The organism is Cohnella silvisoli, assembly GCF_021190915.1.
Classification (GTDB): Bacteria; Bacillota; Bacilli; order Paenibacillales; family Paenibacillaceae; genus Cohnella; species Cohnella silvisoli.
Genome location: NZ_JAIOAP010000015.1, coordinates 1 through 57,671, shown reverse-complemented (window position 1 = coordinate 57,671; position 57,671 = coordinate 1). Strand labels below are relative to the sequence as shown.

Annotated in this window: 47 protein-coding genes and 1 pseudogene (1 of these 48 running past the window's edge); 34 read left to right on the top strand and 14 right to left on the bottom strand. The window is 49.0% G+C overall.

Features of this window, described 5'->3' with window-relative positions:
- The 10 genes from K7P76_RS24225 to K7P76_RS24185 form a co-directional block, all read left to right on the top strand.
- Positions 1 to 1,032: the 3' portion of an ABC transporter substrate-binding protein gene (locus tag K7P76_RS24225; protein WP_232187958.1), read on the top strand. The gene continues 348 nt to the left of window position 1, outside the view; 1,032 of the gene's 1,380 nt are visible here — the last part of the coding sequence; the start codon falls outside the window, past its left edge; it ends in the stop codon at positions 1,030 to 1,032.
- Between the two features lie 79 nt (positions 1,033 to 1,111).
- Positions 1,112 to 1,993 (top strand): carbohydrate ABC transporter permease, encoded by an 882-nt coding sequence (locus tag K7P76_RS24220; RefSeq protein ID WP_232187949.1) that lies wholly within the window; start codon positions 1,112 to 1,114, stop codon positions 1,991 to 1,993.
- A gap of 15 nt (positions 1,994 to 2,008) precedes the next feature.
- Positions 2,009 to 2,824, top strand: a complete 816-nt coding sequence (locus K7P76_RS24215) for a carbohydrate ABC transporter permease (RefSeq protein WP_232187948.1) — start codon at positions 2,009 to 2,011, stop codon at positions 2,822 to 2,824.
- Positions 2,825 to 3,122: 298 nt separating this feature from the next.
- Positions 3,123 to 3,296 (top strand): polysaccharide lyase family 8 super-sandwich domain-containing protein, encoded by a 174-nt coding sequence (locus K7P76_RS33760; protein WP_373692475.1) that lies wholly within the window; start codon positions 3,123 to 3,125, stop codon positions 3,294 to 3,296.
- Positions 3,297 to 3,299: 3 nt separating this feature from the next.
- Positions 3,300 to 5,111, top strand: coding sequence for a cache domain-containing sensor histidine kinase (locus tag K7P76_RS24210; protein ID WP_232187946.1), 1,812 nt, complete (start codon positions 3,300 to 3,302; stop codon positions 5,109 to 5,111).
- Entirely contained in the window at positions 5,104 to 6,639 is a 1,536-nt protein-coding gene (locus tag K7P76_RS24205; protein ID WP_232187945.1) for a response regulator transcription factor, read from the top strand. The genes K7P76_RS24210 and K7P76_RS24205 overlap by 8 nt, the downstream gene beginning before the upstream one ends.
- On the top strand, positions 6,636 to 7,937 hold the full coding sequence (locus tag K7P76_RS24200; protein WP_232187944.1) for an ABC transporter substrate-binding protein: 1,302 nt from the start codon (positions 6,636 to 6,638) through the stop codon (positions 7,935 to 7,937). Before K7P76_RS24205 ends, K7P76_RS24200 begins: the two co-directional genes overlap by 4 nt.
- A gap of 37 nt (positions 7,938 to 7,974) precedes the next feature.
- Positions 7,975 to 10,383 carry a glycoside hydrolase family 95 protein gene (locus tag K7P76_RS24195; protein WP_232187943.1) on the top strand — a complete coding sequence of 803 codons (2,409 nt, stop codon included), beginning with the start codon at positions 7,975 to 7,977 and terminating at the stop codon, positions 10,381 to 10,383.
- 352 nt (positions 10,384 to 10,735) lie between these two features.
- The gene (locus tag K7P76_RS24190) at positions 10,736 to 11,788 is read left to right on the top strand and encodes a hypothetical protein (RefSeq protein WP_232187942.1); all 1,053 of its coding nucleotides are present in this window, start codon (positions 10,736 to 10,738) and stop codon (positions 11,786 to 11,788) included.
- A gap of 248 nt (positions 11,789 to 12,036) precedes the next feature.
- Entirely contained in the window at positions 12,037 to 14,967 is a 2,931-nt protein-coding gene (locus tag K7P76_RS24185; RefSeq protein WP_232187940.1) for an RICIN domain-containing protein, read from the top strand.
- A 98-nt stretch (positions 14,968 to 15,065) separates the two neighbouring features.
- On the opposite strand, the pseudogene K7P76_RS24180 reads toward K7P76_RS24185, so the two are convergent.
- Positions 15,066 to 15,468 (bottom strand): annotated as a pseudogene (locus tag K7P76_RS24180) (transposase); the annotation flags it as partial.
- 186 nt (positions 15,469 to 15,654) lie between these two features.
- Positions 15,655 to 15,822 (bottom strand): hypothetical protein, encoded by a 168-nt coding sequence (locus tag K7P76_RS24175; protein WP_232187939.1) that lies wholly within the window; start codon positions 15,820 to 15,822, stop codon positions 15,655 to 15,657.
- A gap of 648 nt (positions 15,823 to 16,470) precedes the next feature.
- Here K7P76_RS24175 and K7P76_RS24170 point away from each other — a divergent pair.
- On the top strand, positions 16,471 to 16,968 hold the full coding sequence (locus K7P76_RS24170) for a DinB family protein (RefSeq protein ID WP_232187938.1): 498 nt from the start codon (positions 16,471 to 16,473) through the stop codon (positions 16,966 to 16,968).
- Positions 16,969 to 17,093: 125 nt separating this feature from the next.
- On the opposite strand, the gene K7P76_RS33755 is transcribed toward K7P76_RS24170, so the two are convergent.
- The gene (locus K7P76_RS33755; RefSeq protein WP_373692485.1) at positions 17,094 to 17,237 is read right to left on the bottom strand and encodes an S-layer homology domain-containing protein; all 144 of its coding nucleotides are present in this window, start codon (positions 17,235 to 17,237) and stop codon (positions 17,094 to 17,096) included.
- 300 nt (positions 17,238 to 17,537) lie between these two features.
- On the opposite strand from K7P76_RS33755, the gene phnC reads away from it, so the two are divergent.
- From phnC to phnE (K7P76_RS24155), 3 genes are read left to right on the top strand one after another with little or no spacing between them, the layout of a single operon-like run.
- Positions 17,538 to 18,320: a phosphonate ABC transporter ATP-binding protein gene (gene phnC / locus K7P76_RS24165; RefSeq protein WP_232187937.1), complete on the top strand. Its 783-nt coding sequence runs from the start codon at positions 17,538 to 17,540 to the stop codon at positions 18,318 to 18,320.
- Complete coding sequence (gene phnE / locus K7P76_RS24160) at positions 18,307 to 19,095, top strand: phosphonate ABC transporter, permease protein PhnE (RefSeq protein ID WP_232187936.1); 789 nt, start codon at positions 18,307 to 18,309, stop codon at positions 19,093 to 19,095. Before phnC ends, phnE (K7P76_RS24160) begins: the two co-directional genes overlap by 14 nt.
- Entirely contained in the window at positions 19,092 to 19,886 is a 795-nt protein-coding gene (phnE, locus tag K7P76_RS24155) for a phosphonate ABC transporter, permease protein PhnE (RefSeq protein ID WP_232187935.1), read from the top strand. Before phnE (K7P76_RS24160) ends, phnE (K7P76_RS24155) begins: the two co-directional genes overlap by 4 nt.
- 73 nt (positions 19,887 to 19,959) lie before the next feature.
- Here phnE (K7P76_RS24155) and K7P76_RS24150 read toward each other — a convergent pair whose 3' ends face one another.
- Positions 19,960 to 20,967 (bottom strand): phosphate/phosphite/phosphonate ABC transporter substrate-binding protein, encoded by a 1,008-nt coding sequence (locus tag K7P76_RS24150; protein WP_232187934.1) that lies wholly within the window; start codon positions 20,965 to 20,967, stop codon positions 19,960 to 19,962.
- Positions 20,968 to 21,128: 161 nt separating this feature from the next.
- Between K7P76_RS24150 and K7P76_RS24145 the strand changes: the two genes are divergently transcribed.
- From K7P76_RS24145 to K7P76_RS24120, 6 genes are all read left to right on the top strand, one after another.
- Positions 21,129 to 22,718: a bifunctional metallophosphatase/5'-nucleotidase gene (locus K7P76_RS24145; RefSeq protein WP_232187933.1), complete on the top strand. Its 1,590-nt coding sequence runs from the start codon at positions 21,129 to 21,131 to the stop codon at positions 22,716 to 22,718.
- An 18-nt stretch (positions 22,719 to 22,736) separates the two neighbouring features.
- Positions 22,737 to 23,375, top strand: coding sequence for a PAQR family membrane homeostasis protein TrhA (gene trhA, locus K7P76_RS24140; RefSeq protein ID WP_232187932.1), 639 nt, complete (start codon positions 22,737 to 22,739; stop codon positions 23,373 to 23,375).
- A gap of 580 nt (positions 23,376 to 23,955) precedes the next feature.
- Entirely contained in the window at positions 23,956 to 24,612 is a 657-nt protein-coding gene (locus K7P76_RS24135) for a pentapeptide repeat-containing protein (RefSeq protein WP_232187931.1), read from the top strand.
- 129 nt (positions 24,613 to 24,741) lie between these two features.
- A complete protein-coding gene (locus K7P76_RS24130; protein ID WP_232187930.1) occupies positions 24,742 to 25,755 on the top strand; it encodes an ABC transporter substrate-binding protein in 1,014 nt (337 codons plus the stop codon).
- Positions 25,756 to 25,762: 7 nt separating this feature from the next.
- Positions 25,763 to 26,542: an ABC transporter ATP-binding protein gene (locus K7P76_RS24125; protein WP_232187929.1), complete on the top strand. Its 780-nt coding sequence runs from the start codon at positions 25,763 to 25,765 to the stop codon at positions 26,540 to 26,542.
- A complete protein-coding gene (locus K7P76_RS24120) occupies positions 26,523 to 27,323 on the top strand; it encodes an ABC transporter permease (protein ID WP_232187928.1) in 801 nt (266 codons plus the stop codon). The genes K7P76_RS24125 and K7P76_RS24120 overlap by 20 nt, the downstream gene beginning before the upstream one ends.
- A gap of 18 nt (positions 27,324 to 27,341) precedes the next feature.
- Here the strand turns inward: K7P76_RS24120 and brfA are convergent, their stop codons facing one another.
- Positions 27,342 to 27,536: a ribosome rescue factor BrfA gene (gene brfA, locus K7P76_RS24115; protein ID WP_232187927.1), complete on the bottom strand. Its 195-nt coding sequence runs from the start codon at positions 27,534 to 27,536 to the stop codon at positions 27,342 to 27,344.
- A 158-nt stretch (positions 27,537 to 27,694) separates the two neighbouring features.
- On the opposite strand from brfA, the gene K7P76_RS24110 reads away from it, so the two are divergent.
- From K7P76_RS24110 to K7P76_RS24090, 5 genes are all read left to right on the top strand, one after another.
- Positions 27,695 to 28,177 carry a DUF1904 family protein gene (locus K7P76_RS24110; RefSeq protein ID WP_232187926.1) on the top strand — a complete coding sequence of 161 codons (483 nt, stop codon included), beginning with the start codon at positions 27,695 to 27,697 and terminating at the stop codon, positions 28,175 to 28,177.
- A 25-nt stretch (positions 28,178 to 28,202) separates the two neighbouring features.
- A complete protein-coding gene (locus K7P76_RS24105) occupies positions 28,203 to 29,141 on the top strand; it encodes a metallophosphoesterase family protein (protein ID WP_232187925.1) in 939 nt (312 codons plus the stop codon).
- Between the two features lie 257 nt (positions 29,142 to 29,398).
- The gene (locus tag K7P76_RS24100) at positions 29,399 to 29,965 is read left to right on the top strand and encodes a hypothetical protein (protein WP_232187924.1); all 567 of its coding nucleotides are present in this window, start codon (positions 29,399 to 29,401) and stop codon (positions 29,963 to 29,965) included.
- A 721-nt stretch (positions 29,966 to 30,686) separates the two neighbouring features.
- Positions 30,687 to 32,753, top strand: coding sequence for an Ig-like domain-containing protein (locus K7P76_RS24095; protein ID WP_232187923.1), 2,067 nt, complete (start codon positions 30,687 to 30,689; stop codon positions 32,751 to 32,753).
- A gap of 188 nt (positions 32,754 to 32,941) precedes the next feature.
- The gene (locus K7P76_RS24090; RefSeq protein ID WP_232187922.1) at positions 32,942 to 33,211 is read left to right on the top strand and encodes a DUF1294 domain-containing protein; all 270 of its coding nucleotides are present in this window, start codon (positions 32,942 to 32,944) and stop codon (positions 33,209 to 33,211) included.
- A gap of 95 nt (positions 33,212 to 33,306) precedes the next feature.
- On the opposite strand, the gene K7P76_RS24085 is transcribed toward K7P76_RS24090, so the two are convergent.
- From K7P76_RS24085 to K7P76_RS24075, 3 genes are all read right to left on the bottom strand, one after another.
- Positions 33,307 to 34,164, bottom strand: a complete 858-nt coding sequence (locus K7P76_RS24085) for a hypothetical protein (protein ID WP_232187921.1) — start codon at positions 34,162 to 34,164, stop codon at positions 33,307 to 33,309.
- A gap of 68 nt (positions 34,165 to 34,232) precedes the next feature.
- Positions 34,233 to 34,688 (bottom strand): bactofilin family protein, encoded by a 456-nt coding sequence (locus K7P76_RS24080; RefSeq protein ID WP_232187920.1) that lies wholly within the window; start codon positions 34,686 to 34,688, stop codon positions 34,233 to 34,235.
- A 2-nt stretch (positions 34,689 to 34,690) separates the two neighbouring features.
- On the bottom strand, positions 34,691 to 35,710 hold the full coding sequence (locus tag K7P76_RS24075; RefSeq protein WP_232187919.1) for a M23 family metallopeptidase: 1,020 nt from the start codon (positions 35,708 to 35,710) through the stop codon (positions 34,691 to 34,693).
- Positions 35,711 to 35,903: 193 nt separating this feature from the next.
- Between K7P76_RS24075 and K7P76_RS24070 the strand changes: the two genes are divergently transcribed.
- Positions 35,904 to 36,998 carry a ParM/StbA family protein gene (locus K7P76_RS24070; protein ID WP_232187918.1) on the top strand — a complete coding sequence of 365 codons (1,095 nt, stop codon included), beginning with the start codon at positions 35,904 to 35,906 and terminating at the stop codon, positions 36,996 to 36,998.
- A 66-nt stretch (positions 36,999 to 37,064) separates the two neighbouring features.
- Here K7P76_RS24070 and K7P76_RS24065 read toward each other — a convergent pair whose 3' ends face one another.
- Positions 37,065 to 37,910, bottom strand: a complete 846-nt coding sequence (locus K7P76_RS24065; protein ID WP_232187917.1) for a helix-turn-helix domain-containing protein — start codon at positions 37,908 to 37,910, stop codon at positions 37,065 to 37,067.
- A 141-nt stretch (positions 37,911 to 38,051) separates the two neighbouring features.
- On the opposite strand from K7P76_RS24065, the gene K7P76_RS24060 reads away from it, so the two are divergent.
- From K7P76_RS24060 to K7P76_RS24025, 8 genes are all read left to right on the top strand, one after another.
- The gene (locus K7P76_RS24060) at positions 38,052 to 38,870 is read left to right on the top strand and encodes a phytanoyl-CoA dioxygenase family protein (protein WP_232187916.1); all 819 of its coding nucleotides are present in this window, start codon (positions 38,052 to 38,054) and stop codon (positions 38,868 to 38,870) included.
- Positions 38,871 to 39,040: 170 nt separating this feature from the next.
- Positions 39,041 to 41,776, top strand: coding sequence for a discoidin domain-containing protein (locus K7P76_RS24055; RefSeq protein WP_232187915.1), 2,736 nt, complete (start codon positions 39,041 to 39,043; stop codon positions 41,774 to 41,776).
- Between the two features lie 257 nt (positions 41,777 to 42,033).
- A complete protein-coding gene (locus K7P76_RS24050) occupies positions 42,034 to 42,900 on the top strand; it encodes an ABC transporter permease (RefSeq protein ID WP_232188344.1) in 867 nt (288 codons plus the stop codon).
- Positions 42,901 to 42,960: 60 nt separating this feature from the next.
- Positions 42,961 to 43,797, top strand: a complete 837-nt coding sequence (locus tag K7P76_RS24045; RefSeq protein ID WP_232188334.1) for a carbohydrate ABC transporter permease — start codon at positions 42,961 to 42,963, stop codon at positions 43,795 to 43,797.
- A gap of 124 nt (positions 43,798 to 43,921) precedes the next feature.
- A complete protein-coding gene (locus K7P76_RS24040) occupies positions 43,922 to 46,318 on the top strand; it encodes an AraC family transcriptional regulator (protein WP_232187914.1) in 2,397 nt (798 codons plus the stop codon).
- Positions 46,319 to 46,490: 172 nt separating this feature from the next.
- On the top strand, positions 46,491 to 48,059 hold the full coding sequence (locus K7P76_RS24035; protein WP_232187913.1) for an ABC transporter substrate-binding protein: 1,569 nt from the start codon (positions 46,491 to 46,493) through the stop codon (positions 48,057 to 48,059).
- Between the two features lie 94 nt (positions 48,060 to 48,153).
- Positions 48,154 to 49,206, top strand: coding sequence for a zinc-dependent alcohol dehydrogenase (locus K7P76_RS24030; protein WP_232187911.1), 1,053 nt, complete (start codon positions 48,154 to 48,156; stop codon positions 49,204 to 49,206).
- On the top strand, positions 49,196 to 50,242 hold the full coding sequence (locus K7P76_RS24025) for a Gfo/Idh/MocA family protein (RefSeq protein ID WP_232187910.1): 1,047 nt from the start codon (positions 49,196 to 49,198) through the stop codon (positions 50,240 to 50,242). The genes K7P76_RS24030 and K7P76_RS24025 overlap by 11 nt, the downstream gene beginning before the upstream one ends.
- Before the next feature lie 12 nt (positions 50,243 to 50,254).
- On the opposite strand, the gene K7P76_RS24020 is transcribed toward K7P76_RS24025, so the two are convergent.
- The 5 genes from K7P76_RS24020 to K7P76_RS24000 form a co-directional block, all read right to left on the bottom strand.
- On the bottom strand, positions 50,255 to 53,467 hold the full coding sequence (locus K7P76_RS24020; protein WP_232187909.1) for an ATP-binding protein: 3,213 nt from the start codon (positions 53,465 to 53,467) through the stop codon (positions 50,255 to 50,257).
- Between the two features lie 20 nt (positions 53,468 to 53,487).
- Positions 53,488 to 54,168: a response regulator transcription factor gene (locus K7P76_RS24015; RefSeq protein ID WP_232187908.1), complete on the bottom strand. Its 681-nt coding sequence runs from the start codon at positions 54,166 to 54,168 to the stop codon at positions 53,488 to 53,490.
- A gap of 163 nt (positions 54,169 to 54,331) precedes the next feature.
- Positions 54,332 to 55,510, bottom strand: coding sequence for an N-acetylglucosamine-6-phosphate deacetylase (nagA, locus tag K7P76_RS24010; protein WP_232187907.1), 1,179 nt, complete (start codon positions 55,508 to 55,510; stop codon positions 54,332 to 54,334).
- Positions 55,507 to 56,235, bottom strand: coding sequence for a glucosamine-6-phosphate deaminase (gene nagB, locus K7P76_RS24005; RefSeq protein WP_232187906.1), 729 nt, complete (start codon positions 56,233 to 56,235; stop codon positions 55,507 to 55,509). The genes nagA and nagB overlap by 4 nt, the downstream gene beginning before the upstream one ends.
- Entirely contained in the window at positions 56,232 to 57,098 is an 867-nt protein-coding gene (locus tag K7P76_RS24000; protein ID WP_232187905.1) for a MurR/RpiR family transcriptional regulator, read from the bottom strand. Before K7P76_RS24000 ends, nagB begins: the two co-directional genes overlap by 4 nt.
- Positions 57,099 to 57,671 lie beyond the last annotated feature (573 nt).

The following is a 57,671-nucleotide window of genomic DNA, read 5'->3' as shown; positions in this document are numbered from 1 at the left end:
GTCGGCGTGCAGCCGAACATGGTAAAGCAGCTTCAGCCTTACCTGGAAGAAACAGACGGCTTGATGAAGCAATACGTCAGCGACGATTGGCAGTCGCAATTCGATCCAACTTCCATCACTCAGGCCAAAAAACTAAGCGATCCGATGGTGATGGTACCAGTCGGAAGCACCGGTGCGAGTTTCCTGTACTACAACAACAAGATGCTCCAGGATCTTGGCCTGCAAGCACCGAAATCGTACGACGATCTGAAGAACATCGTCAAGACCGTCAAAGAAAAGAGACCGGGCGTCCTTCCGCTCTCCTTGGGAGGCAAAGAAGGCTGGATTTTGGACGAAATCGTCCTGACCTTGCTCACGCAAAAATCCGATCTATTCAATAAAATCCGCTACAAAGAAGGCGGCAAATGGGATTCACCTGAATATCTGGAAGCCGTCAAAGAATTCAAGCAATGGATCGATGATGGCGTGATCTCCCAAGACGTGATAGACCTCGATTATACCCGCGCTCTCGAAACGTTCACGACCGGGAAAGCGGCCATGTTCATCCAGGGCAGCTGGGCGGCATCGATGCTTTCCTCGAAATACAAAAGCACGAACAACATCGCGCTTGAGGATATCGGCCTCACCGCGATCCCGGTCATGTCCGCGGGCGGCAAACCAACGGTTCGTTCCTTTCTCGACATCGGAATGGGCGTAAGCAAAAACTCGAAGCACAAAGCCGAAGCCGCTGAATTCGTGAAGTTCATGACCCTCGGCGAAGGCGCTGACGTGCTGGGCAAGCTCTTCGTCGTTGTTCCTTCTAAAGTCGGCTTTACGCCGGACTTGAGCGACTTGAACGCAACCGGCCAAGAATCGTTCAAAAAGATGCAGGAGCTGATCGCTTCGGCCGGGGCGGATCGCAATAACCTGGGCTCGTTCTCCTCGGATGTCGTTGGTCCGGAGTTGCAAAGGATGCTGCTGACGAAAACGCCGCCGGAAGACATCGCTAAAAACATCCAGAAGGAATTCGACACAGGCAAATATTTGAAATAAGACGGTCGTATGACACAGACCAGCCCGAACTGCCGCGCTCCTCGAAGCCGCGGCAGTTCTCTCTTCGAAGGAGGCTAAGATGAAAGCCAAACATTACAGTTGGAACGCCACCGCTGCCGGATACTTGTTCATCGCGCCGTTGCTTGCCGTCATGGTCGTTTTTTTCGCTTATGGGTTTTATTTTCTCGTCCGTACCGGGTTTCAAAGCACGGATATTTCGTTCCACACGCCGAAGTACATCGGGTGGGACAATTACCGCTTATTACTGGTAGACTCGCGGTTTTTCCATTCGATCCTCAATACGATCGTGTTCGCCGTTGTGTCCGTCATCATCGGCTTAACGTTCGGATTCGTTGCTTCAATCTTCCTGCAATTCAAGCTACCTGGCAAAAAGCTGTTCCATTCGATTCTGTTCTTGCCCACTATTATGCCTATGGCGCTCATCGCCACCGTGATCGCGATGATGCTCGAATCCCGGTTCGGAACGTTGAATACGTTCCTTCGCTTCATCGGTCTCGACTTTCTGGCTCTGCAATGGCTGTCGGACCCGAACCTGGCCTACGGCTCAATCATGGTCATGTCCATCTTCCTGATCGGACTTCCGATCATGTATTACGTCAGTGAGTTCCCGACCTTAAATACGAGCGTGCTGGAAGCGGCGGTGCTGGACGGAGCGGGACTCGGGCGAATGCTCACGCTCATCTTGTTCCCGATGCTTCGGAACACACACAAGACGGTTATCCTCTCGATTTTACTTGGCAGCTTTCGAGAATTCGAACGCATCTTCCTGCTGACGGGCGGTGGTCCTATGAATTCGACAGAAATCGTGTCGACCTACGTGTTCAGACAACAGAACGGCGGGATGGAGATGGGAATCATGTCCGCGGCTTCTGTCATCGTACTGCTGGTCGCGTTCATTCTGGCACTGCTGCAAATCCGGTTCACTACCATGAAAAAGTAAGGGGGTCATCCAAACATGGATATGTTCCTGGTGTCGAAAGGCGAAAAGCGAACGATCCGCTGGGTTATCTACGGCTTGGGATTACTGTTCCTCTTTCCGATCGTCTCGGCGATATACAATTCGCTTAAATACGAAGGCTTTGAAAACTACATTTTCGTATTCACCCACAAAATCAACGGAATCAGTGTATTATCGACGTTCTGGAACTCGCTGCAAATCGCGGTCGGACATGCGTTCTTCGTGCTGTTGGTCGGTTCGCTCGCCGGTTATGCGTTTTCCAAAATCGAATTCGCCGGCAAGGAGATCGTCTACATCGGGGTGTTGATGTGCCTCGCCATCCCGCTCGTCGTCATGATCGTGCCGTTTTTCTACATTTTTCAAAACCTCGGGCTGTACAATCATTTGCTGGCGGTCGTATGCTCGGAAGTCGCGATGACGCTTCCGTTTGCGGTGCTGTTCTTTCGGAACTTCTATGATTCGTTGCCCAAAGAACTGATGGAGTCGGCTACGATCGATGGCGCGAACGTTTTTCAAGCTTTTTCGAAGGTTTATTTGCCCTTGGCCCGTTCCGCACTTATCAATTTGGGCGTCTTGTGCGTCATGTGGTCTTTCCAGGACTTTCTGGCGCCGCTCATGTTCTTGACCGATAAAGACCTGGCGACCACAAATGTGGCGATCAACAATCTGAAAGGCGCTTTCGGGCTATCGCCGGGCAATGTCGGGAAATTCAATGCTTTTCTCGTCGTGCTTGGAATCCCCGCCCTCGTTCTGTTCCTAGTGGCGCAAAAATTCATCACCCAAGGTATTACTTCCGGCGCTTTGAAGGATTGATAGGCCGCTTGTACAATGAGGTTGAACGATCCCATTGAGCGGAGATAGGCTACCCTAATGTGATGACGTAAGCTGCGCCCCGGTTCTCTGGATAATCCATATCCGATATCGAGATTCTCCATTGCGAACGCAATACGTTTTCATTAGAATGAAAGCGTACATAATAGCGCGATTTCGAGAATCGCTTCGGACCACGTTTACCAAATTAGCCGAGAACTGGTAGGGCGAAAAGTGCCGTGAGACAAACGCGCTTCACGCCGCTCTGTACCGAGATGGATCGTGTTGGATTCGAACCAGTATGTTTTCATCAAGAATATATGATTACGAAGCTATTAATGTTGAAAACAAAAAGGGCTGGTACACAAGATCAGACGCGACATATTTATTCAATTATGATATTGCCTATTATGAAGGTAATTACTGGGCTACGATAAACAAGTACCGACTATTCGACAACAACCGGGAGCGGTAGCGGATGTTTACAACACTGAAGTATCAATACTATGTATTCATCTCCCTCTCGTTGGCGGTATTAGTTATACTTTTGGCAACTAATTTATCCTTTTACTTTTATACGGGATCCATTATTGAGCGGAATATGGTACAGAATAAGCTGCAGACCACACAGAAGGTGCAGGAGCAGCTTGATGCCATGTTGAATGAAATCAATAATATTTCGATTTCTATTAATGCTTCGAACTATATCCAACAGGTGATGAGTCATATTCCGATGAATTCCACGGAAAATTACTTCGACAACAATCCGCAGACGAGTCTCGAAGTGCGTGATGTCCTGTACTCGATAACCGGCTTGCAGCCGCTTAAGGGTAGCATCGTTCTCATCTCTAAAAATTATGACTTCATCGACGTCAGCAACAAAATGGACAGTCAAATGGTGAACAAATCTTATATTGAGGGATTGCCTGGCATCAAAGAGCTGCTTCTAACCAATCGGATCGGATTAGACCATTTGTTGGTGAGGCCCCACCCAGATCGATGGTCCGCGAGCGAGGGAGAGGTGTTCTCCTTGATCCGTACAATTCGCGACAACTTCAATGTATACGGTCTCATTGAAATCAGCTACGAAGTTGAAGAAATTCAAAAGTTGTTTTCTTTTCTAAACCAGCAAAATGAATCGAATTTCGTGATCTTCGACAAAGCAGGTAATGTATTCCTTAGTCAACTGAATGCGAACCTAGGTATTGACGTTCCAAGCCTGACACAAAAAGTGGGACTTATAGCAGACACGGGTAATTTCGAGGTAAAGGGTTCTGATAAGACGTTTATGGCGACATATTCACATCTTAAAAACGAAGATTTGACAGTCGCCATCGTAGAGGACATGAGCTCTTTCAAAAAGCCAATCAACATCTTACGCAACACGACGATCTCGGTCTACTTGGTTACGATGATAACTACGTTACTCTTTCTATATGTCTACACGCTGGGGATAACGAGGCCAATCACCCAGCTAAAGAAATCGCTTATGGATGTGGACGTTGGCGATCTACACCTTGCGGTATACAACGCACATTCTAATAATGAAATCGTCATGCTTGGTAAAGTCGTGAGCAATTTGCTGGGTGAAATCAAACGGCATATGATGCTGACGGAACAAGCCCATCAGAACGAAGTGGCTGCGAACATGACGGCATTACAAGCCCAGATCAACCCGCATTTTCTTTACAATACTTTGTCCGTCATCAGCGCGCAGGGCTTAAAGCAAGGCAACCGTGAAGTCGTGGAGATGTGTAGCGCGCTATCCAATATGTTTCGTTATGTCACAAAGCAAGAATCCAGCCGTACGACGTTGGAGAACGAATTCGAACATATCCGCAACTATTTACTGTTAATGGGAAAACGTTATGAGGGCTTCTTTACGTACGACTTTGAAATGGACAACCGTATCCGTAGCGTTTCCGTGCCGAAGCTCATTCTTCAGCCATTCATAGAGAATATGTTCCAGCACGCATTCTCCACCGCTAAGCCGCCATGGTACATTTCTGTCAAAGGTATATGGCAGCCGGACGGCAGATGGCGTATAGAAATTAGGGATAATGGTACAGGTTTCGACGAGCACATGATTAGGCGGCTAAACCAAAGAGTAGAACAATTCAAAACGACCGGTTCCGCCATCGATGAAAGATTGCCGGAAGAAGGTATTGGTATGGTGAATGCATTCTTCCGTTTATATCTAGCTGATCGTGATCATGCTTTCCTGGAGATCAGAAATCATGCCGACGGTGGCGCCGAAATCTGTTTCGGAGGGGGCGGAGAGCATGCATAGCATTGTGCTAATTGAAGACGAGCCTCCTACACTTTTTATGGTGAAGCACTTGATTGAGTCTCTTGGCCTCGGTTTCGAGGTAGTCGGGTATGCTTTTAACGGTGATGACGGAGAACAAATCGTACGGGAGCAAATGCCTGATGTTGTAATCACGGATATCAAAATGCCAGGCAAGGACGGATTGACTGTGATCCGTAACTTACAAGCGGAAGGCATAAAGACAGAATGGCTTATTCTTTCCGGTTACGCCGAGTTCGAATATGCCGTTCAAGCACTTCGAAGTGGCGTGACGGACTACATTTTGAAGCCGGTCGACCCGTTAACGTTACAAACGTTGTTTGAGAAATTAGGCAAACACCTATCGGACATGAAGTCTAAAGCCGAGCAGGCGTATTTAAACCGTCTTCTTCACGAAGGCGAAGTGAAGCCTCCTCCTGTAACGATGGCAGGAACGCGCTTGATCTATCCGTTGTTTGTTGCGGCTGGTCATCTGACCGACTCGATCCACGATGGGGAACATATCGCTAGACGCTTTTTTTATCCAAATCCATTCGAGTACTCACAGGCACTTCGACAATCGGGAATCGAAAAGTGGTGGAATGTTAGCGGTTTCGCATGCAACCAACAGATTTTGTTCTTGCTCATAAATGCGTCAGAGCCCGATTTCGCCGAGAAAATCGCCGAAGGATTAATGCAGGAATTACATGTGTCAGATATTCCTGTGAATATTATGATTGGGGAATCGAATTCGAATTGGATTGATAGCGAGAAGCATGTTCATAGGCTGCTTTGCGCCATGAAGGAAAGGCTCGTTTCTGGTCTGTCGCAGGTGATGAGAGAAGGCATCTCCGAAAACCAACACGAACCCGGTTTCGAATTGGAGGCCACTCTTGCTCGGTTGGCCGCAATGACGTTTCCTCAGATTCGGCAACAGTTGAATCTGTTGGCACGGCAAGGTGAAGAACGAGGCATGACGCAGTCCGCTGTAGAACTGCTTATGGTCAAGTTAACAGAAGTTTGGAATAATCGTTACACAAAAGCAGCACTTAAACCTTGGGATATTCAAGAAATTATGGCATCGAGTATTGGACTTAGTGATGCGTTTGATCGATTCGCGCGAATTGCGGAATTTACGTTCGGGGAAGAAGTTGAAGGGGAGAAGCCGTTGTCTTCTTCCGTCGAATTGGTGAGACAAATCGAGGACTATTTGAGCCGCCATTACTTCACGCCGATCACATATGATTCGCTGCAAGAACGCTTTGGTTATCACAAGGATTATCTGTCCCAATTGTTTAGACAAGCCAAAGGTATTTCCCCGAATAAATATATTATGACACTTCGTATCGAGAAGGCAAAAAATATCATGACCAATCAGCCTGACTTGCCTCTTAAAGATTTGTCTGAGCAGGTCGGTTACGAAGATGCTTTATATTTCAGCAGGCTGTTTAAAAATATGACCGGTCTCAGCCCGTCCGCCTTCCGAGAGCAGTCGATCACTCGGGAAAAGCAAGCGGGAGGGCTAGCATGAGAAAATCGTTCGTAGTGTTAATGCTAACTGGGCTTATTGCATTAATATCGTTTAACGCATGGTTTTTCTATAGCTCTTCCCGAGACAAGGAAGGTACGACACTGTCGGCACCTGTGCATCTGACCCTGCTCGCGAATCAAAGCTGGATTGGACGATCATTTTTACAAAAGGCAATTTTCGAATATGAGCAGTCGACCGGCGTGCAAGTTGACATACAAGCCGTTCCTAGTAATTCAGCGGCTTCCCTCATGAAGAAGAAGTTTGCTGCAGGCGTGTTGCCGGATATTGTCCTCTCTTCCGGTGGGGCAGCTCTGGATGCTTTTCACCCTACGAACAATTTTGTGAATATGGACGATGAGATATGGGTAAAGAACCTACAGCCTTATGTGCTTCCGCTCGTTACGAATAACTTTAGTGTATATGGCTTCCCGTTGTGGGAAGGTGCGCTGTCCGGGATCATATACAACAAACAAATATTCGCCAAATATCATTTGCAGGTTCCGCAAAACGAGGAACAGTTTTTTCAAGTGTGCGAAACATTGCGAGCGAATGGGATTATACCTGTTTACATGGCTTTCCGGGATATTTGGCCAATCGGATTGGAGTATGGACTGGATACTGTAGTTGCGCAAGATGACAGTCGCATCGTTCGTTTGAATCGTAATCAGCTAACATTGCCGCAGATTCCGGAGATGCTGCAATTGCTAAACTGGTACAATCGACTCGCCCAAAGCGGAGATCTTGGCCCCAGTTTTGAAACGAACAACTGGGATGGACAAGCCGATGCACTTGCTTCCGGGAAGTACGCGATGGCTATAGGAACGGATACGTTCCTTTATAACGAACTGCAGGTGAATCATCCGGGCGCTTCGGATGATTTCGGTTTAATGCCGTTTTATTTCGGATTCAACGAACGGGGGAGCTACGCTCGGAACGATTTGGTAGCGATGTATGTGAACCAGAAAAGTAAGTACTTCAAAGAAGCAATGGATTTCGTTGATATGTCTGCGAATCCAGAGAAGATAAATGAGATATACGATGGTGTATATACGGAGCCCTTGTTCAAAACACTTCGAACGAACAAGTTAACGCCGGAATACGCCGATGTGCTGGCTACTGGACAATCGGACCGGATCGTGCCGGCTTCTGCGAATTTGATAATCGGATTCAGTCCGATCGATTTGGCAGTGCCGCTTCAAGAGATGATGCTGGGTGAAACGACGCCGGAACAAACGCTTCAGGCAATTGAGAACATTCGGTATTCTACCGCGCAAAATCAAGGAACGCCAGGATTCTAAGGATAAGATCGTAGGGACGGGAGGAAACACCGCACAAATGAAATTATTCTATCGTAAACCAGCGTCTGAGTGGACAGAAGCACTTCCGATTGGAAACGGAAGACTAGGTATGATGATATTCGGCGGCATTGAAAGAGAACATCTGCAGTTAAATGAGGATACGCTTTGGTCTGGCGGTCCCGTCGCAGAACGACAGCCTGCCGCTGTCTCTCCGAACGAGATTCAGGACATTCGCAGACTTCTGTTCGAAGGTCGATACGTTGAAGCGGATGCCATGTGCAAAAAGTTGATGGGAGCTTACAACCAGTCTTATTTGCCCTTTGGAGAACTGCAGTTGACCTTCCAACATGGGGATATCGCCCATTCATATGAGCGTAGCTTAGACTTGGAAACGGCAACTGCACACGTTGCCTATTCAGTCGGCAGTATCCAGTACGAAAGGGTAATGTTCGCCTCCGAACCGGATCAAGTCATTGTAATTCGACTGACGGCAAGTAAACCGGGGCTTATCAGTTTCACGGCAAAGTTGGACAGTCCGCTGCATCATCGTACATTCCCGGACGGCGAGCAGTACGTGATTCGCGGGTTAGCGCCGGAGCATGTAGATCCGTCCTATTACGCCACGGACAATCCTGTCGTCTATGGCGATGAGGATACGAGCGGCGCTATGCGTTTTGAGGGACGTCTTAGTGCGAGTATCGAAGGTGGAACTTTGGTTGCCAGCGCGAACGGAATTCATGTTAGTGGATCGACCGCCGTAACATTGTATTGGAGTGCGGCGACAAGCTTTAACGGCTATCAACGCTCTCCTGGAATGGAAGGCAAAGAGCCTTCCCGTCAGGTCGTGGCTTCTTTGGATTCGGCTTGTCGCCTTGAATTCGAACAATTGCTTCATAGGCATAACGTCGACTACCGGGAGTTGTTCAATCGGGTCGAGCTTCGACTAGGCGCATCGAGAGGATCAACGTCGCAAGAAGTGATGCCGACCGATCGCAGAATTGCAGAGCATGGCGCGACAGATCCCCAATTGATTGAGCTATTGTTTCAATACGGCCGTTACTTGCTCATTTCGAGCTCTCGACGCGGAACGCAGCCTGCCAATCTGCAAGGCATATGGAACCGAGAGGTCAGGCCGCCCTGGAGCAGCAACTGGACGCTCAACATTAACACGCAAATGAATTACTGGCTAGCCGAAACATGCAACTTATCCGAGCTGCACGAACCGTTGCTAGAATTCATTGCTGAATTGGCGCAAAACGGCGAACGGACTGCTTCAACACTATATGGAGTCAGAGGCTGGACGGCGCATCATAACGCGGATTTGTGGCGGCAGACCGACCCGGTGGGTGATTACGGCAAAGACGGGCAGTCCGTATGGGCGATTTGGCCGATGAGCGCGGCATGGCTGTGTCAACATTTATGGGAGCACTACGTATTTAGCCAAAATATCGTCTATTTGCGGGAGAAGGCATTTCCGGTTATGAAGAAAGCAGCCCGATTCTATTCAGACTGGTTGATCCTAGATGAAAGTGGCTTTTATGTAACGGCGCCATCAACTTCGCCAGAACATCGGTTTGTTTCTCCAAGCGGGCAACTATCCGGTGTGGGAATCGCTTCCACAATGGATATGCAACTCATCAGCGAGTTGTTCAATAATTGCATACATGCCGTTCGATTGCTTCAGTTGGAAGAACCGGAAGCAGTGGAATGGGAAGCGAAACGTAATAAACTTCTCCCTCCAAGGATCGGTCGCGGTTTACGACTTCAAGAATGGTCGCAAGATTTCGAAGACGAGGACCCAAATCATCGTCACGTCTCACATTTATACGGGGTGTTCCCTGGAAATCAGATGACGCTTGAGAAAACGCCTGAGTTGTTCGAAGCTTCCAGAAGATCTCTAGAAAGAAGAGGAGACGAAGGTACGGGTTGGAGCTTGGCATGGAAAGTCTGTCTATGGGCGAGATTCCGTGACGGAGACTGCGCGCTGCGTCTCATTTCAAACCTATTACAGCTTGTCTCGGAGTCGGAGCAATTGAATTATCACCGTGGCGGCTCTTATGCGAATTTGTTATGTGCGCATCCTCCTTTTCAAATCGATGGAAATTTTGGCGTTACTGCAGGTATTGCAGAGATGCTGCTTCAATCTCATGATGACATGCTTCACCTGTTGCCGGCATTGCCGAATGAATGGAGCGAAGGCAGGGTGAGTGGGCTTATTGCACGAGGAGGATTCGAAGTGTTAATGGAGTGGGAACAAGGGCGATTGATTTCCGTTTCGATTTTATCGCGCTTTGGCGGCAAATGCGTTGTACGCAGCAAAACGCCATTGCGTTTCGAAGGCGAAATTAATATCGCGTATTATTCGATCGGTGGGAATGAATGGGTAGGGTCTTTCGATACGAAAGCGAATGAAAGGTATGTGGGGGTAGGTTTGCCTCGAATCTGATATCAGTGAGGAAATTAGTTTAAATGATGCGCAACGATTAAATATAGAAAGATTAGCATTCGAAAAGGTGCAATGACGTTAGTCGTGTCGTGCACCTTTTAGGTTTTATTTGTTCATTTGGCGATAGGTACTTGTCGTCATTCGGGAGGATCAAGGTTGAATCAGAAATGGCAGCTTTAGCAACTAAACAGGATGCCGTGATTATCCATGGACAATCTCGACTTTGTGTATTCACGGAGAGGGAAAAACGGGTATACAGTAAAATTGAGTTGTGTAAGCGTTTTATTATAATTTGGACAACATTATGAAGGAGGCATAAAAAATGCCAATCAGCAGGTTTAGGGGGGCAATAGTGTCGAAGAAAACGGGTATCATTATCCTTGCCCTGCTTTTTTGCTGCGGGGTGGCCGTTCTCTCGCGCGGGTTGGCGGTGCCCTCTTCCTCGAAGGGCGACGAAATTGTTTTGTATATCGACGACATTCCGGTTACAGTCGACCAATGGCGCCAAGCCGCGGGTTGCAAAGTCAATGAGGTAAAATTATATTTTCAAAATCAAGGCAACATAAATGTAAATGATCCCGATTTTTGGGAAAACTCCTATGGCGGCGAACAACCGTTCCAACGTCTCCATAACGAAGCGCTGACAGTGTTACTGAACCGCACGATCCTGCTGAAGCTTGCCCAACAGAAGGGACTTATCCAGGATATTCGGTATGAGGCCATACGTCGAAAGTGGGAGTCCGAAAATAACAGCCGTAGTGCTGCAGTTGCAAACAAAAAGGTCCTGTATGGTCCCGTTCAACTGGACTTGGATGCGTATTACAGAGTATTGATCGGCGAGCTGACGAACAAGTTGCTGCTTCTCATGTCCAAGGATGAGCTGCATCTCACGAACGAGAAACTGCGAGAACTATATGAACAACGCAAAACGAACGAATTTGACATTATGCACATGAAGACAGGGCAACTAATAATTTCCAAATCCGTTCCCGATGCCGAGGAAAAGCTAGTGAAGGTTATTCGTCTTGGAAAGCAAGGGGACACGCTTCAGGAAGCTGCTCGAACGATCGGAATGGCAAAAGCCTACAAGCTCGAGGATTACGACGAAAAGAATATGTCGTCCAGGGATACGCATCAAGCGTCCGTTTTCAACCAACTGAAGTCGCTTAGTCGGGGGCAGTTCAGCGAGCAGATCGATCTCGGCGATAGTATCATGATCGCGGAATGCTTACAGAAGGATGAGGACTATAAATCGTTGGATGAGGTAAAAGGTTATTTGACGTCAATGTATTTGCAAGAGCAATTCCGGAGCTATATCAACGATCGAATTCAACATGCGTCCGCAATTAATAAAATAAGCGAAGACGCTTTGAATCGGATGCTGAACGGCTTTTTGCGAGAGTGAAGGAAGGGAGCGAATCGTCGGCGGCTTTTACTTCCATTGGCCAGCAAAATGAAATCTTCATAATAAATAATTCATCGTAATTCTCCATATAGAATCTCGTATTTGTATATTCCCAAGTAGTTCGAAGCTATGGATAATTTGAATTGAATGTAAGCGCTTTATCTAAACATTTTTATTACGGAGGTGAACAAATCAAATTTATTGCTGTACACTCTTTAATTATTAAAAATATGGAGGTGTAATGTGAAATGATCAAAAAGTGGTCCAAACTCGTTTTATGTTTTGCGATGGCTATTCTTACAATTGTAAGTTCGAACTTTTTTGTAGGTGGCAATACAGCATGGGCGGCCAATACGACATATTACGTCAGTGCGTCAGGAAACGATAACAATAACGGAACGAGCACAAATACGCCTTGGCAAACCATCTCAAAAGTTAACTCCATGAGTTTCAGTCCAGGCGACAAGATCTTATTTCAAGGAGGACAATTGTTTGAAGGACAATTAAAGATAATAACCAGCGGGACTTCAGGCAGCCCGATAACGGTCGGTTCCTATGGAACCGGCAAAGCAACGATTACGAATACTGCAGGACAGCAAGATAACAAATACGAGTATTTCGGGAGTTGGAACTATAATGCGGGTGCTGGCAACGCTTATGGAGGTGACGATCACTGGTCACATTCGACTAATGACTTTTTCACACTGAAATTTTATGGGACACAGTTCAAGATGTATAGCGATAAAGGATGGTGGGGGGGCATCGGAGCGGTATCGGTAGATGGAGGACCGGAAACCAATATCGATTTTTATTCAAGCCCAAATACAACAAGCCAAGTCCTCTACACCAGTCCCGTACTCCGAATGGGCGAACACATCATCAAGGTTCGCGTCACGGGGACGAAGAACGCAAATTCAACTGATATTACAGTGCCGGCGGACCGGATCGATGTCACGAACGGCGGCTCTTCTTGGACGACAATAAATGATGATAAGGCGCAGATTCATGCCAATAATATTGTGACTTATTGGGGATCGGGTTGGAAGCATAATATTACTGAATTTAGCTCCAGCGGTACGCAATACTCCTATGACGGGAATTATTACTACTCGGAAAACACGAACGATTATGCCGAGCTTCCGTTCTATGGCGACCGGGTCAAGGCTTACGTCAAAACGATGCCCTGGTTTGGGAAAGTAGCCTATTCCATTGACGGCGGAGCAGAGACAATCGTTGATCTGTATACCAGCAGCGGAACCAGTGTCGATCTCTCCACGCCGAAATTCGACTCCGGACCATTGACGAATGGTCAGCATACTTTAAAGATCAGAGTAACTGGGCAGCGAAATTCCTCCAACACAGACAGTCATGCGTATGATGCCGTCGATGCATTCGATGTCACCAACAACGGGGTTACAACCCGAATCAACGACAACGGCTTTGACACCAGCAACGGCATATATATTGACGGCGTATCCTACATTACGATCGATGGTGTGAACGTCTTGGCTAATGGCAGATATACCAACAGCTGGGGCAGCGGGGTTCGTATCAATAATGGGGATCATATTGTGGTCAACAATGTGGATGCCAGCGGTTTCCAACTGGCAGGTATTGTTTTTTTCCATAGCAGTAATCTCACTTTGACGAATATCAATGCACATGATAACGGCAATGCCGGGATCCGCTCTTTGGACTACCAGAGAGATTGGGTCGGAGGCAACAGCAATATCTATATCGGGAACAGTTCGACGAATAACAACCCTGGTGATCCGACAAATCCGAATGATCCGAACGGGGACGGCATTTGTCTGTACTTCGTAAAGAACGGTATTGTAGAGTATACGGAAGCATCCAACAACGGCTGGGACATGACGGCAAACGGTGTAGGCGGACCTACAGGCATTTGGGGTCAAAGTCTGGATAATGTCGTGTTCCAATACAACAACTCCAACAATAACGCGGCAATTCAGCACGGTAGTTATACGGACGATGGGGGCGGTTACGATATCGACGGTATCAATTCCACGCTTCAGTACAGCTACTCCAGCCATAACGGAGGTCCGAGCCTGTTGTCCTGGCGTTGGAACACTTGGCCCTATTCAGGAGCTTTCAATGACAACAATGTGGCCAGATACAACGTTATGGAGCTGGACGGATGGGGGTCAGAACCGGTCGCATTCCGCATCGGCGACGGATACCCTGCATATCCCAACGATCCGGTGACATGGAAGATCTATAATAACACCGTTTACATTCCTAACGGTAATGCGACGGAGTTCCTTGTATGGAACGGGTTGAACGGCAATACGATTTATTCTGGAGTTAAAATTTGGAATAATATCTTCTATACTTCAAGTAATTTCAGTTCGACGTCGACATTCACAAGCCAATGGCAAGGAAACAATTATTTCTCGGATGACCTTGGATTCCATATGGACGGGTATAATTCTTTAGCCGCATGGAGAAGCGGCACGGGTAAAGAAAAGAATGGATCTTCCGACACAGGTCTGTATGCCAATCCCGCTCTGTCCAGTCCTGGCGGAGGCGGTACACTTTCGGGCGGTTTATCAACATTGACTGCATACAAGCTTTTAAATGATTCACCCGCGATTAACGCCGGCCTTAATCTGAACAGCTTGTTCGGTGTCAGCACGGGAGGCAAGGACTTCTGGGGAACTGCGACACCTGTCGGTTCCGCTTATGATATCGGCGCCTATGAAGGAGGAGGTGTGGCAGAGAGCAAATTTGCCGGAGGAGATTTCAAAATTATCAATACGAACAGCGGTAAAGCTCTAGATACAGGCGGATCGACTTCGGATGGAGCTAATGCCGTTCAAAATACGTACACAGCTTCAACCAGTCAGAAGTGGACGATCACCTATGTGGGGAACGGCTACTACAAGATCATCAACAAGAACAGCGGGAAGGCGCTCGATATTACCGGCGCTTCTCAATCTGACGGAACCAATGCCATTCAATGGACTTACTCCGGCAGCGTAAATCAACTTTGGAGCATTGTTCAAGTCGGCAACGGAAACGGAAATTATCGTCTTACGAGCAAGAACAGCGGCAAGGCGCTCGACATGCCTGCGGCGTCCACTGCGGATGGCGTGGCAACGGTACAATGGACTTACAGCGGTGGCGTAAATCAAATGTGGCAAATCTCCGCCCCATGATCGAAACGGATTGAAGTTACCGCCTATGGCAAGTGACTATCCCAAATATCACGGTCACAAACGTTTCTGCAGAAATCGGCGTTTATTCTGTCGCGTACGGAGGCGATGATCTCATTTAGTTCAGCAAGCACATCCGCAAGACGCTTACGAAAATGCGTCATCATGGAGTGATGAAAGGGCTGCTTCATGACGAATCCGGACAGACCAATGAAGTATTGCATGTATGGATTTTCGCTGATCGACTCCAAAGTTTTTCTGTCCGTCAACTGCATTCTCTCTTGGATGATGAGCGCGCCAAGTCCCATGCGCAGACTGATCGTTTGCTGTCCGCGGAAGGTGTCTTTGAAAAACTGTCCGTATTTTTTCTCGGCTTCTGCCCACGGCACCAGCCGCGCCAACTGAACCCAACGATTTTCTTCGTCCAGCTTTCCGCCGAAAGGCAGAAAAAAAATTGCCTGGCATGATCAATTGATTTTCAAGATGGGCGGTCGGCTTGAACAATTCCGTCACACCATCTGCAAAGTTTTCGTGATATTTTCTGGGGTTTCCTTTGTATATGATTTCGACATATGAAGCCCAAAACCCTAGTTAATATGCGGTTTGCAGTCGTTTTTCGTCGTTCAGCAAGCCCTACGTAAAACAGATCAAGTAATGGTGTGCACCATTACTTGATCTGTTTTCTTTGTCTCAATCTAGCATAATTCTCTGTTCCCCATCTTCCGTCGGAAAAAGAACTGTTATTTCATTAATCCACTTTGGTTTATGTAATCCTAACACATCGGAGGTTTCGTTTACTTTATCGGATCTGTTGCTGACAAACAAATGCTGATCTATTTTTTTGGCCAACAGCCCCATGGAGTCGACCCCTTGATAGAACTTACAAACGTAGTTATTCGTACTTAGACTTGATTCCCAATATTTCATAATTAAAGTTTCTGTGCCTTTGGGTGATTTTAGATATTCATACTCTGTCGACGCGGTGAAAAGAATGAATATTAATGAAAAATCAGAATGGGTAAAATCATTAGAGAGAAGATTAATAGCCACTTATATTTACTGAGGAAACCCAGTAAGGAAATAATAATCATGTTGAATAACAAGGGATATGTGTATCCAGTTTTCAGTAGAATAATGATGTAGTAGTGATTTTCTTGTAAAACAACTAGAGTTATATCAATTGCCGCAAGACAAATTAGGCACCAAAAGATTCTTGATCTAATTAGATTTTTTATTTTTAGTTGCACCCAATATCACTCCTATAACACATTGGACGATTGGAATAATATGTTGGTTGCAAGAAAAAGAGAAGGTTGCCTATTGACGAAAAAGGAACAACGTCGCCAAGATTGGGTCGCGCATTGCCCAAGGCGCGACCCTCGATGAACTCAAGTACTAGCTAACGTCGAACCATTCCGAACGACCGAACGTCAAACGACCGGGACTAGAGCTTTCCACTCGATCGGAATTTATAGTATGCTAAACCATAAGGGAGGAGAGGAATTTATGGTTAAACAACTGATCGTCGGCGACGCAACGCATGAACTGGCTGCTACGCGCCGCATTCTGGAACGCTTGCCCGAGGAGCATATGTCGTGGAAGCCGCACGAGAAATCGATGACGCTCGGCGGGCTGGCCACGCACCTGATCAACCTGCTGAACTGGCAAATCGCGATTCTTCAGTACCCGGAGTTCGATCTATCGACCGTGCCGCTGCGGCGGGAGCCTTTGGAAAAACGCGTTGACGTTCTGGAGGAGTTCGACGCGAACTTCGGTAAGTTTGAAAAGCTGCTCGCCGAATGCGACGAGAAAACGCTCGGCGAGGAATGGACGCTGCGCCACGGCAACCATATCATCCTCCGCGAGCCGCGGGCGATCGCGCTCCGCACCTTCGGATTAAGCCACATGGTCCACCACCGGGCGCAGCTCGGGGTATACTTGCGGCTTCTCGATATTCCGGTACCGGGCATGTATGGTCCCTCGGCCGATGAGGAAGCCCAATGAACTAAGTTTCTCAATCCGATACGTGCCAAACAGTCGCAGGGCACCGGCATGACCGCCGGTACTCTGCGACTGTTTTTATTGCCGAAGTAATGAATCGGCAGCCTTCTCTGGTGACTTTTTCTTAGTTACATATGCAAAGCTTCCAGCAGCTTGTATATCGTGACTGCTGCTTCCGCCCGTGTAGCCGTGTCGAGCGGATGGAATGTGCCATCTTCGCGACCGCTGTTTTCGCGACTATAAACCTTTTCATGCGCAAATCCTCCTTCAATCCTACCTATTCAGCTCTCATTCTAGCAAAAGAAAATCCGTCAAACGATTAACGAAAGTTAACTTCTCGCATTGTTTTTTCAGTGGGTTCATTTTCATATGATTATTAATAATATTCGCTATTTGCAGGGCTGTTAGGTTATGCGCACGTTAAAAGATACGCACAACTGTAAAGGGTTTGTTAAATTACAAAATCCCGGAGGATTACTCTGCGCCACGCCGAAATACTGCTAGGAATGCCGCTCGCGCGCATAGCGTTCGACATATATAGACAGCATTCATAGCGGAGGTTTGCATAAACGATGATAGAATTTAGGAAGGTTAGTAAAGTGTATCCCGGCGGAACGGTCGGATTGAACAACATCGACTTGAAAATCGAACCCGGCGAATTCGTCGTAATCGTGGGCCTATCGGGAGCGGGCAAATCTACGTTGCTCCGTTCCATCAATCGGCTGCACGAAATTACCTCGGGAGAAATCTTCATAAGCGGCAAGTCGATAACGTCTGCGGAAGGACGACAGCTTAGGGTCATGCGGCGAGGCATCGGCATGATCTTCCAAAGCTTTAATCTAGTGAAGCGTTCCACGGTACTCCGCAACGTGCTTGCTGGAAGAGTCGGCTACCGTTCGACGTTTCGTACGTTACTCGGCCTATTTCCCAAGCATGATATGGATTTAGCTTTCGGCGCGCTGAAGCGGGTTAACATGCTGGAGAAGGCTTATCAACGGGCCGATCAGCTGTCCGGCGGCCAACAGCAGCGCGTTTCGATCGCTAGGGCGCTAGCTCAGGAAGCGACGATCATTCTCGCGGATGAGCCGGTTGCTTCCCTTGATCCGCTGACGACCCGTCAAGTGATGGACGATCTGCAGAGGATTAACCGCGAGATGGGCATCACGACCGTCGTTAACTTGCACTATATTGATCTGGCCAGAGAGTATGCAACGCGGATTATCGGCGTGAGGGCAGGAGAGATCGTGTTCGACGGAACGGCAGCCGAAGCGACGGATGACGTTTTCTCCGCCATCTATGGCCGTCCGGTTTCGGAAGCCGAGCGGTTGGGAGGGAAAACGGATGAAGCCATCTGAGGGCTACCCCCAAAAACCGTCCCCGAGTTTGAAAAAAGGGATGACCTTCGCTTTGTTAATCGCCCTCGTCTGGTTAAGCGCATGGGAGACGGAGGTAGATATCAACGAATTGATCGATGGAATTCCGGAAATGGGCAAGTTTATCGCGAAGATGTTTCCCCCGGATTGGGACTACATCGGAGTCGTTATCAAACCGATGGTAGAGACAGTGCAAATGGCCATTCTTGGAACGACCTTCGGGGCAATCGTCGCTTTCCCGATTTCCTTTCTTGCAGCGAGTAACGTAACTAGGATGTGGCTATTGCGGACTCCGGCTAGATTAATCCTGAATTTAACGCGAACGATACCGGATTTGCTGTTTGCCGCTCTTTTTGCCGCCGTATTCGGTTATGGACCTCTCGCAGGCACGCTTGCGCTGTCGTTCTTTTCGTTTGGAATTTTGTCCAAATGGGCTTACGAAGCGATCGAAACGATTGATAACGGACCTATGGAAGCGATGACCGCCGTTGGGGCCAATAAGCTTCAATGGATTCATTTCGGCGTTATTCCGCAAGTCATGGCGCAGTTTATCGGGTTTGCCATGTATATGTTCGAGATTAATATAAGAGCCGCGGCTATTCTCGGAATCGTGGGAGCGGGAGGCATCGGAATCTACTTGAACCGAACGCTCGGGATGTTCCGCTACGATCAAACGTTCATCATCATTTTGTTTACCCTCGTTATCGTTCTAGCCATTGATACGGTGAGCTCCAGAATCAGGGGGAAACTCATATGACCAAACCGTTCTATACCCGTTGGAAAATGTGGCTGGTGCTGGCTTCTGTGATCGTGGTATATGCATGGGCATTCTCGGGTATCCCGTTTACGGGAATCAAACAAACGGCATGGCAAATTATCCAAGCGATCTTTAAGGGTTTGTTTCATCCGGATTGGGATTACGTCTACTTGGCAGAAGGAGAAGATTTGTTGCGAGGGCTGGGCGAGACTCTAGCGATTGCGCTGCTCGGAACTTCCATATCCGTCATTCTTACGATTCCATTCGCCTTGTGGGCTTCACGAAATCTAGTCCGTACTAGACTATTCTCGGGGGCATCTACGTTCACTTTAAGCCTCATTCGTACGTTTCCGGACATTATTATGGCGATCATCTTTATCAAAGCGGTAGGACCGGGAGCGTTCGCCGGGGTGTTGACGATCGGAATCAACTCGATTGGGATGCTCGGCAAGCTGAATTCGGAAGCGATCGAGGATTTGGACATGGGACCTTCCGAGGCGTTGAAAGCCTGTGGAGCGAACAGGCTGCAGACGATTTGGTACGCTATCGTACCGCAAGCCATACCAAGCTATCTTTCCTTTGCCTTATTCCGCTTGGAGATCAACGTCCGTTCCGCGGCCATACTCGGCGCAGTAGGTGCAGGAGGAATCGGGACGCCGCTGATCTTCGCCATGGAAGGCCGAACGTGGAGCAGGGTAGGGATCATACTGCTCGGTATTATTGTATTGGTAACCTTAATCGACTGGATATCCGGGATGCTTAGGCGCAGGCTGGTACAAGGTAGATCATAGGTATGAAAAACCCGGACGGTCAGAGGCCCCATATCGATTGGGCTTCAGGCCGTCCGGGCCTGTTTGTCGCTTATTATTGCAATGCTTTAGCATATTCGCGCGCGGAGTCGAACTTGCTGTCGTCACTCTTCACATAACCTTCGTGGGAGTAAATTTCAAAAATGATTTTATGGCTGTCTTCGTTATTGCCTAAGCTGATGAAAGCGTCTTGGATCTTGGCGATCCACTCTTTGCTCATATCCGAGCGGACGGAAATGGTATCGTTCGGAATCGGAGCCGTGAAGTGAATCGGAACGACTTTGTCGAAGATGTCCGGAACATCTTTTTTGACAATGTTGCGGGCATCCTGGAAAACCGCCGCCGCGTCCGCATCGCCATTCAGTACCGCCAATACGCCTTTGTCGTGGCCTTTCATTTCAATGCTGGTGACGTCCGTATTCGGATCGATACCCGCTTTTTTCAGCTCGACTGCCGGGTACACATAACCGGCGGAAGAGGTTACGCTTTGCCAAGCGATTTTCTTGCCTTTAAGATCCGCTAATGTCTTGATGCCGGAGTCGGCTTTAACGATAATCATCGATTTGTAGCTGTCCACCAATTCAGTCGTCGGGGTTCCATCCTTTTCGTTAACGCCGAAACGTTGCGCCTGCAATATAACCTCAGCCGCGCCCATTTCCTTAGCTTGAATATAAGTGTTAGGAGGCAGGAAACCAACGTCTACCTTCTTGGATTGCATCGCCTCGATGATTGTGTTGTAATCAGTCGATACGCTGACTTTGACGGGAATGCCCAGTTTATCGGACAGCAGCTTCTCAAGCGGCTTCGCTTTAGCCTCAAGCGTTTCGGCATTTTGAGAAGGCACGAATTGCACGGTTAATTCCGTTGGTACATAACCTGTTTCTTCCGGGCTCGAGCTGGCTTCTTCACTTGTCGTTGATTGCTCGCTAGCCGTCGACTCTGGGCTGGTGGACGGTTCCACGCTCGCGTCCGAGTTGTTGTTCTTGTTGCCGCACCCGGCGATGATGAGCAGTACGATCGAGACGATGAGCACTAAACGCAATTTCGGTAAACGGTTAAGCATGATTTCTGTCTCCTCCTCTTTCTATAGGCAAGAATGGGTACTACAACCATTAATCTAACAGCGAACTATTTTGGTAATTGGCGCTAAGTATTAAATCTAGTCATTCAATTGTAAAATTTTCCGTTAACAAATAAATAGTGGGTTGAAAGGGATGATATAGGGTGAACGACATTCAAGCCGTCCAACTTACCGTGCTGGCAACGAGCGACATACATGGGCATGTTCTCCCGATCCGTTACGTAGATAACGAAGCCACTGAATACGGGCTGTTGAAGCTCGCATCTATGATAGAGGAGACGCGCCGCGAACAGGAAAATGTATTGGTCATCGATAACGGGGATTTGTTACAGGGAACTCCTTTTGCTTATTATCATGCTTGCTTGGACCAGACTGCCGCCCATCCGATCGTTGCTATAATGAACAGACTTGGGCTTGACGCTTTTATCCCGGGTAACCATGAATTCAATTACGGGCTTTCTTTCGTTAACCGAGCGTGGAAGGAATCCGCCTATCCATGGCTGTCCGCTAATGTATTGAACAAAGAGACGGATGAGCCGTATTTTGGATGCCCCTATCGAATATTTACTATGCCGGGCGGTGCCAAGGTTGGTTTGCTTGGATTAACGACGCAGTACATCCCCCATTGGGAGCAACCTGTTCACATTGATGGCTTGTCCTTTGAATCCGCAGTGGATGCGGCTAAGCGATGGGTTCCGTATATGAAAAAAACAGAGGGTGCCGATATCGTCATCGTGTCCTATCATGGAGGGTTAGAGCGCGATGCTCGCACAGGCGAAGAATTAGAGGAACAGACCGGCGAGAACGAAGGTTGGCGGTTATGCGAGGAAGTCGAAGGCATTGACGTTCTTATTACCGGACACCAGCATCAGAGAATAGTGGGGGTGCAGATTCGGAATACGTGGGTCGTACAGCCAGGTTATCAGGGGAGTTGTCTCATTGAAATAAAGCTGGAGTTGATGAAAAACGTGGATAGAGCATGGGGCGTGAATGCCCGTCGTTCCCGACTTCGCGAGGCGAGTGAGGCACAAGCGGATCCTTCTTGGATTGAGAGGGTGCAGGCGAGCGAAGATAACACTCAGCGTTGGCTTGATCAGCCTTTATGCGAAGTTAGGGGAGAGATGCGAATCGTCGATCCTATGGCTGCGCGTCTAATCGAGCACCCGCTGGTGGAGCTCATTAATCGGATCCAGATGGAAGCGGCAGTAGTATCGATTTCATGCACCTCTTTGTTCGATAACCTAGCTCCAGGGTTTGGTCCATTAGTATCGATGCGCGAGGTGACGGCTAATTACCCTTATCCGAATACGCTTAAGGTATTGCTTCTGAGCGGCGAGGATATCAGGGAAGCTTTGGAATGGACGGCAGCTTACTTTGCTCGTTCTGAAGGGGGCGGCCCCATCAACGTTGATCCTTCCTACCTCTATCCGAAGCCGCAGCATTACAATTACGACATGTGGGAAGGCATTGAATATGCGATTAACGTGTCGCGCCCTGTTGGGAGCCGCATCGAGGGATTGAAATACAAAGGGCAACCGATTGATCCGCAAGGCGAATTCGAGGTAGTCATGAACCACTACCGAGCATCCGGAGGCGGCAATTACCGAATGTTCCGCGGCAAGATGATCGTCCGGGAAGTCACGGTTGACATGACGGAGATTATTGCCGAATACTTAACGAAGCAGGGCATCGTTTATGCTCAGGCGAATAGCAACTGGAAGGTTCACAGCTAAGAGAAAGGCGGTACAACAATGGCAGATACACATGTATATACGAAAAGAGAAGAGATCGCCAACGCGATCACTCACGGCATAGGAACGTTGCTCAGCATTGCCGGACTCGTGCTGCTGATCGTATTCGCAAGCTTGGAAGGAACGGCTTGGCACGTCGTGAGCTTCACGATATTTGGCGTCACGATGCTGCTGCTTTACACGTCGTCCACGCTCGTTCATTCTTTTCCGGAGGGCAAGGTCAAGGATTTGTTCGAGACGTTCGATCACTCGTGTATCTATTTATTCATCGCCGGCACCTATACGCCGCTGCTGCTCGTCACCCTGCGCAGCCCGCTCGGATGGACTTTATTCGGAATCGTGTGGGGGCTTGCGGTTGCGGGCGTCGTTTTCAAAGCCTTTTTCACGAAAAAATTTCTCGTATTGTCCACGCTTTTCTACGTCATGATGGGCTGGCTGATCGTCTTTGCCTGGCATCCGCTTCAAAGCTTGTTAATGCCAGGAGGGATTCGTCTACTGATCATCGGAGGGCTGCTCTATACGGTCGGCTCCGTGTTCTACATTTGGCGCGGTTTCCCATACCATCATGCGGTGTGGCATTTGTTCGTCGTTGCTGGCTCGGTCATGCATTTTTTCGCTATTTTGCTATATGTGCTGTAAGTCGTCGGGGATCATTCCTCTTGAAGTAACCGTAAATCCTGCGCTGCCGCGATCGCTTGCGTCCGTGAAGAGACGCCTAACTTGCCGTAAAATAGAACATATGTTCTATTTTATTTTATTTTAACATAATTCAATCTCCAAAAGTAGGTTTTTTTGACAGGAGATCAAGAAGTCACCGATTCACCGCCCCCTTAGCTCTTAGCATCGCTTGAAGAGCGTCCTCTCGGTGGTTATGATAGAAGCTGGGAGTTACTCGAAATAATCGATTAATTCCTCAAAAAATGGCCCAATTGCTGGGAGTTACTCGAAGAAACCGATTAATTCCTCAAGAAAAGGCCCAATTGCTGGGAGTTACTCGATTAAATCGATTAATTCCTCAAGAAAAGGCCCAGTTGCAGGGAATTACTCGAAATAATCGATTAAGTCCTCGAGAAAAGACCCAGTTGCAGGGAATTCTTGTCGGCGACGGTAACGTCATATTGGTTACTCGAAATAATCGACTAATTCTCCTGCCATAGCCATCTAAGCAACAAGCGCGCGGAACATAGCCTTAATTATCACGCAATTGGAGGCATATTTTATGGCAACAAAGAAGGAAAAGAGCACTTTGGATGGTCCCAGAATTCCCGACCAGCTAGCTTCACTTACGGCTGAGGATTACGAAATTCAAGATAAGCAGGCCTTCGAGAACGGCCGATTCTCCCAAGGAACGATAGCCAATCAAACGGCTGACAAAGTGAGCTTCGATCGCGTTATTTTCGAGAATATCGTGTTTGATCAGATCAATTTGGAGAGAGCCGAGTTAACGGACGTCGTATTTAACCGATGCGATCTGTCGAACGCGAACTTCCGCGATTCCATCTTGCACCGGGTTGAATTCAACAATTGCAAGATGCTAGGATTTGATCTATCGAATTCGACGATGCGTAACGTCAAGTTCGATCAATGCAACGGTCAATACTCGGTTTATCGGTTTGCAGATCTAAAGCAAGTTAGCTTTCAGCAGAGCAACTTCGATAAGGCGGATTACTATCAGGCTGTCCTATCGAAAGTAGAGTTCACCGAAACGGGTCTCGATCAGACGCAATTCTCCGGCGCGAAGCTGGCAGGGATCGATTTGAGCAGCTGCGAATTTCAATCCATTGGTATAACGTTGGAAGGACTGCAAGGCTGTATTGTGACTTCGGATCAGGTGCGTTCTTTTGCCCACTTACTTGGTGTTGTTATTAAGGATTAGTTTGTTTTCCTGCTTGATCCAAAAATAGAACACGCGAGTTAAGCTTTGAATAAGATATTAACTTAATCAAGGCTTATTTTGCATACCGGTTTTCATTATTAAGAAAGCCAATGAGAGGGAGAATCCATCATGACGATTGTGAAAAAAACGTCCTTGCTGCTCCTTTGTGCCATGCTTCTGATTTTAGCCGCAGCGTGCGGCAATAACAAAAACGACAAAAAAGAATTAGCAACCGTCAAATTCTCGGAAGTCATCCATTCTATTTTCTACGCACCCCATTATGTGGCTATGTCCCAAGGGTTTTTCAAAGATCAAGGGCTGAATGTAGACATGAACACGGCTCAAGGATCGGATAAGGGGGCCGCCGCTTTGATTGCCGGCACGGCGGACATCTCTTTGGTCGGACCGGAAACGAGCATCTACATTTACAATCAAAAAGGGGATAAGACGCTTAAGGTCTTCCACCAGCTCACTTCCAGAGACGGTTCGTTCCTCCTGTCCCGCGAGAAGCTCGGCAACTTTAAGTGGAGCGACTTGCAAGGCAAAACGATTATCGGTTGGAGGCCCGGAAGCGCCCCTCAAATGGTTTTGAATTCCACCTTGCTCAAGGAAAAGGTGTCGGATGTCAAAGTCGTTACGAATATCGCCGCTCCAGCCATGGCAGGCGCGTTTACCAGCGGACAGGGAGATTTCATCCAATTGTTCGAGCCGGTAGCATCCACGTTGGTGAAGGAAGGCAAGGCTTATTTCGTCGCTTCCTTGGGCGAGGCATTTGGACCTTTCCCGGAAACCTCTTATGTAGCAACGTCGGATTTCATTAAAAAAAATCCCGAAATCATTCAGAAATTCTCTAACGCGGTTGCCCAAGGCGCCAAGTGGCTAAGTAATGCATCAAACGATGAAATCACGAAAGCATTAAAGCCGTTTTTCGAGGGGACGCCCGAAGACCTCATTATTCAATCCGTCGAGCGATATAAGAGTCAAGGAACTTGGTCGACGAACCCGGAATTGACCAAAGAGCAATTCGAAACGCTGCAAAAAGTGCTCATAGAGAACGGCGTGCTGAAAGCCGATGCGAAAGTGACAAACATGGACGATATTGTGGATATGAGCTTCGTAAAAAATATCGGAAAATCGGAATGATGACGTTATGGCGCAAATCGAGCTGAGAGACGTAGGGTTGAGTTATTTTACCCTGAAGCAAGAGACCGAGGCATTGCGCGATATTAACTTATCGATCGAACCTGGTGAATTCATCAGCATTGTAGGGCCGAGCGGCTGCGGGAAGAGCACGCTGCTCAGCTTGATTTCCGGAATGCTTAAGCCGACTAAGGGGAAGGTCATGATCAACGGCACCGAGGTGTCCGGCACCTCCCCGAAGGTGGGCTACATGCTGCAGCACGACCATTTGTTCGAATGGCGAGACGTGCTTAGCAATCTGATAGTCGGAGCGGAAATTCGCAGAATGCACCGGGGAACCGCGAAGCGGAAGGCATATGAATTGCTCAAGCGCTACGGATTAAGGGAGTTTGTGAATCACAGTCCCTCGCAACTATCCGGGGGTATGCGCCAGCGGGTAGCCTTGATACGAACGCTGGTAGCGGAACCGGATATTTTGCTGCTCGACGAACCGTTCTCCGCGGTGGATTACCAGACTCGGCTGACGCTATCGGAAGAAGTATTCCACATTATTAAGGATCAGGGGAAAACGGCGGTTCTCGTCACCCACGATCTGTCTGAAGCGATCAGTATGGCGGATAGGGTCATGGTTATGTCGAAGCGGCCGAGCACGATATCCACTGTCTATTCGATTACGTTCGATGAAGGCAACGATTTGTCTCCTTGGAAAAAACGGGAGGCTGGCCGATACAATCAGTATTTTAACGCGATCTGGAAGGAGTTGGAGGAGCATGTCGTCACCTCTGTATGACAACTACCTCAAAGTCCAGAAGCGTAAGCTGCGGTTGATCGGTCTTGCCCGCTTGTCGATACTTGCGGCTTTCGTTATTTTGTGGGAATTCGCAGCCAGATGGAAGTGGATCGATCCGATGCTGACGAGTAAACCTTCGCAGCTTCTAGCTTCCTTCCGCGAGTTGGCTTTCGACGGAAGCTTGCTTAGGCATACTTGGATTTCCGGCTTAGAGTCCTTGATCGGAATCGTCATCTCGATGTTGCTGGGAACGGCCATCGCCGTCGTTTTCTGGTGGTCGACATTTGCTTCCAAAGTGCTAGAGCCTTATATCGTCGTGCTTAATGCGCTGCCTAAGGTCGCTCTCGGCCCGATTTTCTATATTTGGCTGGGTGATCGTTATTCGATATATGGTATGGCGGTTGCGATATCCATCATTGTGACTATCATTATGGTCGAGAGCGGATTTAAGGAAATCAGCAGGACGAAACTCAAGCTCATGGAGTCTTTCGGAGCCACGCGATATCAGATGCTACAGATGGTGCTGCTGCCCGCAAGCGTTCCTCATTTCATAGCGACGTTAAAGGTAAATGTTGGTTTAACGCTTGTTGGAGTCGTGATGGGGGAGTTTCTGTCCTCTAAAGCGGGGCTCGGTTATTTGATCATTTATGGCGGTCAAGTATTCCAGATGAATTTAGTCATGGTCAGCATTATGATGCTGGCGCTTCTATCCGTCATTATATATGGGTTCGTTAATCTGTTGGAGCGCTATGCCAGGAAAAAATACAATTATGAGTCGTGATGAGTCGTCGCATTCTCTTTAACCGGCTATAATAAAATCAGCGCCGTCGCGGCTGCCCTTGTGTCGGCATTGCGTTCGGCGCTGTTCTGCTTTCTTGTTCTGTACGACCTGTGTATGCGGTTTGCGATGCCATTGAATTCGGCTCATTTCGGGATTGTTAAGACCCGCCTGTTCCGTTTTACGCCTGCGTTGCTTGTTTTTCGATATACCCATTTTCTGAAACACCTCCATGTTTGTTACGATCATACCGCAATCGATTCTTCCTTTGCAATGGGCAATGCTTGTCGGTTTTAACGAAAAGGAGTAAAATCGTACGCGAGATCTGAGCTATGATGAAACCTGAACGCATATAACGAAGGAGTACCTATTAGATGCCTCACTTGCTTATACGGGGAGTTTCTCCCCATCAAATCCGTGTTATTAGTAAAGCTTTAGTGGCGGAACTAGCCGGTTTATGCCAATGCCCTGCCGATCATATTTTGCTAGAATGCTTAAATACGAGTGCGGTATTCGACGGGGAAATCGTTCCCTCGTACCCGTTCGTTGAAGTGAATTGGTTTGACCGCGGGCAGTCTGTTAGAGATCTCGCCGCTGAATGCATTGATCGGCATGTACGATCGCTGGGTTTTGCCGAGGCCGAGGTCGCTTTTAGGATATATGATGCTGACAGTTATTACGCAAATGGAGTGAAGCTATCTTCGGGTCGTGCTGATGAAGACGTTGCGCGAGCTCTCCAGGAGGAAAATCATCGGCTCAAAGAGGAGCTTCAGAAAACGAGAAAAGCGTTGCAATCGAGCCAAGCTAGCTCGACTTCCCACATGTCTAGCAGGTTATACGACGCGCTAAGAGAGTAGTAGTTATCCAACTGCGAGGTATTCCATGAACAAAACTATGCGTTATCGCCTGGACGGAACTTTCAAGATCGTACAGTTCACCGACCTCCATTGGAAAAACGGGGATCAGCGGGATAGGCGTACCCAGGCGCTTATGGAAAGAATCATTATGCAGGAAAAGCCGGATCTTATCGTATTTACCGGCGATGTGATTGAAAGCTTGCGTTGCAAGGATCCTATACAATCATTCCGGAATGCGATTGCGGTTGCCGAGGGGAGCGGTATTCCTTGGGTTTCGATATTCGGTAATCATGACTGCGAGCAGGAAGTGACGAAGGAACAATTGATGAAAGTGCAGCTAGAGTATGTAGGTTCGCTGGCTGAAGCGGGTCCTCCGGAAGTGGACGGAGTCGGCAATTTCATCGTTCGGGTGTCGGATTCGCACGGGGAAGTAGCCGCGGCTCTTTATTTTCTCGATAGCGGCGATTACTCGGCTCTGCCATCCGTCCGCGGTTACGACTGGATACGCAACAGCCAAGTGAATTGGTTCCGGTCGCAGTCCCGTGAATTGCAACAGCAGCATGGTGGAGTTCCCGTGCCTTCTCTCGCATTCTTCCATATCCCTCTTCCGGAATATCGTCAAGTATGGAACTATAATACGTGTTATGGTCATCGTTACGAGAAAGTGCATGCTCCAATGCTTAACTCGGGTCTGTTCGCGGCGATGGTGGAATCGGGAGGTGTGATGGGTACGTTCTGCGGCCACGATCATACCAATGATTACATCGGAGAGCTGAATGGCATCCGGCTATGCTATGGGCGGTGCACCGGTTATAACACCTATGGCAGGTTGTTATATCCCAAAGGAGCGCGCGTCATTCAATTGAAGCTTCGGGAAGGTTTTACGACCTGGCTGCGCCTCGCGAACGGCCGGATAGCGATGAACCCCCGCAGGCATTTTCCTAATTGGTTTTCTAGGGTTTAATGGGAGAACCTGAGTTCAGAAATGATTCAGAAAGAGTGAAAGAAGCTTGCCAAGCAGCCTTGAATTCGGTATCGTGACACATAAGAAGCTTGCCAAGCAGCCTTGAATTCGGTATCGTGAACACATAAGAAGCTTGCCAAGCAGCTCAGAATTCGGTATCGTAAACACATATTAAGCTTTTAAGCGTGAAGCACACGCCGTTCGTTCCTTTTAACCGGAGCGGGCGGCGTTTTATTTTTCTCAAGGAGGCGATTAGGGTGTTCGAGAAGGAGTATGAAGGATTTTGGAATGAGCAAGTTCGAGGTGCTGGCGGGCAGAGGTTGGAGATGCTTCAGAGGGATTTGACGGGAACAAAAAAACTGTTGGAGATGGTGCTGCTGCCGGTACTCGGTTCGTTCAAGGGTTTGGTGCTCGAGTATGAGATGGTAAGTCTGTCAGGCGTGAAAATATACGGCGACGTATTTAACCCACTAATACGGACCGTGTTCGAGGAGGAAAACTTTGTCACGCACGCGGAGATGATTACAAGAGAACGTTTCTCGTTCGAAAGGGCACGCGCGCGTTCCGTTGCAGCGCTTGGATACACGTATTTTCCGTATAGTCGGGATGAGCTTGAGAAAAAACCGGATTTCTGCCAACGAAACCTGTACGAGTTAATCGGCCGAATCGGAAATGCGGAGGGGGTAGGTTTGCACCAGTTGCCCGTTTATGAACGGGAGGTAATCAGATTTGCTTTGTTTCGCAATAAACCTTTTCGTATCGCGGACGTAAGCGTATGCTTCAGCATAACAAAGAGACATGCAGAAAAGTATTACGAGATTTAGAATCCAAAGGCTTGGTCTTTTCCATTGGAGGTGGTATGGCTAGATGCCATGAGTTCATGATTACTGAAAAGGCGGCGTCTCTTCTATATCGTCAAAAGTAGGGGCCGCGGAAGGGAGTTACTCTATAATTTCAATCAGTTCCTCTGTGGGAGGGGCATCGGCGAGGAATTGCACTAAAAATTGGATTAATTCCTGTGTGGGAGGGGCATCGGCGAGGAATTGCACTAAAAATTGGATTAATTCCTGTGCGGGAGGGTCATCGGCGAGGAATTGTACTAAAAATTGGATTAATTCCTGTGTGGAAGAGGCGTCGGCGAGGAATTGCACTAAAAATTGGATTAATTCCTGTGTGGGAGGGGCATCGGCGGGGGATTACACTAAAAATTGGATTAATTCCTGTGTGGGAGGGGTATCGGCGAGGAATTGCACTAAAAATTGGATTAATTCCTGTGTGGGAGGGGCATCGGCGGGGGATTACACTAAAAATTGGATTAATTCCTGTAAAGTCGGAGCATCGGCGAGGAATTGCACTAAAAATTCGATTAATTCGAACGCAGCAGCAATCAACGGAGGAGATCACCTCCTGGACATGCTCCATATCGTTTCAAAATTTTAAAATTTTTCTCATTAACGAAACAAAACGTATCTTCTCTGCGTCAAATAGTTTGAACCGCCGCAACTGAACCGAGCCAAACTAGGGCGGACAAGAGGAGGTAGCGGGATGAAAAGAATCATTGTGAGTTTGCTTTCTTTGCTGATGCTGTTTAGCGTGCCGTTTACGGTTGCGGGAGCGTCGAATTTAACTACGGAGCAGAAGTTCGATGTATTGAAGCAGAAAAATATTTTCACCGGATTTGCCGATGGCAGCTCTAGATTGTATGAATCCATGTCTCGGGAGCAACTGGCAGCGATATTATTCCGATTGTTGGAGCTTCCGTCAACGCTGTCGTCGCCGAGTTACGACGATGTTCTGAAAACGCGATGGTCTTATCAGGAAATTGAAGCGGTCACTCGCGCCAAACTGATGGGAGGAACAGGAAACAAGGTGTTCTCGCCGATGCAGAACGTCACGGTGGAGCAACTCGCAGCGGTTTTCGTTAGAAGTTACGGGTTGTCGGGCGGCGGATCTACGCCGGTTACCGGTACGGTATCCAAGTGGGCAAGAGGAGCCGTCAGCTTGGCATTGGATCGTAAGCTGATCCCGCAACTAAGCGATTATACAATGGACGCGTCTCGGGCTCTATTGGTTGAAGCTGCCTATGCCGTATATGAGGATACGCACGTCGAGCCGCTGCACGTTCGATCGGTTGAGCCGCTTTCGTACCAATCCGTGCGGGTGAATTTACAGCAATGGACCGACAACGCAGATATAAGCAGGTTTTTGTTAAAGGATAATTACGGAAATAAAAGAAGCATTCAGCAAGCGACATTAAGCCAAGACGGGATGTCGGTCACCTTGTGGACCGATCGGCTAGTCGGAGGCGTAACTCACACCTTATACGTGGATGGCGTTGGATGGAATTACGTTACTATTCCGGATGATACGACTAAACCGCAAGTCACTTCCATGGTCAGCAACACGAATCGGACTGTGGAGATTACGTTCTCGGAGCCTGTAGACACGAGCACCGCGACCAACGCCTCCAACTACATGCTCAATAACGGTTTGAAACTAACAACGATTCAGATTTCCTCCGACCAACGGAAGGTAATCTTTACGACTTCCGAGCCTGTGGATGGAAAGACCTACCAGCTTACGATCCGCAATGTCAAAGATTTGGCAGGCAACGTGATGGATACCCGCAGCGATTTGTATTTTGTGGGCTCTAACGATAATACCAAGCCTAAAGTAACCTCAGTGCAAATTAATGCTAATGCGACGATAACCGTTAAATTCAGCGAGAAGATCAGGCCTGAATACGCAGTGCTTAACGATCGGTATAGCATCGATAAAGGACTGTCGGTCATTCAAGCGGTAATTGATAGCGATGGTCGAACCGTCACCTTGAAAACATCCGCTCAACAAGATGCCACGTTATATACGTTAACGATCGCGAACATTCCTGATATGGTGGGTAATGTAATGGATCCTTCCACGAATTGGAGGTTTGGAGGAGTTGCCAATCCGGGAAGCCCGATTGTTTTGCAGAGCGTGCAGCCGACCGATCGCAATACGTTGGATGTTACCTTTAATCGTGCCTTGACGGATACGGATGTGAAAAATTTCAAATTGACGATAATCAATGAAGATGGAACTCCAGTGGCATGGACGGACTGGCAATCTTATTCAAGACGCAAATGGGGAAGCGATAGAGCAGTGACTATCCAATTCCGTAACAAAGAGACCAATCCGAATCTGTTTCGTGAAGGTCACGTATATGTCGCGAAAATATCGGGAGTGGCGGAGCTAGTAACCACGAATAACGCGGATCGATATACATTCGCCGGCACGGATATAATTAATCGCGACCCCTTCGTGTCACAGGTAATCGCGCTTGGCCGCAAACAAATCAAGGTGATGTTCAGCGAGCCAGTCAAGAATGTGGATGAATCCGCATTCCGTATTCGGGAAAAAGACGGCGGCACGGTGAACATTGATTTCGATGAGCTTAACGATACTGGAAAAGTCGTTACCGAAGTTGTGCTTAGACTAGTCGATGAGCTGCAAGCTAACAAAACTTATGCGATGACTTTCCAGCCGAATATCATTACCGATGCCGCAGGATGGAATGGACTCAAGACATCTGAGGGGTCTAATCCATACGTTGTTTACTTTAACGGCATGTAATCAAGTTTCCGCTTAAGTGTTACTGTTCGTCCGTCAAACATGCTCGTTTATGCCCTCTGAATCGCGATGCTGCGGTTCAGAGGTTTTTTTGTTCACAGATAAGAAGCGTGGAAAATACACTTGTTTCTCTCTCAGACTTCTGTAAGATTAAAATGGATTGATTTCAGGGAAACGAGGCTAGCTAATAAATGAATGCACAATATTGGATTGCAATCGGGATCGTTGTTAACCTTATTACTTTATCTTTAATGGCATACGATAAGTCGCAGGCGCGCAAGCATGGAAGAAGGGTGCCCGAGAGGACGCTGTTTCTCTGGGCGGCTATCGGGGGAGCGGCGGGGGCCATTGTCGCGATGAGAATATGGCGGCATAAGACGAAACACCCCTCGTTCGTGTTCGGGATGCCCGCGTTGCTGCTTTTACACGTTGTGCTTTTGTACCTGTTCCTTCAAGATTAAAAAAACTCACGTCGGAGAGAGTGAGCCGGAACGATGATTAAAAAAAGGTACTGTCTCACAAGTCGTTGGACTTAGGAGACAGTACCTTCTGGGTTTTAGGGGGTTGTTGCAACGAGCTTCTCGAGCAGCTTGCGCGTATCGGCCCATTTTTCTTCGGTGGCGCGCACGGCAATAATCTGATGCTCTCCGGACATTTCAATGCCTTTGAACACGGGATTTCCGGTAACGTCGATTCCGTAAGGGTGATCCTCTTTGTCCTCATCCGTGCGGCCAAGGCGGAGCTTATCCTTGGGAACGTTCAGTGAAGACCATCCTTCAAATTGATTGAGACTGACGAATGCCCCTTGGGCGGACAGGCTCTTGAAGTTTTTCTCATCCGTAATATAGAGCTCGGATTTTTCGGTCATCAGCATAAGCACGCTTTTCTGTTGCATGGCCATGTCCTGCTGGCTTTTGATTTCCGTGGGGACGAAAACGAGCGTCGTAGCTATCCGTTTCCAATCGGGAACGAGCTTCAGCATGTTCTGCTCCAGTAAACCGACGTCCGCGAAGTAGAAGTTGCCGAATACGCTCACGGATAGATTCGCCGGAGGCAAGTTGGCGGCCGCCCGCCTCTTGTCGATTCCGTCTTTAATCATGTAGCCGGCGATAAGTACGATAATAATGCCGACGATCACGTGCAGCTTATAATAATAGAAAAAATGACCAAGCTTAGTCGGTTTCTCGACGGTAGTGGATTTCTGCGATTCGATTCCTAAGACTAGATTGTACGCGCGGTTGACCTCCGCTAGATCGAGCGTGCTGTCCTCGCCGTCGTTATCGGCGGCACGGGATTGTTCTGCACGCGCTTTTTTCATTAATATAAAATAGCGATTTTCCACTTGTTCCCGGGTAGCGTCTTCTGGCAAACCCAGTATTTCGTATGCCTTTTTCAATTCTTCCAATTCGCTCACTCCAGTCAACCTTCCGTTCTGTCTGCCTACTTATGCATCATACACGAATTGCGGAAGGGCGCGCAAACTTACCAGGTTTTCAGTACGGCAACCGCTTCGTCTTCGGAAGCAATCGGGATGCTCGGTTCCGGTTCGCGCGTTACGGTTTTCTCTTCGGGATGGGCAACCATTTCCTTGATGTCCATCTTGCTTGAGCCTTGGAAAATACCGCCGGATTCGATGGACAATTCCGCCGCGGATAAATTCCCGTTTAATTTCCCCGAAGCTTTGATCGTCAACTTCCCCTTAGCGGATATGTTGCCGACGACTTGTCCGGCTAAGATAACGTTGCGAGCGATAATATGGGAACGGGCGACGCCGTTCTCACCTATGGTGACGTCTCCGGCGCTATCGATATCGCCAATGATCTGACCTTCTACGCGTATTCCGGCATCCGATTTGAGTTTCCCTTCGAACAGGCTTCCTTCGCCGATCAGCGTATCGGTCATGTTCGGATCGATTTTGCTCTTTTTATTTTTGAACATCGTCAGTTGCTCCCTCTAGTCGCATTAAGATATGGCCGCGGATCTACATTCTCTCCGTTTATGATGACTTCGTAATGAAGGTGGGGGCCGGTACTGCGTCCCGTGGAGCCGAGCTCGCCGATGATATCGCCTTTACTTACTTTCGCTCCGACTTCGGTCAATATTTTGCTCAAATGCGAATAATGCGTACGAACTCCGTTGGCGTGGGAGATCAGCACATTATTGCCATGGGAAGAGCTTCTTTCCGCGGAGATGACGGTTCCATCCGCAGCGGCATAGATCGGATCGCCCGTATCGCCGCTTATGTCCAATCCGGCGTGAAAGGTAGCCCGATGGGTGAAGGGATCCTTACGAATGCCGAACAAGGAGGTAACCCTGCGGGAGTCCGTCGGCCATATCGTAGGCGTAACTCGGAGCCGCTTCAATTGCTTGGTTACGGCATCTTTGGTAATCTCGAGCTCTGGCTTCAGCCATTCGATCTGTTGGCCGATGGATAGGAAATCATCCCGCGTTTGATCGACAAGCAATCCCATTTCGCCTTCGGTAATCGGGACCTCTTCGCCTCCCGTTCCCCCGTCCATGGAGATTTGCTCCTCGTCCGCAGTGACCGCCTTAGACGATTGATCTAAAGTTCCTTTTGTTTTAGCGGAGCTGCCCGTTTCAATGCCGACCATTTTCTTTAACTGGGATTCCAGGTTCTTAATGTCGGCCATTCGGTCGTTCATTGTTTTGGCTTGCTCGGACAAGTCCGCCACGTTCGTCTGAAGCACATCGATATGCTCGTTCTTGCTATTAATGATTTTTTCATATTTGCCGGTTGCAGCGGATAATTGCTGTTGCAGCTGCCCGATTTGGCCGGTATTTCCTTTATACAACAGAAACGCGGTTAAGGCGCCGGCCAGCAATGCGATAACGATGACTAGTCCGATTACGAGTATGACTGCCGATAGTTGGAAACGAATCACCGAGCTGTTCGCATCCGGGATCACCATGAAGGTGAACTTCTTATGTCGCCACTTCATTGCTTTCCTCCTGCTTGTTCTACATCCTCATCTCAAGTTACTTCGACTTATTTGTCGAATATTCCTTTTTTTCTTAAAAAAATGAGAAGAATCATTAGTGGAAAGGAGGAATTTGTCGGAATAGGGCGAATCCAATAATAAAGAAGACGGTTGGAATAGGCTAACATTCGGATTGGAGCCTGGGAGGTTCATAATGATTAAATTAGCAGGAATAGATATTGGCAACGATAGCGTTAAATTGGTCGTGAGCGGATCGAATGAACCCGTGATCATTCCGAATATCGTATCTCCGGGATACGAAAGACATATTCTCCAAGAGGAAGACGCACCGCTGAAGGCGCTTGACGTAATGGTCTACAGCCCGAAACTTAAGAAGAAGAGCCAACGTTACTTCGTTGGATTGCTGGCTTCAGAGGATCAGGATAACGCAGAGCTGGAGGAAACCGATAACAAGGCGACCAGCGATCAATCGCTCATCGTTGCCTTGACGGCTCTTGCTTACGCGAGCGTGACGAGCGTGGCCCATTCCTTGCAGCCGGGGCAATCGATCGATCAAGTTGAATACGTGATCGGCACAGGCTTACCGGTTCGTACTTACGCACGGTTCCATCAATCATTCGAAGAGCGGCTCGTCGGCGAGCATGAAGTGACTTTCCTGTCGACTCCTAAGCTGCGCGGACGTACGGTTCGGGTGAACATCCGCCGGGCAATCATCTCGATCGAGGGCGCAGCCGCATTGTTTCACATGGCTACGCACGAGAACTTGCAGGTAAGGGACGAAGAGCTCTACTACGGCTGCATCGGCATTTGCGAGATGGGAGCATTAACGACGGATTTCCCGGTCGTAAAGCGGATGAGCATCGATAACCAATTCAGCACGGGCGAGCAATTAGGCCTTGCCTCTTACTTAGACTCCATCATTCGCGATGTCGAAGACCAATACGGTTATCGCTTCCCGAGTCGGGCGAAGCTCGTACAGCGGATTCGCAAACACGAGTTCATCATTCAACGGGTTGGAGAAGGTCAGGCCGACATTCGGCCAATCGTCGATAATTACTTTAGCCGCGCCGCTCAGAAGATCGTAGACTTGATTCGCAAGCGCTGGAAGAAGTACCCGGATATTCAGTGCTTCTACGTCCTAGGCGGCGGCGCCGCTGCGCTTAAGCCGTACATAATCGATGCAGCCGAGAACATGCGGCTTCGTTTCGTGGAAGATAGCGAGCTGCAGAACGTGTATGGTTACCTGAAACTGGCTAAGAACAAAACATCGCAATCGGAAGCTGTGTAAAATAGGATAGAAGAAACCCCCACCGCATATGGTGGGGGTTCTTCGTGTGTGTGGGTACAAATGCAGTTACTGGGTTTTATGCTTCCTATACCTGTAAGCAGTCGGGGGCATGCCGTAGTGCTCGGTGAATATCCGGGTAAAGTGGAACGGGCAGTTGAATCCGACGTCCGAAGCAATTTGCGTGATGCTGTTCGAGGTGAAATCCAGCCATTTGGCGGCTTGTTCTAATCGGAAGCGCCTGAGCGTGCGCATGGGTGTTTCGCCTACCTGATCTTTGTAGAGGTGGGATAGTCGTGAGGGCGAGAGCGATAGGCGTGCGGCAAGGTTTTCGACGGCGTGCTGCACTTCAGAATTTCTGCTCATATAATCGATCAACTCTGCAATTCTAGGGTCCATGATCTTCTCTTGCGTTGTGCGGGAGCTTTCTTCCGCTGAAATCAAAATGATCTCCTCCAGTGCATGCAGCGCATAAGAGCCGCTGAAGGAAGAGGTGCCAAGGTTATCGTCGATCAACCGTTGAAAGGCTGAGACAAGACGCTGCTTGCCGGATTCCCGTTCAATGGACAGTGCTAAGAGGCCTTCTCCGGCCATTGGCAATTGGAGCCATGGCAGCCAATGGGGGCGGGGGAGAAAATGGACCCACATGAATTCCCATACGCTATTATCCCCGGTAGCATAGTGCTGCGGAATGCCTGGCGGAATAACGACAAGGGTGCCGGCTGTACTTGTATAGACGAAATCCTTGACCCGAAATAGCCCCTCGCCTCCTAATGTGTAGGTGAGCATCCAGTCTTGTCTCCCCGCGGGGCGGTGCTGGTGAAAGCCGAATGGAGAAGCGAATTGTCCGGTCATCAAGATACCCGCGGGAAAATGGTAGGCTTCCTCTCCATCATGATATAGATTATTTGTCATCAGCTTTCAAGACTCCTCCCGAACTCTCGTCAAAAATAGCAGTTTTGTATAGGTATATAGCATAGCCGTCCATTCACGGGAGATGCCCTCCATTTTACAATTGAAGACGAACGAATTCAAATGTGACAAGGGGAGTGAACGATGAGAGACAATCCGCCAGAAACGCTATCATCCGATCAGTTGCTGCAGTTTCATACAGACGGCTATCTAGTCATACGCCAATTATTCGAGCAGGTTGAAGTTGCCGAAATCAGGAACACGTTTATGGATATTCACGCTGGTCCGCCGATCCCGGGCTTTTTCGAACCGCTTGGCGAGAAGGAGGCCGGTGACGATATTTTGAAGAGATATCCGCGAATTTTGCAGCCGCACTATTTTAACGCGACAGCTTTGAAGTTCATGCTCCACCCCCGCTTGATCCCTATTCTGGCCGATTTGTTCGGCGAGGAGCCTTTGGCATCGCAAAGCATGTTTTATTATAAGCCTCCTGGGGCAAGAGGGCAGGCGCTTCATCAGGATAATTACTATTTAAAGGTCGAGCCGGGGACCTGTATTGCGGCATGGACGGCGATCGACGATTGCGATATGGCGAACGGAGGAATGATGGTCGTGCCGCAAACGGGCGAGATCGATTTGTTCTGCCCGGAGCAAGCCGATTCTCGAGTATCTTTCACGCAAGCGATCGTCCATGTTCCTAAAGGGATGAAGGCCGTCTCCGTGGAGATGAAAGCGGGAGATACGCTCTTCTTTAACGGGAATGTCATTCATGGCTCAGGCCCTAATCGAACCTCCGACCGCTTCCGACGGTCATTCACCTGCCATTATGTTGGCGTTTCGACGGAGAAGCTTGGAAGCTATTTCAGTAAATTGTATCGCGCAGACGGGAGTGTAATCCAACAGCGAATCAATGCGGAAACAGGTCCATGCGGCGATGAGTTTGCGGGTTTCTACGGGCATTAGCTGTTAGCGCATTCCCATTCATCCCCCTAAGTTAGTTTTTATCTCTCTGGCATCGGGGGGAGAATTCACTTTTATAGAAAAGTATCCGATTTTGCGGATTACAAATCGCATGAGCTTAGCTAAGCTTGTTGTGAAAATACTGTTCAAATTGAATTCAAGGAGGAATCGTGATGTTTATGCCAACAGTTCGTAAAAGTCTGGTTTGGTGTTTGGCAATGGTCATTATCTTCACTGTTGTAAGCGCTTCACACCCTCGAATCGCCGTTGCCGCCATTCAAGCTTCTTATTATGTAAATCCAACAGGCGGAAATGACAGTAACGACGGAACCTCCGCAGCTACGGCTTTCGCCACATTAACCAAAGCCAGAGACGCTGTGCGGATAGTAAACGGCAATATGACCGGTGATATATATATTTATTTGATGAACGGGACGCATTCGCTGAGCGGTACGTTAACTTTAGGCGTTTCCGATTCGGGTACCAATGGTTATAACGTCATTTACAAAGCCTATGATGGCTCAGCTCCGGTTGTGAGCGGAGGCGTCGATATTACTGACGGGTGGACATTATACGACAGCGCCAAAAACATTTATAAGAAAACGGGGATCAACTGGAGCTTTCGCCAGTTGTACGTGAATGAACAACGCGGAATTAAAGCCCGCCAGCCGAACCTGACGGACGAAATCACGGGCGCCCCCTATTTAACTGCAACGAATAACTCTTATCCCTACACCGTTAATCCTTCCGACATCGGAACTTGGGCGAATGGCGGTACAGCCGAAATGGTCGTCATTAATCACTGGAGCCAATATCGAGGGAGAATTGCCAATTATTCAGGGAGCACGGTGAATTTCAAGTCGCCCGAAAGCGGCTTTGCTTGGAATCATCATAATCAGGCAACAACCTATTATTACTTTGAGAACGCGCTTGCTTTACTGGATAGCGGCGGAGAGTGGTTTCTGGATTCGGCCAATACGACGTTATACTACAAACCTCGTGCCGGAGAGACGATGAATACGACGCCAATCTTTGCACCAAAAGTAGAAACGCTTGTCAAGATCGAAGGTACGGATGCCGCTCATAAAGCGAATCACATACAGTTCTGCGGTATTGTTTTCAAATACAGTAACTGGATTGCGCCCAACAATTACGGCTATGTGGACGTTCAAGCGGGGTTCAGATATCAGACGGTCAGCGGCGGCAGCAATGCGAATGCGGCCGGAACCGCGAGGTATGCGACTGTGCTTGGTGCCATTCAACTGAAATATACAAGCAACATCGCCTTGGATCATAATACGTTTATGTTCAATGGCGGATGGGGAGTTATGGGCAATGAAGGAACCGACCACACTTCCGTCGCGTCGAACACGTTCCTTAAAAATGCTGGGGGTGCTGTAGCCTTGGGGATCACCGGCAATGAATTTGCAGAAATGCCTTCCCAGCAAGGCCAAAGCCTCTACGATTCCATTACGAGAAACACGATAAATGCCAATAGCTTGGATTATGCGGACATGGTCGGTATCGGCGCCATGCTTCCCGCCAACATGACCATTGATGGCAACGAGGTGAAAAATCTTCCTTACACGGGCATTACGATCGGTTGGGAATGGGACGATCTCGATCATGGCATGACGAATAATCAAGTGACCAATAACCATGTACACGACGTCATTAAGCTTCTGGACGACGGTGCAGGCATTTATTCGTTAGGGAAGATGACTGGGAACAGTAAATTTCACCATAATTACATCCATAACCTCTCTCCATCCGCTTATTCCGGAGGCTACGCCATTGCCGCGATTTATTTCGATAACGGAAGCGTTGGAAAGACGGCAGATTACAACGTTTTAAACAATACGACCAACGCATGGTATGCGTTTAACCCTCCGAACTACTCGAACTTGTTCCAGAACAGCTATTACAATGCGGCAGCGGGAAGTTGGGCCAACGGCAATACGTTCCAAAATAATACGGCCGTAACGAACCAGAACTGGCCGCAGGCGGCAATAGATATTATGAACGGGGCAGGCCCGAATCCGAATGCAACCGTAACGCTTGTCAATAGAGCCCTTAATGGCACGGCAAGCGCATCAACGGTATACGGAACGGGGTACGAACCCGGCAAAGCGATAGACGGATTGGGCGGAACGCTGTGGTCGCCTACCGGTGCCGACTCGTTGCCATGGCTTCAGATTGATCTTGGCGCAGCTTATCGACTGAATCAGATCCATGTGGTAGACCGGCAAGATACTACCGATTACAGGCTAACCCGGCAAAACTTCGAAATCAGGGCTTCTAACGATCCAAGCTTCACCACGTTTGCGGTTTTGGGAGGTTTGGGAGCAACGCCGTATCCTTTCCACGGGACGTGGTCAATGAATGTAGTCGATAGCATGGCGTACAGATATGTACGGGTAGCAAAGACAGTTAACGAATATTTCACGGTCGGGGAGCTGCAAATTATGTGCGATGTAAATAATCCCCCGCTAATCAATAGGGCTTTGAGCGGCACGGCAAGCGCATCGTCCTTTTACGGAACCGGCAATGAGGCTTCTAAAGCGAATGACGGCCTGGTCGGAACGCTTTGGTCGCCAACGGGCGCGGACGCTTCGCCTAGGCTCCAAGTCGATCTCGGCGCTGCCTATTATTTGAAACAGATCAGCTTGGTAGACCGGCAGGATACGACCAATTATGGGCAAACCCGGCAAAATTTCGAGATCAGGGCGTCTAACGATCCTACTTTCGCAACCTACACGGTATTGGGCGGTTTAGGTGCGACACCATACCCTTTCCACGGTACATGGACGACGGCAGTCTCGGACGCGACAGCATATCGATATGTGCGTGCGGCAAAAACCGTTAGTGAATACTTTACGATCGCCGAATTGCAAATATTGAGCAATTAAACGCCAGTTCTAGCACGAGCTAGGGACCGTACCGGAAGCGATGATGGGCGGTCCTTTACGTTTTGCCGAAAATCATTACATTTTGCCAACCCGTATCCGCCCCATTTTGCTGAATATGATGACTATTTATCGTTTTCAGAGGCCATTTTCCATGGAATGATGGAGTCAAGTCATAGGATAGGGGAAGATGCCGCTTGGAAAATAGTAAACAGCAGAAGTGGAGACGGTTTGTTCGTAGAAATGGGCACCTGGCCATCATGACGCTTCCTGGAGTGCTTGCCTTGTTTTGTTTCGCTTATATGCCCATGTTCGGAGCGATTATCGCTTTTAAGAGCTTTAACGTAGAGAAAGGGATATGGGGAAGCGAATGGGCTGGATTCGACAACTTCCGTTATTTGTTCGCTTCATCGGACGCTTGGAGAATTACGTATAATACGCTCTACTTGAACGCCTTGTTTATCGTCTTCGGACTCATTATCTCGGTAGGTTTAGCATTGCTGATGAATGAAATCAAGAACAGATGGATGAATCGATTTTACCAATCGGCGCTGTTCTTTCCTTATTTGCTGTCGTGGGTCGTCGTGGGGTATATCGGTTTTACTTTGCTAAGCACGGACAACGGGCTTGTTAATAAATGGCTCGCTTATTCCGGAGCAGAACCGATCCAATGGTTTGCCGAGCCTAAGTATTGGCCGGTCATTCTCGTGCTGGTGAACAGTTGGAAAATCGCGGGATATTACTCCATTATTTATTTGGCTGGAATGCTGGGCATCAGCAACGACTTCTATGAAGCGGCCCGAATAGACGGCGCTTCGAAATGGCAGCAGATCAGAAGCATCACGCTTCCGCTGCTCGTTCCCATCATTACGGTTATGACGCTGCTGCAAATCGGGCGCATCTTCTATGCGGATTTCGGCTTATTCTACAACGTGACCCGCGACACCGGATTATTGTACGAGACGACGGATGTGATCGATACTTACGTGTTCCGTATGCTCCGGACGGTCGGAGACATCGGTATGGCTTCCTCGGCGGGTTTTTACCAGGCTATCGTGGGATTGCTCCTTGTCGTGCTTTCAAACTACGTCGTTCGCCGGATCGATAAGGATAATGCTCTATTTTAAGGAAGGGGATGTACCGCCGTGGAACTACGCAAACGATCTCGTCTGCCGGCCGCTCAAATAATGCTTCACGTCATCTTGCTCATTATCAGCCTATTGTGCATTCTACCTTTAATCGTTGTCATATCCGCTTCCTTGTCGGATGAGGCGGCTTTGACTCAAAATGGCTACAGCCTAATCCCCACCCAGTTCAGCTTAGATGCGTATCAATTTTTGTTTCGTCAGCCGGATCAGCTTCTGCGCTCTTACGGCGTTACGTTTCTCGTGACGGGAATCGGAACCATCGCCAGCCTTTTGGTAACGAGCTTGCTCGCTTATCCTTTGTCCCGCAAGGATTTCCAGCTGCGCAGAAGCCTTTCAATGTATATATTGTTCACCATGCTGTTCAGCGGAGGGCTAGTGCCGAGTTATATGGTCGTATCCCGAGTGTTTCATTTGAAGGATACGATCTGGTCGTTGATCCTTCCTTATCTCGTAATCGCTTGGTTTGTTTTTCTGATGAGAACGTTCTTCGCGACGATTCCTGACGAAATTATCGAGTCGGCCAAGATTGACGGAGTAGGGGAGTATCGTCTGTATTTCCAGATCATCGTTCCTCTGTCCACTCCGGTATTGGCGACGATCGGATTGTTCTGCACGCTGAATTACTGGAATGATTGGTACCTGGCTTTGCTTTATATCGATGACCGGAATTTAATTCCGCTGCAATATTTGCTGATGAACATCATGAAAAATATCGAAGTCATCAACTCTTCCGTGAATGCCACGACGTCGATCATTCCTTCGGACACGGTACGCATGGCGACCGCTACGCTGGCGATCGGACCCATTATTTTCGTCTATTTATTTTTCCAGAAATTTTTCGTAAGGGGATTAACCGTCGGTGCCGTTAAAGGCTGAAGCGTATGCAAACTTAACTAGCAATTAATGATAAATATGTTAAGAGGTTCAGTGTTATCGGACCTCTTTTTCTTGCTATTATGGCTCTAGGATGCAGGACAGTCAGAGATGGATGGTGATTAGGATGAAACGGTTATTGAGGCCTAAAGGTATTTTTAACAGAATGTTTCTATTGATTACGATCGCGATCGTGATTTTGCTGCTGATGTTATCCGTGAGCCTTTATTTGTACTACAACAGGGTCAGCGTCGAGATGATCAAAAAGTCGAATTTAAAAACATTATCCCAAATAAGCTACAGCGTCGATTACATGAACGAGAATGCCCGCAATTTCACCTTCTCCATTTTCGGGGATCCCTTCGTGACCCAATTGATGTACGGCGACCACTTCGATCGGAGCGAAAGCTTTAGCGAATTGGACCGTTTGAAGCAGCTCGTCAACACGAACGCCTTTATCCATTCCATGTATATTTACAACCGAAAACTGAATCTGTTAGTTCCCATTATGGGAGCATCGGATCGCGGCAACGCGCCTACGCTTGACGTCGGCCTGCAGGATTTTATCCAGCATTATCAGACGAACGCTGCCCGGTTTGTCCCGATTCCCCGACAGATCAGCGTGGATACGAGCAGCGCAGGCAGTTCCCTTCCGCAGCAGAGCAACGTTTATACTTACGTGGCTTATGATCTGACTACGGAGTCTTCGGGAATCGAAGGAGCCGTGATCGTTAACATCAAAGGAGATTATTTGAAAAACATTATTCATTCTTTGAATGTCGATGATGCTTTAACGGATGGGGATGACGGAAAAACGTTTATTGTCGGTGACGATGGTACGGTCGTAAACGATGCGGAGGACGGACTGTATTTGAAAGTTTTCGCGGATCAATCGATTTTGCGGAAAATCAGGGCTAACCAGGCTGGTGCCGGCTATTTCGTCGATACGATGGACCGCCGCAAAGTCATTGTAACCTATGTAACAGCCGATTCGGTCCGTTGGACCTTGGTTAAAATAACGCCGACGGAAACGATCGATAAGCAGACGCGATCCGTCCAGTGGATTATATTGGCGGTTTGCTTTCTCATTCTATGTCTGGGGTTGGCGGTATCGTTCTGGTTGTCCCGCAGGCTTGCGACGCCGTTCCAGCAATTGGTCGGTCAAGCCAGAAAGCTGTCGGGGAAATCCCACTCAAGCTTTGAGTCGAAGGACGAGGTCGCTTTTCTCTTTAATGCTTTCTCGGAGACGAGCACGAAAGTTCAACTGCTGGAGTCTATCGAAAAAGACCGGATCCACCAGAGAAGAAACGAGTGGCTGCAGCAGTTGTTATTGAACGGCGGGGTTTCGGCAGAAGAAATCAACGACTCGATAGCAAAGCTTGATCTTCCCATTAATACAGAGAACCCGTATCTCTTGATCTTATTAAAGATCGACCGCTATGTTGAGTTCATCGATCGATTCAGCGAGAAGGATCGGATTCTGTTCCGGTATGCGATCTGCAATGTAGCAAAGGAAGTATTGAACTCGGATTTCCGTGTTCAGGCCTTCGATATGGGCCAAGATACTGTTGCGATTATTGCGAACGTACCGGATAGCCTGACAAGCGATATTCGCAAGCGCATGTCCGATCTATTGGAGGACATTCAGGAGTGGGTTCAACTGAATCTGAAGCTAAGTCTGACTGCGGCCAACAGCTATGTAGGAAAAAACTGGGACGAACTGCACGTCTTCTATCAAGAGGTAATTACGATTTCCAAGTGTCGCTTAGTATACGGACATGGCATGATCCTGTGGCCGGATATGATGCTTCAAGAGCAGCAGTCTTCGGTATTTAAAATACCGGCAAAGCTGGAGAAGCAGCTGGGGGAGAGCTTGACTCAAGGCAAGCTGGAGGAAGCTTGGCAAATCTACGAAAGTTTTATCGCAGAGGTGTCGAAGTACGCATGCGATACCATTCATTCAGCGCTGCTTATGCTAACCTATTCTATTTTTAGTTCCCTTAAAACGTTCGAGAGCAATGGGACGCACTTATTTCAATTCGATCTTGCCGCCTTCATCAGCGAGATTGGGTCAACCGAAACGTTGGAGGAAATTAACCGCAAGTACTATGCCCTTTTCACGCAAATGACAGCAGCGGCGACGGCCAACAAACCTAAAAGAAACACGGCTATGGCAGAAACGATCGTGGCCTTGATTGAATCTAATTATGCGGATAAATCGTTGTGTCTGGAAAGCATTTCCGGCACGCTTAACTTTTCCAAAGTTTACGTAGGCAAAGTATTCAGGGACGTATACGGCATATCGGTAGCCGATTATATCACCGATTACCGCTTCAAGAAGGTTGTGGAACTGCTGGATCAAGGAAACCAGCATTTAAGCGATATTTTGGACCGGGTCGGCATCGAGAATAAAAACTACTTCTATAAAATATTCAAGGCAAAGATGGGCATTTCCTTAAGCGAATACAAGACTTTGCGGCTGTCTGAGTTAGCCCACGGGGACAAGCCGGGCGAGACGGACTGAAAACGCCGAAAAGCTTTAGATTTTACTAGTGCAGAAGGTTCGTTTTTGCTTTTTTTCCTTCTATTTTGTTGCTGAACGATGAGGAAAAGATTGATAAGTTAGCAATGCGAAGCCCGGAGCGCATGTAGAGCCGGAACCGTTCGCGACAAAATGAATCGGGAGGGCAACACAAATGAGAAAGAGAAAGCCGATGTTCCTTTTGTTATCCGCGTTGCTAATGATGACGATGGTAACCGCCGCTTGCACCAAGAAAGAAGAGGCGAAACCGTCCGCATCCGAATCCTCGTCGCCGCAGAAATCCGCCGGCGCGAGCGAGCAGGCGTCCGAACCGTCCGCTCTTGAGCCTGTGGAGCTGACTTATTATTTCCCGGGAACGCCGCAGCGCGATTTGGCATTGGTAGAAGCCGAAATGAACAAAATTTTGAAAGAGAAAATCAACGCAACCATTAAGCTAAACCTGCTCGACTGGGGGAGCTTCGAACAGAAGATGAACGTCATGTCTGGCGCCGGGGATTCGTTTGATCTTATGTTTACGGCTCCTTGGATTAATAACTATTATCAAAATGTTGCGAAAGGCGCATTGCTTCCATTGGATGATCTATTAGACCAATACGCGCCCAAAACAAAAGCAGCCGTACCGCAAAGCGTATGGGATTCTACGAAGATCAACGGTAAAATCTACGGATCGATCAATTGGCAAATCGTAGCGATGCCTTACGGAGTATCCATAAGAAAAGATCTGGCGGACAAGTATAAGCTGGATCTGTCGCAAATGACCAAGTACGAGCAATTGGAACCGTTCTTCGAACAAATCGTCCAGAACGATAAAGGCGTTACGCCGATGTCGTTCCAGAACAACTACGATAACTTCACCGTGCAAGCGCCTTACTTCGGCATGGATACGATCGGAGAGGATGCTTCCCCGGGCTGGTACTATTTGAATAAACCGGAAGTGAAGGTCGTCAATCAATACGCCACGCCGGAATTCAAGCAATTCATAGATTTGATGTACCAGTGGAACCAGAAAGGCTACATTCGTAAGGATGCTTCCTCCATCACCGATACGACGTCTGATTTCAAAGCGGGCAAATACGCGGCCAACGTCGGCTTCCCGGTGAAGCCTGGCGCGGAAGGGGAACTCAAAACCCGTTACGGATTCGAATTCGTCACGAAAGCTTTCTCTCAGCCGTTAATTACGACTGGACGCGCTATCGCGACCATGACTGGAATCAGCAAAACTTCCAAAAACCCGGAGCGCGCGATGATGTTTATCGAACTGATCAATAGCGACAAAGATTTGTACAACCTTCTATGCCATGGTATCGAAGGCAAACACTACGTCTTCACGAACAAGGACAAAGGCGTCATCGGTCTTCCCGAAGGAGTCAAGCCGGAGGAAGTAGGTTATACGCCCGGCACGGATTGGATGTTCGGCAATCAGTTCAACGGTTTTTACGCCTCGGAGGCGGATGTGGGGAACTGGGACAAAACGATTGAGCTAAACAATCAAGCTGTAAGCAGCAGCCTGCTCGGATTCAACTTTAATCCGGATCCGGTGAAAACCGAGCTTACCCAAACGGCGTCGGTAACGAAGCAATACTTAAGTGCCTTAACTACCGGCACGGTTGACCCTAACAAGGTTCTCCCGACGTTCTTGGATAAGCTTAAGGCGGCCGGGGCCGACAAAATCGCGGCGGAGAAACAAAAGCAAATCGATGAATGGATCAGCTCAAAGAAATAACGCTTGAAGTCGGAAAATCCCGCTGCTGCCGTTAGCTTGTGCAGCGGGATTTTCCTATTCTAGCAAATCTAGAGGTAGGAGTGGGGAATTGGGGATGAAAGCTGCTTATATCAAAGCGCCGATGCAAGTCGAGATTCGCGAAACGGTCTTGCCTCTGTTAGGGGAGGACGAGGTGCTGATTCGGGTCATGGCTTGCGGAATATGCGGTACCGACGTAACTAGCATCACGTCCGGCGCGCTCGATTGGGAGCCTGCGGGGCATGAAATCGCCGGCATCGTCGAGCAAGTAGGGACGCGGGTGACGAATACGACCGCCGGGGAGCGAGTGACGCTCGAGACGGGAACTTACAGCCGCTATAGCGAAGATAGTCGCAACGGGAGATACGATCTATGCAATAAAGGGCCTAATTTCTGGCTGAAGGGTCCGATGGGATTTGCTGAATATATCATAGCGCCTAAGGAATGCGCGGTGCCCTATACGGATTTGTCCTTCGAGGAGGCGACGCTCGTAGAGCCTTTAGGCGTGGCAATGGATTTATTCCGGACCGCGGAGATCGGTCTTGGCGACGATGTTCTGGTGATCGGCTTAGGGCCGATCGGGCTTATGGCATTGCGTCTAGCCAAGCTGGCCGGAGCACGGAAAATTTACGCCGCGGCCCGCTCGCATTCCGCCCGCAGAATTGAATTGGCTAAGCAATTCGGAGCCGACGAGATCATCCTAACCGATCAGGCTGAACTAGATAGCTTCCCATACGACAAGGGCGGAGTGAACCGGGTTCTCGTTACGGCTCCGCCAAGCTCGATCCCCGCAGCGATTAAAGCTGCTAGGGTCGGAGGTATTATCGGCTATATCGGCATCGCATATGGAGATGCGGCTGCGGTAGCTTTCGATGGCAATGAGTTTCATTTCAAGAAGCTGCAGTTGAGAGCATCACACGCTTCTCCTGCGCTCTTTTTTCCGCAATGCATTGAATTGTTGAAGTCCGGAGCGATTGAGGGAAAGGCGCTTATCAGCCACACGTTCAAGCTTGATCAATTGGAAGAAGCGTTTATGAGCCTAACGGCGAACAAGAGCGAGGCGGTCAAGCTGGTTATGGTACACGACGGAGCAAGCCCAACGCTAGGAGGAGACGAATATGCGTCCTAAATTCGGCATTATCGGCTGCGGCAACATTTCACGTTTTCATTTCAATGGCTTGGAGAAAGCCGGTGCGGATATCGTCTATATTTCGGACATCCACGAACCCGCCGCCAAGCCGTACGTAGACAAATACAAAGCGAAATATTCACCCGATTATAAGGATGTCATCGCGGACCCCGAAGTAACGGTCGTCAGCGTGCTGACAAGCGCGAAATACCACAAAGAAATTTGTTTGGCGGCGCTGCGGGCAGGCAAGGACGTCATCTGCGAGAAAACGATGGCGAACGACGGAGCGGAATCGATCGAGATCGCGCAAGCCGCGAAGACATCGGGCAGATTGTTTTATACTTCCTACATGAAGCGGTTTTTTCCTGCCGTTCAGAAGGCGAAGGAACTGCTCCCCCAGCTTGGCCGATTGTTCAGCGCGCAGGCGAGAGCCTATCAGAATTGGGGAGATAGCCTCTACGAATTGGACAATGGGGACGGGCAGCAATGGATTCTCGACGCCTACGGCGGCGCTGTCATCAAGTGCGCCGGAAGCCATATGATCGATATGACGCTGCATCTGCTAGGCAGACCGGACAGCCTATATGCGCACATCGATTATATCTCTAACTCCCGCGTAGATCGCAAAGCAAACGCTTTGTTCGAGTATGCGAACGGAATGGTTGCGCATTATGAAACTGCCGTTCATCCATTGACTCGGGTTGGCTACGAGCGCAACTCCTGGGACGAGAAGCTGGAAATCAACGGCGTCAACGGTCGCTTGGAAATTTATACGATTCTATGGGACCAACCGGAAAACAACGGAGCGCTGCTCGTGCATTACGATAACGCGACTGAATCGTCGACCGAGTATCGTTATCCCTCGCTCGATCCGTTCGAGGCGGAAATGGCATACTTCCATACTTGCCTCACCGATCGCAAGCAAGGGCAGCCTGACGTCATCGACGGCATGAACGTGGACCTAGTCATTGAAGCGATGGGGATTTCAGCAGCCCAACGCAAAGCTCATATTTTCGCATGGCCTGTGAACCTATAGCTCTCTCATCTTTCAGTCCGAAGCCTCTGTTTCTAAGAAACGGCTCTGGGCTCGCCAATCCAGCGGCATATGTATCGAAAGAACGCTGCCTTCCCGACCGTTGGCGGAGATGGTCAATGTTCCTCCAAGTCTCTTGATATTTTCTTGCATAGCCGATAATCCAAAGCCGAAAACAGCCGGCTCGTACTTATGCCCATTATTCGTGAGCAAGAACTCGAGCTGCTGTTCTCGCTGCTCAAGGGTAAAGCTGAATTTCGTGCTGTTGCCATGCCTGATGCCATTCGTTAACCCTTCGAGCAGAGAGTGAAATAACGCTCTTTTCTGAATGGAGCTAAGCACGGGCAAAGCCGCGATATGAAACTCGACTTCTACGTCGGCCATTTGTTCGGTTTCCCGAATGAGCTTCTGCAAGGAGGCTGCCAGATCCTCATCCGTGCTTTCCTGCTTCAGCAGACGGACGGTTCCGCGTATATCGTTAAGCCCCTTGCTGATGAGCTCGCGAGCAGTATCGAGCTTCGGCAGGGCTAGCTCCGTCTTCTGATGCGCGATGAGCATCTTGGCAGCTTCCATCTGCACAATGGATGCCGTTAAGGAGTGGCCGACCGTATTGTGGATATCGAAAGCTATGCGATTGCGCTCCTCCAGCACAGAAGCTTCAGCGAGCGCTTCGGCAGTGTCGCGCATGGAGTGCTGCAACTGGATGTTCGTTTCCTCAAGCGCTTTCGTGCGCTCTTGTACTTTCGATTCCAGATTGCGAGTCAATCCCGAGAGTTCAAGATGCAAGGCGATGCGGGCTAGCAATTCTCTCTTTTCCACAGGTTTGATCAAATAGTCGTTAGCGCCGGAATCAAATCCCGCGACCAAGTCCGACGTTTGGTTTTTGGCGGTGAGCAGGATGACCGGCAGCTCGCTGGACGGATAAAGAGTACGGATATGGCGACATAAGTCATAACCGGTCATCCGGGGCATCATGACGTCCGATAACACCAAATCGGGTTTTAGACCTTGTTCCAACAATCGGATAGCTTCCATGCCATTGCTTGCTTTAACGATTCGGCAAGGCTCGGAGCTAAGAAAGTTCGTCAGCACCTGCAGATTGACCGGATCGTCGTCCACTAGCAGCAGGCACGCTTCGGTCGAGCGGCTTGGCTCGAGGTAGTCGGCAACGGCAACTAACGCTTCGTTCCAAGCCGAATGGTCCGGACTTTGCATCCATGGATGCCCCGCTGCTATCTCGGTCTCATCGAATTGAACTTCTGCTTCTATGGCAATAGGCAACGTAAAGGTGAACACGGAGCCTTCGCCCTGAACGGAACGCACGCTCATTGCTCCTCCGTGCAAATCTACCAGCTTTTTCGTGATGGCAAGTCCAAGCCCGGCGCCTTCGTATTCCCGTTCGGCGGATCCTTCGCCTTGCTCGAACGGCTCGAATATAGCGCTTAGCTTGTCCGGTGCGATTCCGATGCCGGTATCGGACACGGAAACGTATAAAGAACCTTCAACTTGGTACGCGGTAATTTCAACCTTGCCGGATTCGGTGAATTTCAAAGCATTGCCGACTAGATTGTACAATATTTGCTGCACCCGATTTTCATCCGCAGCCGCTAGAGGCATATGATCATCTATTCCGTTTATTAGCTGAATGTCTTTCATGACAGCCAGAGGGTGAAGCACGTTCACAACCAAATCCGTCGTTCGTTGGACATCTACGTTCTGAATGTTCAGCGTCAGCCCGGCATGCTTTAGCTTGGCAAAATCAAGGATGTCGTTAATGAGGCCGGATAATCTTTTGCCGCTGGATACGACCATAGACAGATTGCTCCGCAACAATACATTGAGAGGCCCTGCCACGCCATCCAAGAGGGATTGAGTAATGCCGACGATCCCGTTTAGCGGAGTGCGCAATTCATGCGAGGTGTTCGCGAGAAACTCGTCTTTGAGCTTATCCATTACTTCCAATTGTTTATTTTTCTCTTCGAGTTCCCTGGAATATCGATGCACTTGCCGGTGAACCTCATTCTCGCGAATGAGGACGATCGTTCCCATACAGCAGAGGAACATGAACATTCCCCCGAATATCGGAAGCTGATCTTCCCGGACATAGGGGGATAACCACGGAAAATGCCCCGCCAAATACACCCGGAGATCAGGATAAATAAGGAGGAAGGAGGACATTAACGTTGTGGCCGTGGCGGATACATATCCGAACAGCATGATCGTCGACTCCGTCGACTTGCGTCCTCTGTATACCTTTAGAAGGGTAATGAGCGAAGAGAAGACCATGAAGACGAATAGAAACGGGAAAACGAAATAAATCATCGTATGAAACAGTCCGTTATCCCAGAAGCTGACGAGTAAGCAAAGCAGTGTAAACAAAAGCATGCCGTAACGGATGGCAAGGCGAGTACGGCTTACGACATTCGCGAACATCTGCTCGAAAAAGCCATGAAAAGCGAAAGCGCCAAGAGGAAGCATGAGCTCGTGTACATAAATGAGGTAAGGCGCATCGATGAAAAGGCCGAGCGCGAACGTTCGGCAGAGGCTGGAATAACCCGCGCAGAAAGCGAGCAAGCCAAAGTAAAAGTACAGTTTTCGTTTCGTGTTAATGAACAACAATGCAGATACGATAAAAAGCGAGGCGAAGATGATGCTGTATAAGATTTTGTCGCCGTCTCTGTGAAGAATTCTAACGATGAAGTCCGATGCGTTGCCGGCATGGACGATTCCCGATTTTATTGCTCCGTCCTCCGAATAAATGCGAAACAGCAACGGATCGTTCGCGTATCCGAACGGCAACGATACTAAACTCCACTCATAATATTCCAGCATCCAAGGATTGCGGGAGCTGAAATTGGATTCGAGTAGCCGTTCTTCGCCCCAATACAACTCGTAATGCTTCAAGTCGTGAATAAAGAGATGCGGGTCGCGCCATTCTTGAGAATGAAGCTGAAGCTTAAGCCAATAATAGCCGGGTTCGGGAAGCGGCTTTTCCTTCCGATTAACGGACATCGGCCGCCAATCCGTTCCATTCAACAGGGGCTCTCCCAATTCGTTAAACGCCAAATCCCCTGTGTGTATTTCCCATTGGCCTTTTTCGGTCAAATTCATGAGTCTTACATCCGCGTTTTCGTTAAAAAATAGGATGGGTGCCAGCCAACCTATCATGATGAACAGGGCTAGCGCTAAACCTTTCAGCACGGTTTTATAGTAGGTTGCCTGAAACATAGAACGCCCCTCCGGCCCGACTACCGTCCCTGATTCAGCCACTCTCTAAGCAATGTGATGGCTTTCAGACGATCGTTGACCCCGATTTTGTTATAGATCGTGCTTATGTAATTGCGCATCGTGCCTTCGCTGATGAATAAATCGTTGGCGATTTCGCGGTTGCCTTTTCCCACTACCATCAGTTCGATAATTTTCTTTTCCCTGTCGGTAAAATTAAAGTGCTCGAAATCATCTTTGCCGTTGAAGTCGGAATGCGCTGGGGCAAGAGGCGTTGTCGCTGAGAGGAAGTTCAAGCGGGATGCCAATCGAGCCGCTACGGCGTTAGGCATAAGCAACGTTCCGTCCATCGTGTCCCGTATGGAGGAAATAATCGTCTCGCCGGGTAAATCCTTCAGCAGGAAGCCGCTGGCTCCGCTAACGAGTGCTTCGATAATATAATCGTCTTCGGCATACGTCGTCAGTATTAAAATTCGCGTTTGGGAATAATGCTGACGAATGTGTTTAGTAGCGGCGATCCCGTCTAAATCCGGCATTTGAATGTCCATTAAAACTAAATTCGGTTGGTGCTCCTTGACCAGTTCGATCGCTCTGCGGCCGTTCTCGGCCAAGCCTACCACTTCCATGCCCTCGGTCAATTGGATCATCGTTTGCAGACCGTCGCGCATGAGCCTTTGATCATCGGCAATAACGATTCGGATCATGGGATTCCTCTTTTCCATCAAGTTCCACTATCGACCATTATAGTCCATAAAGTCGGATTATGTAGACAAAAAAATAAGCACAGCGGATATTGTCGTTAAATGCGACAAGGCTTCGCCGAATAATATCGGCAAAGCCTTGTCTTAACCTATAATAAGTAAGTGTTTAGTCGGTTAACTTTCTTCCGCCGACCCATATCGTTTGAAGCTCCAATGACGAATCAAGAAGCAGGAAATCCGCGGCTTTGCCTGCTTCCAACGTGCCGGTTACGTCATCGATGCCGAGTTGACGCGCAGGATTGGCGCTAGCCATTCTACTCGCTTCCTCTAAAGTGACTCCGATCTCGCGGACTAAATATTGCACGGCGCTAATCATAGTGAGAGTGCTGCCCGCCAAGCTGCCGCCTTCCTTCAATCGGGCGACGCCGCAGGACATATGGACCGGCAATCCGCCTATATCATAGTCCCCGTCAGGCATTCCCGCGGCAGCCATCGCATCGGTAACGAGAATGACGTTATTCGTTCCCTTAGCTTTAGTGAGCAGCTTGATGCCGGCCGGGTGCACATGATGCCCATCGGCAATGACTTCGCCGATGATCCGGTCGTCCGTGAGGACGGCGCCGACCGTACCGGGCTGGCGATGATGAAGCGGAGTCATCGCGTTAAAGGTATGAACGGCGTGCCGCAAGCCGCGATCCGCTGCCGCGATAATCTGTTCATAGGTCGCATCGGTATGGCCGCAGCTGGGTACGATACCGTTGAGGGCCAGCTTCTCGATATAATCGAGCGCGCCTTCCGTTTCCGGGGCAAGCGTTTGAATTTTGATAATACCAGGGAAACGAGCAACCCAATCTTCCAACCATTCTATTTGCGGAGGAAGGATGTAAGCCGGATTTTGCGCGCCTTTCCATTTCACGTTAACGAACGGGCCTTCCAAGTGGACTCCAATGATCTGCGCGTAGGGCATTGACGTAGACATGAAGCTGCTTACCCGATCTATCGCGGCTGTCAAATCATCTCTTGATGCCGTTAATGTGGTGGCGAGCATTCTTGTCGTTCCATGGGAGGCATGGAATTTCGTTATCGCTGCCAAGCCTTCCGTACCCGCGTCCATGAAGTCATGTCCGGCACCGCCATGTACGTGAACATCGATAAATCCGGGAATGACCCAGCTTCCGTTTGCATCGATAGTTTCAATGTCGGAATGGACAGGGCTGTCCGTACCGTTCCCTATTGCCGTAATTATACCGGCTTTAACCCGGATTGATCCGTTCTTCAGCACTCCGGACGGCGTAATGATCTTTGCGTTAACGACTTGGAATTCCCCGGTTGCAAGATTGCTCATGATAGTTTACCCGCTGCCGTAGAATCGAGCAGCACAATGAGATTCGGGTGAGTTTGAAGAAGGGAGGCGGGGCAATCAGTCGTGATAGGCCCTTTCAGCGCGCGGTGCACAATATCCGCCTTGTCCGCTCCCTTAACGACAAGCAATATTTTCTTCGCTTTGAGAATGGTGCCGACGCCCATCGTTAATGCTTGCTTCGGCACATCGTCGATCGAGTCGAAGAAACGGGCATTCGCTTCGAGAGTTTCCTCGGCTAAATCAACGACATGCGTTCCCTTGATCAGCGCATGAGCGGGTTCATTAAAGCCGATATGACCGTTATGTCCGAGTCCTAGCAGTTGCAAGTCAATTTGACCTGAAAGCTCGATGGATTCGTCATACCTCCGACATTCCGCCGCGGTATCGGAAGCATTGCCATCCGGGATATGACACTGCGAGGCAGGAAGGTCGATATGATTGAACAGATGGGTGTTCATATAGGAATGATAGCTTTCCGGATGGTCGATCGGCAGGTTGACGTATTCGTCTAAATTAAACGTCGTAACATTGCGGAAGCTGAACATGCCTCTTTGGAAATCGCGAACGACTTCCTTGTAGATGCCTACCGGAGTACCTCCGGTTGCTAAACCAAGCACCGCTCGCGGGGTTGTTTGGATTTGGCCGATGATGATATTCGCCGCTGCTTCATTAAGCTTCTCGTCGCTGTCGAATGTAAGAATGTTCATCTTGGTTTTCTCTCCTCTTTAGATGTATAAAGTTTAATCGTTTGAAAAGATGCTTCCAAACGGGGAACATACTGCTCGAAATGCTCGCTGACCAAGCCGATGAACAGAATATCGACCACGTGCAGCTGCGCCATGCGCGAAGCCATATCCCCGCGACGCATTCCGACTTCCGCGGATGAGGTGAATAGTCGGATCGAGGCTCCGTCCGCCAGCGTATTCGTACCGAATCGGGTGATGGACAGCGTAGTTGCTCCTTGCTCGGCTGCACAGCGAAGGGCATGTATCGTCTCCGGCGTTTCTCCTGAATAGGAAATGCCTACGGCTACGTCTTTGGAAGTTAAGGATGAGGCTGACGTAAGTTGGAGATGGGGGTCGGAAAACACGGCCGCCGCTTTCCCGATTCGAATCAGCTTATGGAAGAAATCTTGCGCGACAATACCTGAAGTAGCGATGCCGTACAGATCGATTCGGGAAGCATTATGCAGTGCATCGATGGCAAGGCGAAGCTGGTTAAGGTCAAGGAGCTGCGTCGTATCCGTCAGTGAACGCAGATGATTGGCCGTAATGGCCGTAACGATATCCTGCAACGGATTACCGGCTACGATGTCCTGATACTGGTTGGGGGTCGACGTTTGCTGGACTAGCTCTGTTGCCAGTTTTCTCTTGAACTCCGGGAAATTCTGCGAATGAAACGTCTTGCAAAATCGGGAGATGGTTGCTGTACTGCTCCCCGATTGTCCGGCGAGTTCGGTGATGGTCATTTGGACGACCTGCTGAGGTTTTTCGAGCAGAAACTCGGCCAGTGCACGTTCCTTTAGATGTAGACTGTTCATTTTCTCTTGAATGGCATTCAGAATGCTCATGGCAAACACCTTTCAGTTAGAAAATTAGTTTCTTATATAAGCTATATCTAAGAAAAATATTTTCATCATGCAATCTTATTTTACTGCATGGTTTTTTAACTTGCAACGAACAATATTATACGCCTCTCGAGTCGCGCCAAACCCACGCCGAACCCGCGCCGAACCCGCGCCGAACCCGCGCCAAAGTCGCGCCGAACCCGCGCCAAAGTCGCGCCGAACCCGCGCCGAACTCGCGCCGAACCCGCGCCGAACCCGCGCCAAAGTCGCGCTGAACCCGCGCCGAACCCGCGCCGAACCCGCGCCGAACCCGCGCCAAAGTCGCGCCGAACCCGCGCCAAAGTCGCGCCGAACCCGCGCCGAACTCGCGCCGAACCCGCGCCGAACCCGCGCCAAAGTCGCGCTGAACCCGCGCCAAAGTCGCGCTAAAGTCGCGCTGAACGCGCGCCAAAGTCGCGCTGAACGCGCGCCAAAGTCGCGCTGAACGCGCGCCAAAGTCGCGCTGAACGCGCGCCAAAGTCGCGCTGAACGCGCGCCAAAGTCGCGCTGAACGCGCGCCAAAGTCGCGCTGAACGC

Excerpts from the sequence above, each read along its gene's own strand:
- K7P76_RS24220 (WP_232187949.1), top strand. The coding sequence starts at position 1,112 with ATGAAAGCCAAACATTACAGTTGGAACGCCACCGCTGCCGGATACTTG.
- K7P76_RS24185 (WP_232187940.1), top strand. The coding sequence starts at position 12,037 with ATGATCAAAAAGTGGTCCAAACTCGTTTTATGTTTTGCGATGGCTATT.
- K7P76_RS24050 (WP_232188344.1), top strand. The coding sequence starts at position 42,034 with ATGACGCTTCCTGGAGTGCTTGCCTTGTTTTGTTTCGCTTATATGCCC.
- K7P76_RS24090 (WP_232187922.1), top strand. The coding sequence starts at position 32,942 with ATGAATGCACAATATTGGATTGCAATCGGGATCGTTGTTAACCTTATT.
- K7P76_RS24205 (WP_232187945.1), top strand. The coding sequence starts at position 5,104 with ATGCATAGCATTGTGCTAATTGAAGACGAGCCTCCTACACTTTTTATG.
- K7P76_RS24045 (WP_232188334.1), top strand. The coding sequence starts at position 42,961 with ATGCTTCACGTCATCTTGCTCATTATCAGCCTATTGTGCATTCTACCT.
- K7P76_RS24030 (WP_232187911.1), top strand. The coding sequence starts at position 48,154 with ATGAAAGCTGCTTATATCAAAGCGCCGATGCAAGTCGAGATTCGCGAA.
- nagA (WP_232187907.1), bottom strand. The coding sequence starts at position 55,510 with ATGAGCAATCTTGCAACCGGGGAATTCCAAGTCGTTAACGCAAAGATC.
- K7P76_RS24040 (WP_232187914.1), top strand. The coding sequence starts at position 43,922 with ATGAAACGGTTATTGAGGCCTAAAGGTATTTTTAACAGAATGTTTCTA.
- K7P76_RS24175 (WP_232187939.1), bottom strand. The coding sequence starts at position 15,822 with ATGGGGCTGTTGGCCAAAAAAATAGATCAGCATTTGTTTGTCAGCAAC.
- brfA (WP_232187927.1), bottom strand. The coding sequence starts at position 27,536 with ATGGGTATATCGAAAAACAAGCAACGCAGGCGTAAAACGGAACAGGCG.
- trhA (WP_232187932.1), top strand. The coding sequence starts at position 22,737 with ATGGCAGATACACATGTATATACGAAAAGAGAAGAGATCGCCAACGCG.
- K7P76_RS24000 (WP_232187905.1), bottom strand. The coding sequence starts at position 57,098 with ATGAGCATTCTGAATGCCATTCAAGAGAAAATGAACAGTCTACATCTA.
- K7P76_RS24210 (WP_232187946.1), top strand. The coding sequence starts at position 3,300 with ATGTTTACAACACTGAAGTATCAATACTATGTATTCATCTCCCTCTCG.
- phnE (WP_232187936.1), top strand. The coding sequence starts at position 18,307 with ATGAAGCCATCTGAGGGCTACCCCCAAAAACCGTCCCCGAGTTTGAAA.
- K7P76_RS24130 (WP_232187930.1), top strand. The coding sequence starts at position 24,742 with ATGACGATTGTGAAAAAAACGTCCTTGCTGCTCCTTTGTGCCATGCTT.
- K7P76_RS24150 (WP_232187934.1), bottom strand. The coding sequence starts at position 20,967 with ATGCTTAACCGTTTACCGAAATTGCGTTTAGTGCTCATCGTCTCGATC.
- K7P76_RS24215 (WP_232187948.1), top strand. The coding sequence starts at position 2,009 with ATGGATATGTTCCTGGTGTCGAAAGGCGAAAAGCGAACGATCCGCTGG.
- K7P76_RS33760 (WP_373692475.1), top strand. The coding sequence starts at position 3,123 with ATGTTTTCATCAAGAATATATGATTACGAAGCTATTAATGTTGAAAAC.
- K7P76_RS24015 (WP_232187908.1), bottom strand. The coding sequence starts at position 54,168 with ATGATCCGAATCGTTATTGCCGATGATCAAAGGCTCATGCGCGACGGT.
- K7P76_RS24080 (WP_232187920.1), bottom strand. The coding sequence starts at position 34,688 with ATGTTCAAAAATAAAAAGAGCAAAATCGATCCGAACATGACCGATACG.
- nagB (WP_232187906.1), bottom strand. The coding sequence starts at position 56,235 with ATGAACATTCTTACATTCGACAGCGACGAGAAGCTTAATGAAGCAGCG.
- K7P76_RS24070 (WP_232187918.1), top strand. The coding sequence starts at position 35,904 with ATGATTAAATTAGCAGGAATAGATATTGGCAACGATAGCGTTAAATTG.
- K7P76_RS24020 (WP_232187909.1), bottom strand. The coding sequence starts at position 53,467 with ATGTTTCAGGCAACCTACTATAAAACCGTGCTGAAAGGTTTAGCGCTA.
- K7P76_RS24095 (WP_232187923.1), top strand. The coding sequence starts at position 30,687 with ATGAAAAGAATCATTGTGAGTTTGCTTTCTTTGCTGATGCTGTTTAGC.
- K7P76_RS24035 (WP_232187913.1), top strand. The coding sequence starts at position 46,491 with ATGAGAAAGAGAAAGCCGATGTTCCTTTTGTTATCCGCGTTGCTAATG.
- K7P76_RS24120 (WP_232187928.1), top strand. The coding sequence starts at position 26,523 with ATGTCGTCACCTCTGTATGACAACTACCTCAAAGTCCAGAAGCGTAAG.
- K7P76_RS24025 (WP_232187910.1), top strand. The coding sequence starts at position 49,196 with ATGCGTCCTAAATTCGGCATTATCGGCTGCGGCAACATTTCACGTTTT.
- K7P76_RS24105 (WP_232187925.1), top strand. The coding sequence starts at position 28,203 with ATGAACAAAACTATGCGTTATCGCCTGGACGGAACTTTCAAGATCGTA.
- phnC (WP_232187937.1), top strand. The coding sequence starts at position 17,538 with ATGATAGAATTTAGGAAGGTTAGTAAAGTGTATCCCGGCGGAACGGTC.
- K7P76_RS24135 (WP_232187931.1), top strand. The coding sequence starts at position 23,956 with ATGGCAACAAAGAAGGAAAAGAGCACTTTGGATGGTCCCAGAATTCCC.
- phnE (WP_232187935.1), top strand. The coding sequence starts at position 19,092 with ATGACCAAACCGTTCTATACCCGTTGGAAAATGTGGCTGGTGCTGGCT.
- K7P76_RS24125 (WP_232187929.1), top strand. The coding sequence starts at position 25,763 with ATGGCGCAAATCGAGCTGAGAGACGTAGGGTTGAGTTATTTTACCCTG.
- K7P76_RS24055 (WP_232187915.1), top strand. The coding sequence starts at position 39,041 with ATGTTTATGCCAACAGTTCGTAAAAGTCTGGTTTGGTGTTTGGCAATG.
- K7P76_RS24110 (WP_232187926.1), top strand. The coding sequence starts at position 27,695 with ATGCCTCACTTGCTTATACGGGGAGTTTCTCCCCATCAAATCCGTGTT.
- K7P76_RS24075 (WP_232187919.1), bottom strand. The coding sequence starts at position 35,710 with ATGAAGTGGCGACATAAGAAGTTCACCTTCATGGTGATCCCGGATGCG.
- K7P76_RS24060 (WP_232187916.1), top strand. The coding sequence starts at position 38,052 with ATGAGAGACAATCCGCCAGAAACGCTATCATCCGATCAGTTGCTGCAG.
- K7P76_RS24170 (WP_232187938.1), top strand. The coding sequence starts at position 16,471 with ATGGTTAAACAACTGATCGTCGGCGACGCAACGCATGAACTGGCTGCT.
- K7P76_RS24065 (WP_232187917.1), bottom strand. The coding sequence starts at position 37,910 with ATGACAAATAATCTATATCATGATGGAGAGGAAGCCTACCATTTTCCC.
- K7P76_RS24200 (WP_232187944.1), top strand. The coding sequence starts at position 6,636 with ATGAGAAAATCGTTCGTAGTGTTAATGCTAACTGGGCTTATTGCATTA.
- K7P76_RS24195 (WP_232187943.1), top strand. The coding sequence starts at position 7,975 with ATGAAATTATTCTATCGTAAACCAGCGTCTGAGTGGACAGAAGCACTT.